The 57,671-nt window shown below is 39.8% G+C and carries 50 protein-coding genes (1 of these 50 running past the window's edge); 21 read left to right on the top strand and 29 right to left on the bottom strand.

The features are described 5' to 3' along the window. Positions 1-3,091, bottom strand: partial view of a translocation/assembly module TamB domain-containing protein gene (locus tag JKG61_RS21470; protein ID WP_202105065.1) — the 5' portion only. It extends 1,259 nt beyond the left edge of the window; the window shows 3,091 of its 4,350 coding nt (coding positions 1-3,091); the start codon lies at positions 3,089-3,091; the stop codon falls past the left edge of the window. A gap of 77 nt (positions 3,092-3,168) precedes the next feature. On the opposite strand from JKG61_RS21470, the gene tsaD reads away from it, so the two are divergent. Then, complete coding sequence (gene tsaD / locus JKG61_RS21465) at positions 3,169-4,173, top strand: tRNA (adenosine(37)-N6)-threonylcarbamoyltransferase complex transferase subunit TsaD (RefSeq protein ID WP_202105064.1); 1,005 nt, start codon at positions 3,169-3,171, stop codon at positions 4,171-4,173. A 7-nt stretch (positions 4,174-4,180) separates the two neighbouring features. Here the strand turns inward: tsaD and JKG61_RS21460 are convergent, their stop codons facing one another. Together JKG61_RS21460 and sucC are read right to left on the bottom strand one after the other, a co-directional pair. After that, positions 4,181-5,356 carry a calcium:proton antiporter gene (locus tag JKG61_RS21460; RefSeq protein ID WP_202105063.1) on the bottom strand — a complete coding sequence of 392 codons (1,176 nt, stop codon included), beginning with the start codon at positions 5,354-5,356 and terminating at the stop codon, positions 4,181-4,183. A gap of 163 nt (positions 5,357-5,519) precedes the next feature. Continuing rightward, complete coding sequence (gene sucC, locus JKG61_RS21455) at positions 5,520-6,716, bottom strand: ADP-forming succinate--CoA ligase subunit beta (RefSeq protein ID WP_202105062.1); 1,197 nt, start codon at positions 6,714-6,716, stop codon at positions 5,520-5,522. Between the two features lie 141 nt (positions 6,717-6,857). Between sucC and JKG61_RS21450 the strand changes: the two genes are divergently transcribed. The 5 genes from JKG61_RS21450 to JKG61_RS21430 are packed head-to-tail and all read left to right on the top strand — an operon-like array spanning position 6,858 to position 11,146. After that, positions 6,858-7,511, top strand: coding sequence for an ABC transporter ATP-binding protein (locus JKG61_RS21450; RefSeq protein ID WP_202105081.1), 654 nt, complete (start codon positions 6,858-6,860; stop codon positions 7,509-7,511). An 8-nt stretch (positions 7,512-7,519) separates the two neighbouring features. Next, a complete protein-coding gene (locus tag JKG61_RS21445) occupies positions 7,520-7,990 on the top strand; it encodes a hypothetical protein (RefSeq protein WP_202105061.1) in 471 nt (156 codons plus the stop codon). Next, on the top strand, positions 7,987-8,544 hold the full coding sequence (locus tag JKG61_RS21440) for an HAD family hydrolase (protein WP_202105060.1): 558 nt from the start codon (positions 7,987-7,989) through the stop codon (positions 8,542-8,544). The genes JKG61_RS21445 and JKG61_RS21440 overlap by 4 nt, the downstream gene beginning before the upstream one ends. Before the next feature lie 21 nt (positions 8,545-8,565). After that, positions 8,566-10,089, top strand: coding sequence for a S41 family peptidase (locus JKG61_RS21435; protein WP_202105059.1), 1,524 nt, complete (start codon positions 8,566-8,568; stop codon positions 10,087-10,089). Positions 10,090-10,135: 46 nt separating this feature from the next. Further along, positions 10,136-11,146, top strand: coding sequence for a LacI family DNA-binding transcriptional regulator (locus JKG61_RS21430; RefSeq protein WP_202105058.1), 1,011 nt, complete (start codon positions 10,136-10,138; stop codon positions 11,144-11,146). Between the two features lie 49 nt (positions 11,147-11,195). Here JKG61_RS21430 and lpdA (JKG61_RS21425) read toward each other — a convergent pair whose 3' ends face one another. Beyond that, a complete protein-coding gene (lpdA, locus tag JKG61_RS21425; protein ID WP_202105057.1) occupies positions 11,196-12,584 on the bottom strand; it encodes a dihydrolipoyl dehydrogenase in 1,389 nt (462 codons plus the stop codon). Positions 12,585-12,847: 263 nt separating this feature from the next. On the opposite strand from lpdA (JKG61_RS21425), the gene JKG61_RS21420 reads away from it, so the two are divergent. Further along, positions 12,848-13,174 carry a DUF3817 domain-containing protein gene (locus tag JKG61_RS21420; RefSeq protein WP_202105056.1) on the top strand — a complete coding sequence of 109 codons (327 nt, stop codon included), beginning with the start codon at positions 12,848-12,850 and terminating at the stop codon, positions 13,172-13,174. A 28-nt stretch (positions 13,175-13,202) separates the two neighbouring features. On the opposite strand, the gene JKG61_RS21415 is transcribed toward JKG61_RS21420, so the two are convergent. The 7 genes from JKG61_RS21415 to JKG61_RS21385 form a co-directional block, all read right to left on the bottom strand. Next, complete coding sequence (locus JKG61_RS21415) at positions 13,203-13,613, bottom strand: acyl-CoA thioesterase (RefSeq protein WP_202105055.1); 411 nt, start codon at positions 13,611-13,613, stop codon at positions 13,203-13,205. 114 nt (positions 13,614-13,727) lie between these two features. Further along, entirely contained in the window at positions 13,728-15,134 is a 1,407-nt protein-coding gene (gene lpdA, locus JKG61_RS21410) for a dihydrolipoyl dehydrogenase (RefSeq protein ID WP_202105054.1), read from the bottom strand. 132 nt (positions 15,135-15,266) lie between these two features. After that, the gene (locus JKG61_RS21405; RefSeq protein WP_202105053.1) at positions 15,267-15,800 is read right to left on the bottom strand and encodes a plastocyanin/azurin family copper-binding protein; all 534 of its coding nucleotides are present in this window, start codon (positions 15,798-15,800) and stop codon (positions 15,267-15,269) included. Positions 15,801-16,000: 200 nt separating this feature from the next. Further along, positions 16,001-17,623 (bottom strand): response regulator, encoded by a 1,623-nt coding sequence (locus JKG61_RS21400; RefSeq protein WP_202105052.1) that lies wholly within the window; start codon positions 17,621-17,623, stop codon positions 16,001-16,003. Continuing rightward, positions 17,620-18,198 (bottom strand): chemotaxis protein CheB, encoded by a 579-nt coding sequence (locus JKG61_RS21395; RefSeq protein ID WP_202105051.1) that lies wholly within the window; start codon positions 18,196-18,198, stop codon positions 17,620-17,622. The genes JKG61_RS21400 and JKG61_RS21395 overlap by 4 nt, the downstream gene beginning before the upstream one ends. Beyond that, entirely contained in the window at positions 18,195-19,028 is an 834-nt protein-coding gene (locus tag JKG61_RS21390) for a CheR family methyltransferase (RefSeq protein WP_202105050.1), read from the bottom strand. The genes JKG61_RS21395 and JKG61_RS21390 overlap by 4 nt, the downstream gene beginning before the upstream one ends. Beyond that, positions 19,016-22,303: a response regulator gene (locus JKG61_RS21385; protein ID WP_202105049.1), complete on the bottom strand. Its 3,288-nt coding sequence runs from the start codon at positions 22,301-22,303 to the stop codon at positions 19,016-19,018. The genes JKG61_RS21390 and JKG61_RS21385 overlap by 13 nt, the downstream gene beginning before the upstream one ends. Positions 22,304-22,621: 318 nt before the next feature. On the opposite strand from JKG61_RS21385, the gene floA reads away from it, so the two are divergent. The 3 genes from floA to JKG61_RS21370 all read left to right on the top strand — a co-directional run bounded on the left by floA (position 22,622) and on the right by JKG61_RS21370 (position 25,147). Next, positions 22,622-23,605, top strand: coding sequence for a flotillin-like protein FloA (gene floA / locus JKG61_RS21380; protein WP_202105048.1), 984 nt, complete (start codon positions 22,622-22,624; stop codon positions 23,603-23,605). A gap of 422 nt (positions 23,606-24,027) precedes the next feature. Further along, positions 24,028-24,546 (top strand): KdsC family phosphatase, encoded by a 519-nt coding sequence (locus JKG61_RS21375; RefSeq protein WP_202105047.1) that lies wholly within the window; start codon positions 24,028-24,030, stop codon positions 24,544-24,546. A 1-nt stretch (position 24,547) separates the two neighbouring features. Then, the gene (locus JKG61_RS21370; RefSeq protein WP_202105046.1) at positions 24,548-25,147 is read left to right on the top strand and encodes a Maf family protein; all 600 of its coding nucleotides are present in this window, start codon (positions 24,548-24,550) and stop codon (positions 25,145-25,147) included. Between the two features lie 35 nt (positions 25,148-25,182). Here JKG61_RS21370 and JKG61_RS21365 read toward each other — a convergent pair whose 3' ends face one another. After that, the gene (locus JKG61_RS21365) at positions 25,183-27,789 is read right to left on the bottom strand and encodes a TonB-dependent receptor domain-containing protein (RefSeq protein ID WP_202105045.1); all 2,607 of its coding nucleotides are present in this window, start codon (positions 27,787-27,789) and stop codon (positions 25,183-25,185) included. A gap of 939 nt (positions 27,790-28,728) precedes the next feature. On the opposite strand from JKG61_RS21365, the gene JKG61_RS21360 reads away from it, so the two are divergent. Next, on the top strand, positions 28,729-29,613 hold the full coding sequence (locus JKG61_RS21360; protein ID WP_202105044.1) for an energy transducer TonB: 885 nt from the start codon (positions 28,729-28,731) through the stop codon (positions 29,611-29,613). A 60-nt stretch (positions 29,614-29,673) separates the two neighbouring features. Here JKG61_RS21360 and JKG61_RS21355 read toward each other — a convergent pair whose 3' ends face one another. From JKG61_RS21355 to JKG61_RS21345, 3 genes are all read right to left on the bottom strand, one after another. Then, complete coding sequence (locus JKG61_RS21355) at positions 29,674-31,005, bottom strand: carboxypeptidase-like regulatory domain-containing protein (protein WP_202105043.1); 1,332 nt, start codon at positions 31,003-31,005, stop codon at positions 29,674-29,676. Then, positions 30,998-31,570 carry an RNA polymerase sigma factor gene (locus JKG61_RS21350; RefSeq protein WP_202105042.1) on the bottom strand — a complete coding sequence of 191 codons (573 nt, stop codon included), beginning with the start codon at positions 31,568-31,570 and terminating at the stop codon, positions 30,998-31,000. The genes JKG61_RS21355 and JKG61_RS21350 overlap by 8 nt, the downstream gene beginning before the upstream one ends. 80 nt (positions 31,571-31,650) lie before the next feature. Next, complete coding sequence (locus tag JKG61_RS21345) at positions 31,651-32,550, bottom strand: hypothetical protein (RefSeq protein ID WP_202105041.1); 900 nt, start codon at positions 32,548-32,550, stop codon at positions 31,651-31,653. Positions 32,551-32,738: 188 nt separating this feature from the next. On the opposite strand from JKG61_RS21345, the gene JKG61_RS21340 reads away from it, so the two are divergent. After that, positions 32,739-33,302 (top strand): C40 family peptidase, encoded by a 564-nt coding sequence (locus JKG61_RS21340; RefSeq protein ID WP_202105040.1) that lies wholly within the window; start codon positions 32,739-32,741, stop codon positions 33,300-33,302. Positions 33,303-33,308: 6 nt separating this feature from the next. Here JKG61_RS21340 and JKG61_RS21335 read toward each other — a convergent pair whose 3' ends face one another. Further along, entirely contained in the window at positions 33,309-34,484 is a 1,176-nt protein-coding gene (locus JKG61_RS21335; RefSeq protein WP_237249567.1) for a hypothetical protein, read from the bottom strand. A 260-nt stretch (positions 34,485-34,744) separates the two neighbouring features. On the opposite strand from JKG61_RS21335, the gene JKG61_RS21330 reads away from it, so the two are divergent. After that, a complete protein-coding gene (locus tag JKG61_RS21330) occupies positions 34,745-36,100 on the top strand; it encodes an ATP-binding protein (protein ID WP_202105039.1) in 1,356 nt (451 codons plus the stop codon). 60 nt (positions 36,101-36,160) lie between these two features. Here JKG61_RS21330 and JKG61_RS21325 read toward each other — a convergent pair whose 3' ends face one another. Continuing rightward, positions 36,161-37,207 carry a WG repeat-containing protein gene (locus JKG61_RS21325; RefSeq protein WP_202105038.1) on the bottom strand — a complete coding sequence of 349 codons (1,047 nt, stop codon included), beginning with the start codon at positions 37,205-37,207 and terminating at the stop codon, positions 36,161-36,163. A gap of 180 nt (positions 37,208-37,387) precedes the next feature. On the opposite strand from JKG61_RS21325, the gene JKG61_RS21320 reads away from it, so the two are divergent. Further along, on the top strand, positions 37,388-38,623 hold the full coding sequence (locus JKG61_RS21320) for a DoxX family protein (RefSeq protein WP_202105037.1): 1,236 nt from the start codon (positions 37,388-37,390) through the stop codon (positions 38,621-38,623). 30 nt (positions 38,624-38,653) lie between these two features. Here the strand turns inward: JKG61_RS21320 and JKG61_RS21315 are convergent, their stop codons facing one another. Together JKG61_RS21315 and JKG61_RS21310 are read right to left on the bottom strand one after the other, a co-directional pair. Then, positions 38,654-39,748 (bottom strand): hypothetical protein, encoded by a 1,095-nt coding sequence (locus JKG61_RS21315; protein ID WP_202105036.1) that lies wholly within the window; start codon positions 39,746-39,748, stop codon positions 38,654-38,656. Between the two features lie 3 nt (positions 39,749-39,751). After that, positions 39,752-40,552, bottom strand: coding sequence for an RNA polymerase sigma factor (locus JKG61_RS21310; protein WP_202105035.1), 801 nt, complete (start codon positions 40,550-40,552; stop codon positions 39,752-39,754). Positions 40,553-41,526: 974 nt separating this feature from the next. Between JKG61_RS21310 and JKG61_RS21305 the strand changes: the two genes are divergently transcribed. The 3 genes from JKG61_RS21305 to JKG61_RS21295 all read left to right on the top strand — a co-directional run bounded on the left by JKG61_RS21305 (position 41,527) and on the right by JKG61_RS21295 (position 43,413). Beyond that, positions 41,527-41,826, top strand: coding sequence for a GIY-YIG nuclease family protein (locus tag JKG61_RS21305; protein ID WP_202105034.1), 300 nt, complete (start codon positions 41,527-41,529; stop codon positions 41,824-41,826). Between the two features lie 228 nt (positions 41,827-42,054). Beyond that, positions 42,055-42,234 (top strand): hypothetical protein, encoded by a 180-nt coding sequence (locus tag JKG61_RS21300; RefSeq protein WP_202105033.1) that lies wholly within the window; start codon positions 42,055-42,057, stop codon positions 42,232-42,234. A gap of 696 nt (positions 42,235-42,930) precedes the next feature. Next, positions 42,931-43,413, top strand: coding sequence for a helix-turn-helix transcriptional regulator (locus tag JKG61_RS21295; protein ID WP_202105032.1), 483 nt, complete (start codon positions 42,931-42,933; stop codon positions 43,411-43,413). 57 nt (positions 43,414-43,470) lie between these two features. On the opposite strand, the gene JKG61_RS21290 is transcribed toward JKG61_RS21295, so the two are convergent. Continuing rightward, entirely contained in the window at positions 43,471-44,463 is a 993-nt protein-coding gene (locus JKG61_RS21290; RefSeq protein WP_202105031.1) for an energy transducer TonB, read from the bottom strand. 238 nt (positions 44,464-44,701) lie between these two features. Here JKG61_RS21290 and JKG61_RS21285 point away from each other — a divergent pair, with 238 nt between their 5' ends. Next, on the top strand, positions 44,702-45,118 hold the full coding sequence (locus JKG61_RS21285) for a hypothetical protein (protein ID WP_037458830.1): 417 nt from the start codon (positions 44,702-44,704) through the stop codon (positions 45,116-45,118). Positions 45,119-45,178: 60 nt separating this feature from the next. Here JKG61_RS21285 and JKG61_RS21280 read toward each other — a convergent pair whose 3' ends face one another. The 4 genes from JKG61_RS21280 to JKG61_RS21265 all read right to left on the bottom strand — a co-directional run bounded on the left by JKG61_RS21280 (position 45,179) and on the right by JKG61_RS21265 (position 49,035). After that, complete coding sequence (locus JKG61_RS21280) at positions 45,179-46,555, bottom strand: nucleoside permease (RefSeq protein WP_202105030.1); 1,377 nt, start codon at positions 46,553-46,555, stop codon at positions 45,179-45,181. Between the two features lie 9 nt (positions 46,556-46,564). Next, complete coding sequence (locus JKG61_RS21275) at positions 46,565-47,191, bottom strand: bifunctional nuclease family protein (protein ID WP_021071433.1); 627 nt, start codon at positions 47,189-47,191, stop codon at positions 46,565-46,567. A gap of 116 nt (positions 47,192-47,307) precedes the next feature. Then, on the bottom strand, positions 47,308-48,282 hold the full coding sequence (locus tag JKG61_RS21270; RefSeq protein WP_202105029.1) for an electron transfer flavoprotein subunit alpha/FixB family protein: 975 nt from the start codon (positions 48,280-48,282) through the stop codon (positions 47,308-47,310). 15 nt (positions 48,283-48,297) lie between these two features. Beyond that, positions 48,298-49,035 carry an electron transfer flavoprotein subunit beta/FixA family protein gene (locus JKG61_RS21265; RefSeq protein ID WP_202105028.1) on the bottom strand — a complete coding sequence of 246 codons (738 nt, stop codon included), beginning with the start codon at positions 49,033-49,035 and terminating at the stop codon, positions 48,298-48,300. A gap of 424 nt (positions 49,036-49,459) precedes the next feature. On the opposite strand from JKG61_RS21265, the gene JKG61_RS21260 reads away from it, so the two are divergent. Next, a complete protein-coding gene (locus JKG61_RS21260) occupies positions 49,460-49,792 on the top strand; it encodes a tetratricopeptide repeat protein (protein WP_202105027.1) in 333 nt (110 codons plus the stop codon). A gap of 174 nt (positions 49,793-49,966) precedes the next feature. Next, positions 49,967-50,383, top strand: coding sequence for a copper resistance protein NlpE (locus tag JKG61_RS21255; protein WP_202105026.1), 417 nt, complete (start codon positions 49,967-49,969; stop codon positions 50,381-50,383). A gap of 32 nt (positions 50,384-50,415) precedes the next feature. Here the strand turns inward: JKG61_RS21255 and JKG61_RS21250 are convergent, their stop codons facing one another. From JKG61_RS21250 to rsmI, 4 genes are all read right to left on the bottom strand, one after another. Continuing rightward, positions 50,416-51,549: a cysteine desulfurase family protein gene (locus tag JKG61_RS21250; protein WP_202105025.1), complete on the bottom strand. Its 1,134-nt coding sequence runs from the start codon at positions 51,547-51,549 to the stop codon at positions 50,416-50,418. Between the two features lie 75 nt (positions 51,550-51,624). Beyond that, positions 51,625-53,247 (bottom strand): apolipoprotein N-acyltransferase, encoded by a 1,623-nt coding sequence (gene lnt / locus JKG61_RS21245; RefSeq protein WP_202105024.1) that lies wholly within the window; start codon positions 53,245-53,247, stop codon positions 51,625-51,627. A 9-nt stretch (positions 53,248-53,256) separates the two neighbouring features. Then, positions 53,257-53,976 carry a PH domain-containing protein gene (locus JKG61_RS21240; RefSeq protein WP_202105023.1) on the bottom strand — a complete coding sequence of 240 codons (720 nt, stop codon included), beginning with the start codon at positions 53,974-53,976 and terminating at the stop codon, positions 53,257-53,259. Positions 53,977-54,094: 118 nt separating this feature from the next. Then, a complete protein-coding gene (gene rsmI / locus JKG61_RS21235) occupies positions 54,095-54,760 on the bottom strand; it encodes a 16S rRNA (cytidine(1402)-2'-O)-methyltransferase (RefSeq protein WP_202105022.1) in 666 nt (221 codons plus the stop codon). Positions 54,761-54,850: 90 nt separating this feature from the next. On the opposite strand from rsmI, the gene serS reads away from it, so the two are divergent. Continuing rightward, positions 54,851-56,122 carry a serine--tRNA ligase gene (gene serS / locus JKG61_RS21230; RefSeq protein ID WP_202105021.1) on the top strand — a complete coding sequence of 424 codons (1,272 nt, stop codon included), beginning with the start codon at positions 54,851-54,853 and terminating at the stop codon, positions 56,120-56,122. Between the two features lie 35 nt (positions 56,123-56,157). On the opposite strand, the gene JKG61_RS21225 is transcribed toward serS, so the two are convergent. Then, the gene (locus JKG61_RS21225) at positions 56,158-57,543 is read right to left on the bottom strand and encodes a LutB/LldF family L-lactate oxidation iron-sulfur protein (RefSeq protein ID WP_202105020.1); all 1,386 of its coding nucleotides are present in this window, start codon (positions 57,541-57,543) and stop codon (positions 56,158-56,160) included. Positions 57,544-57,671: the final 128 nt, after the last annotated feature.

Here is a 57,671-nt window from a genome sequence, read left to right as displayed (position 1 = left end):
TAAAGTTCGTTCCATTGACATCTACATCAATATAGGGCGAAGCTAACTTAGAAAGGTTAATGATACCATTTGCCGTAGCGACTTGATTTTTGCTGTCCCGGATTTGCAGATTCTGCAACATAATAGCATTATTTTCTACCATTGCCATTTGATTGTCTACAAAATAGCGCGTCTTAAGGTAGTTAACCACAAATTGAGCATTGCTAAAACGGCCTACTCCTGTGATTTTCGGATTTTTGAACGTCCCTTTTATATTGACGTCCGCAGTTGATTTACCCTGTAGATCAGACACCAGGTTTTTAAGAAAGGGCTGAAATAGCATTAAATCAGTTTCATTGAGTTTTCCTGACAGATTCAATGGTTCATTATCGTTGTAGAAATTGTAGGTTCCTTGAAGATTAACCCCTCTATTTCGCTCGTCCATAAGTGCCATATCGACGTTTGCTGTACCGATATTAGGATCAAAATCCGCTTTCAGATTTAATTGGCCGATAGGTAGACCATTATATATGATGGGTGTTGTGGATATGTTGCCTGAAGCAAAGGGGGTTTTAAAGAGTGAAGTTATTTCGACCTCACCACTGAGAAAACCACTGAGCTCAATACCTAAAGGACTCGTTATACCATGAAGAGAAGTCAAGCTGAATTTATCGAATTGAACATTTATTTTGTCGTTTTCGTTAGACAGAATACCGTTCAGTTTGATACGTTGCTGCGCTTGACTTAGGATGAGGTTGGAAATATAAAATTTCCCCTTAGAAACTCGCATAGCGGCATTATCGTTAAGTTGCCAAGATTCCTTATTGATGATAATAGAGGAGGGCTTAAACTTAATATAAGCAGGTGCATTATGTGCAAAATGTATGTTCCCGTTTAGGTCTAGGTAGTTGATAGCATTTTTTTCAGACATGCGAACGTTAAATAATAGGCTGTCATTTGCTAATACATTACGGATGACGATATTATTGATATAGGTGCTGTCGCCTAGGCTCATTCGGTCGGCTAGTACATCCAGGGAAAACGCTTTGTCGTCTGCATTCTCCTTAATTGAAAGATTGGTTAGTTTGACCCCTTTATAAAGCACTGATGGGCTGAAAGCGACAAATTGAGCAGTGTATTGTTCTGAAGAGAATATCGCAGTTAGATGGGCTCCGTCATGTAGGCTGAGCGAAGGATCTAATAGTGCCGCTATAGGTGTAAACGATTTTATATGAATGTCCAGATTAAAGTCTTGTGGATTGTAGGGATGTGTATCTATACCTATGGCTGGAGCATAACGCATGGCTAATGACTTGAAATAGGGGACTATAGTATTTAAATCAATAACTCCGACCATTTTCGCATCCAATATATCGGAATTTAGCATTAATGACCTGTCACTTTCAGTTCCTTCAGCTTTGAATTGGAGTGATTTGATGTTGAAATTACCTTTTATCGTGGATAACTGGATCGCCGTTGCGTCCAGGTGTCCTGTCAGTGTATTTAAGGAATTTCCAATTAGATTCGTATTGATATGAGCACCATGTATTGCCACACTATCCTTATCGATAAAGCCCAGTTTATTTAGATTGGCATAGTGGATTTCGGTATCGAGTAGATAGCTCGGGGATTCCTGTTTCCAATCAAGAGTAGACTGGTAGTCTATAGTCAGGTTCTCATCTGCTACATTTCCATTTATTTCCAGTATTTTATCTTTAAGCGAGGCATTGACTGAAATTTGATCATAGGAATAATTTAGTAACTTACTGTTGCTTAGTTTTCCTGAAAACTGTAACAGTAGCTCTTCCATATTTAACCCCTGTCCTTTAAAATCGAGTTCGAATCCGGTATTGCCTACCGTATTAATAGCTAGTAAAGTTCCAACATTCAGTTGCTTCGAAGACAGCTGTCCTTTATATTTGAGTTCCTTTTTTAGGTTGATATTACTTTTCGTGATAATATTTCCAATTGCAGTGTTGAAATTACCATCCACCAAAAAGTCGTTGTAGAACCCATCAAACCTACCTTGGAATGTTGTTTGTTGAAATTGATGTATTTGTTCAGGTAAAACAAATTCCTTCTTGTTTGCGAGTTGAGAAACGAGCAATTCGACATCTTTCGGAGATGTCTGCAATTTTGCTAGTTGGACTTTAAATAGTGTCTTGTCGATATCGGGTAGGCCCTTTATCGAGAGATTGCCTTTTAGTTCTGTGTTTTTCCCTGTAGATAGATGCACGTTTCGGGCATCGATATTGGATACTGTACCTTTTAGAGATGCCTGGTGTACATTGGTTTTAAAAACCACGTAACGCATGGTCGGAGCAAAGTACTCGATATCCTTCGAATCAACGGAGGCATTTTTTAGATTACTCGTTATTTTTACATCAGTTATAAATTCCGAGAAATCCCCTATTTTGTCGTATTCAAAGCAGACGTAATCCTGTACGACTGAACGATTAGTCTTTAAGAGCAGGTTTTTAAACTCCATCTTTTTTGCACCATAGGAAGCCGAGGCGTCCAGCTGTTGGATAAATAAACCTGACCTTTCACGGAGCGTAAATCCTGAAATATCTGCCGCTATTACGGAGTCAATTTTGATTTTATCCAATACAGCCGAAAATTCGGTAATATCTAGATTGGCAAAATCTACTCCTTTATTATGTCCTTTGAAATTATAGTTGCGTAATTTGAAATGGTTGTTTACAAAGGTTGCTTTCTCCAGTCTGAGGTCAATCTGTTTCTTTTTCTGTGGTTTCTTGTCTTTTTTGGGGCTAAAGTATTTTGCTATGGAAGAGAAATTTGAACTGTCTTTATACAATTCGATATTAACAAATCCTTCTTTGAGGGTCAGTTCTTCTACGGCTATCTTATTGTTAAAGATTTGCGTTAGTGATATACTGGCCGAAAGCTCATTTGCGGCGAGTATTGGTACACCGTGACTGTCTTTGACATTGAATCCTTTTATGGTGATTGAAGAAAAAGGTTTAAAATATACATAGTCTATTGTAATGTCGCTGTTCAGCTCGTTTGATAGGTAAGTTGCCACCTTCTTTGAGACATAGGTTTGTACAGACTGAAATTGAAGGGATAAAACAGCAAGAACAACTAGCAAAAGGATACTAGCGAGAGTTATTAGCGTTATTTTTAGTATTTTTTTGATACTTTTGTATTTTAAAATTACTTCCTCAAATGGCAATTATCCTCGGAATAGAATCTTCTTGTGATGAAACTTCAGCCTCCATCTGTATAGATGGTGAAATTAAGTCAAATATTATTGCGAGTCAAGCAATTCATGCGAAATATGGCGGTGTAGTTCCTGAATTAGCATCGAGGGTACACCAACAAAATATAATACCGACCGTAGACCAAGCAATAATACAGGCCAAAGTTACAAAAAATGATATAGATGCGGTTGCTTTTACAAGAGGACCAGGGTTATTGGGTTCATTATTGGTCGGTACCTCTTTTGCGAAGTCCTTTGCTCTTGCGCGTCAGATTCCACTGATTGAAGTCAACCATATGCAAGCGCATATTCTAGCTCATTTTATTGATGATCCTCGCCCCTCTTTTCCTTTTTTATGTTTGACTGTTTCGGGGGGACATACCCAGATTGTATTGGTCAAGGATTATTTTGATATGGAGTTGATCGGACAGACATTGGACGATGCCGCAGGGGAAGCTTTCGATAAGACTGCAAAGATATTAAACCTGCCTTATCCAGGAGGGCCATTGATTGACAAGTATGCACAGTTGGGCGATCCAAAAGCATTTAGTCTTCCCGAGCCTCAGATACCGGGATTGGATTTTAGTTTCTCCGGACTTAAGACCGCCATACTCTATTTAGTGCAACGTAAAGTGGTTGAAAATCCCTCTTTTTTGGAAGAATATAGAGATGATGTATGTGCGTCTGTACAGGGGCGTATTGTGTCTATTTTGCTGAATAAGCTCAAGAAAGCGGCGAAGCAGACGGGGGTAAAGAATATTGCAATAGCTGGTGGCGTATCTGCCAATTCGGGATTACGCACAGAGCTATTAGCAATGGGGGAGCGTTATAAATGGAATGTATTCATCCCCAAATTCGAATACTGTACAGATAACGCAGCGATGATTGCCATCGCTGGTTATCATAAATATCTTAAGAAAGATTTTGTAGGCCAGGACATCGGACCGTTGGCTCGGATGCCCATTGGATAATCTATCGTTAAGGGTTAAATACCAAAAGAATAAATAGAACGAATAGGACAATATGCATGACACCCAGGATAGGGGACGTGCGTTTGCCTAAGAAACTCATCAGACTCAATAGGAGTGTTATAACGAATAAAATCGTCTCTGTCGCGGTAAGTCCTAATGCAACGGTCTTACCCGTTATTAAACCGATGATAAGTACGGAGGGGATTGTAAGTCCTACTGTCGAGACAAAAGCCCCGTGACAAAGATTGATCGCCCGTTGAAACTCATTGTTCAGCGCAGCTTTTACGGCTGTCATCGACTCTGGGGTAAATACGATAATCGCAATTAGAATACCGCCCAAGAGTGGAGGAAGATTGGTCGTTTTGATTCCATAGTCTACCACACTAGCCATATGATGTGATAGCAATACAATAGGGAGTATTATCGTGATGAGCAACATGCTGCGTATTATGATTTCCTTTTTATCCACATTGCCTCCATTACTTTCCTCTTCATTAGTCCTTAGGTTCCTGTCTTTATAGCGGATTTCCATCTGTCCCTGCCACGGTTGCAGATAAAGGTGTCTATAGCCTTTCATCTGGTAGGCAAGAAAGAACGTATACAGTATGATGATAAGACTAGATATGCCGATCGCCTGCACATTGGAGAAAATGCCATTTCCAGCACCTTGGATAAAGTTTGGTAGTAGCATCGATATCCCAGACAGCATGATGATCATGGATAGATAGGTCATGGTTCCTTGCGCATTGTACTCCTGTTCCCCATACTTCAATCCACCGAATAATAGACATATCCCAACAACGAGATTCATGATAATCATCATTACCGAAAAAATAGAATCTTTGGCAATTTCTGCGGATTCACCTGGGCCTAACATTACTGCCGAGATGAGAATAACTTCTATAGAGACGATAGATAGTGTTAGTATCAGTGTACCATAGGGCTCGCCTAGCTTATGGGCCAATTCATCAGCTTCCTTGACCACTCCAAATGAAGAGTATATAATCGTGCTTAGTAGTAAGACAAATAATACCGTTCCACTCGTTGGACTTAACTCCTGATTGAAAGTATGTCCGAAAAGACTAAATATTAGGACGACGAGCCAAATAATGACTAATCTGATTATTGTCTTTTTTGAAAGAATAGCGCTCATAGTTGCTTCTGATATATATAGTATTGACATTACAAAAATCGGCTTTATAATAGTAATAAATTTTTACATATGTTAAAAATCAGTTTTACAGATATCATATTTTCGTTTGAAGCGGTGTTGGTCTTAAAAAATATAGAGTAATAAAAAAGGGGTGAAATTTATTTCACCCCTTTTTTATATTATTGTTGAAAGTCTATTTATCTCCTAATACTTTTGTTACCAATTCAGCAGCTTCTTTCAATAAGATTGCTGAGTAAACCTGTAACCCAGATTCGTCGATTAATTTTTTCGCTTCTGCTGCATTTGTACCTTGAAGACGTACGATAATTGGCACTGGAATGTTACCGATTTCGTTGTAAGCATCAATTACACCCTGTGCTACGCGATCACAACGTACGATACCACCAAAGATGTTAATTAAGATAGCTTTTACGTTAGGATCTTTCAAAATTATGTTAAAACCAGCTTTTACTGTTTCTGCATTTGCTGTACCACCTACGTCTAAGAAGTTTGCAGGCTCACCGCCAGCCAACTTAATGATATCCATTGTAGCCATTGCTAGACCAGCACCGTTTACCATACAGCCTACGTTACCATCTAATTTAACATAGTTCAAGTTAGATTCTCCAGCTTCAACTTCTGTTGGGTCTTCTTCTGTGATATCACGCATAGCAGCGATGTCAGCATGACGGTATAATGCGTTCTCATCTAAATTTACTTTAGCATCAACAGCCAATATTTTATCATCTGATGTTTTTAATACAGGGTTGATCTCAAACATAGAAGCATCGATTGAATCGTAAGCTTTGTATAAAGCAGCTACGAATTTAACCATGTCTTTATGTGCAGCACCTGTCAAACCTAGGTTGAAGGCGATTTTACGTGCTTGGAATCCTTGTAAGCCAACTTTAGGATCGATTTCTTCTTTGAAGATCAAGTGCGGAGTTTTCTCAGCTACTTCTTCGATATCCATACCACCCTCTGTAGAGTACATGATGATGTTGCGGCCTGTACCACGGTCTAACAATACAGACATGTAGAACTCTTTGGTTTCGCTATCACCAGGGTAGTAAACGTCCTGTGCAACGAGCACTTTGTTAACTTTTTTACCTTCAGGACCAGTCTGCGGAGTAACAAGTTGCATACCGATGATATCGGTTGCGCGCTGCAACACCTCATCATGGTTTTTAGCCAACTTTACACCACCACCTTTACCACGGCCACCTGCATGAATTTGTGCTTTAATCACAACCCAATCCGAGTTGAATTCTTCTTTCATTCTCTTAGCAGCTTCAACTGCTTGCTCAGGCGTTTCAGCAACGATTCCTTCTTGGACTCTTACACCAAAACTCTTAAGTATTTCTTTTCCTTGATATTCGTGAATGTTCATTGATAAAAAAATTTGACGTAAAAATAGGGTTTTTATTCGGAAGAGGCAAGGCTTTATTTTGAATCCCTAATTAAAGCAATATAGATAGGTAGCTGTTATAAAGCCATAGATTTTCATTCTTTTTAGTAAATTCGCCATATGATTCTTAAAGCAACAGATATTCATAAGTCTTTTGGTTCACTCGCTATCCTCAAAGGTGTTGATATTGAGGTGCAGCGTGGCGAGATTGTCTCTATTGTCGGCGCGTCAGGAGCTGGTAAGAGTACTTTTTTGCACATTATCGGTACATTGGATAAGGCAGATAAGGGGGAGCTCTTTATCAATGATACAGCCATACATACCCTTTCAGCCAACGAAATGAGTGCTTTTAGGAATAAACATATTGGCTTTGTGTTTCAGTTTCATCATCTGTTGCCCGAGTTTACGGCTCTAGAAAATATTTGCATCCCAGCTTTTATTAATGGGACTTCCAAACAGAAGGCTGAAGCAAAGGGGATGGAACTATTAGATATTTTGGGGGTGACGGAGCGCGCGCACCACAAGCCGAGCCAGCTGTCGGGAGGCGAGCAACAGCGCGTTTCCGTAGCACGGGCATTGATTAACAACCCTTCCTTGGTGCTAGCGGACGAACCCTCTGGGAACTTAGATTCCGAGAATGCAGCATCATTACATCAACTATTTTTTAATCTACGGGATTCGATGAATCAAACGTTTATTATCGTCACACACAACGAAGAGCTGGCCAGTATTTCAGACCGGACGATTCATATGCGAGACGGACTTGTTTACGGCTAGAAAACTACATGAAAAAACTTTTACTGACTTGTGCCACGCGCTCTTTTTCGATGCGTGTAGCGCAACAATTATCCGGAAAATTTGAATTGGTGTTGGCGACTTCTGATGAGGTGCCCGCTTTGTTCGGAAATCGATATCATAAAATACCAGAAGGAGTTAGTCCAACCTATGCACATGAAGTCCTTAAAACTGCCTTGGATTTTGGGTGTGATTACGTTCTGCCTCTGGATATAGATGAAATAGCTACATTGAGTAGCTCTTTAATTCTTTTCGAGGAATATGGAATTCGGGTCTTATGCCCTGGGATTAAAAATTTGAAGTCGCTTTCTGTTTTAGACAATCCAGCAAAGGAGCTTAAATTAAGTCTTTTTGTAGGAGGATATGATGTTTTGAGCGGTAGATCTGAGTCTGTTGACTTCAATGGTCTGGGCATGCTGTCCGACTCTGGGGATTCATTTATATTAGCAGTTTCCAAATGAAGTTAAGCGAAATTTCTTTTGATAAAGTACTTTATTTGTTCGAATTGGACGATGTGCTTTTTTCTAGACGTGATTATTTATTGCAGGTCTACTATCTGTTCGGTAGTTTTTATGAATTTACTGAAGGTGCTGCCAGGGCTAGTGATATGGCCGAATTTATGAAGAAAGTGTATGACTATCATGGTGAGGAAGCCGTGTTTCCGGCAGCAAAGTTGATGTTTGGAATCGATGATAAGTACGAGGTCAATTTGCAGCGCTTACAGGCTAATGCACAGCTTCCACTTAAGTTGATACTACCTGAAGCACAAGCCGATCTGTTGGTCCGACTGGTAGGAGAGAAAAAGCAGGTTGCGGTATTGACAAAAGGTAACCCTGTTGAGCAATTAAACAAATTGAAGTTTTTACAGTGGGGAAAGGCGGATTCGATCAAGCATCTGTTAAAAGTATTTTTTGTCGATGAGCTTGAGTTTAAATCTTTGGTGCCAATTGATTATATTGCATCAGAATATGGTATTGACAAAGAAGACGTTGTCTTTGTGGATGAAGGTATTTAGTCTAAAAATAATTGGAAATATATGAGGAGAATTGTTGCTTACATCACATTTTTAGTGTTATTAGCTAGTTTTGTTGGATGTAAAAAAGATCGAATTGAGCGCGACGAGGAAATTCCAAAAGTTGAAGATGTAGAAACGGATGAGAGTTTTATTAAAGATTCTACCCTCTACTATATGAAGCTTTTGTCTTTATGGCAGGAATACCTTATCCCTAGGAATGTTAACGATATTTCGACTCCATCTACTTTGCGATCGTTGACCAAAAAGTATGAAACAGCGGAAGATGTTCTAGACTTTTTGGTATCATTGACGCCAAATGATCCCAATACAAACAAACCTATTGATCGTTACAGTTTTCTAGATAGAGCAGGTGTGGTGAGTAGCGAGATACAAGATGCGGTGTCCACCAGTTTTGGGATGTCTGTGTTTTATCTACAGACACAGGAAGCTTATAATAATGGAAATAATGCCTATTTGTATGTTCGTATGGTTGATATCAATTCACCAGCCTATGTTGCGGGAATTCGACGAGGGGATCGTATATTGAGTATTAATGGTAACTCAAGGATTGATTACAATGTGCAAAAGGCAGAGGGTTTTAAGAGTATTAATGCCGCATTGTCATCTTCGTCGATAACGGTAAGGTGGCGTACGCCGACATCAATCGATACGGAAAAGATTATTGTAAGTAGTCAGTATAGACTTAATCCTATCCTGAGTAATAAGGTTCTCGAAGTTGAAGGTAGGAAAATTGGCTATTTGGCGTTTAGCTCATTCGTAAATATTATAAATAAAGGTGCTTATACACAGATGTATACAGATTTTGAGAAGGTGTTTAGAGATTTTGAATCGACTGGAGTTAATTCGCTAATTGTAGATTTGAGGTATAATGGGGGAGGGGCAGTAAATACAGCCGAATATCTAGCGGATAGGATTGTACCGATTTCAGCGGACAAAAAGCGAATGTACACTTGCAAAGTTAACAAAGTCTTGAGTGATGATTTTAAATGGACTGCACAAGACAGTGCTTTCGGTCCAGTAAATTTTCAGAAAAAGGGCAATTTGAATCTTGGTACTGTTTATTTTTTGGTGACAAAGTCAACGGCTTCTGCTAGCGAGCTTTTAATCAATGTCTTGAAGCCATATATGAATGTGCAGGTTATAGGTTCTGAAAAGACTTACGGTAAGCCGGTCGGCTTTTTTGGAATTCCTATTGAAAGAGGTAAAGAAAAGGTGGAGATTTATGCGACATCTTTTCAGATGTTTAATGCGGATGCTTTTGGTGATTATTTTGGCGGATTGGCATTAAACAAGACCACCAGAGAGGATTTTTTGAAAGATTTTGGAGATCCACAAGAGGGCTTCATTGCTGAAGCAATTCTTCATATCACGAAGGGTTATTATTCAACCGCTACAAAATCAGCTATTGCAACTGCCGATAGGATCCGTAATGAGAATAGTAGGAATATCATGAACGTAAATAAAAGGGTCAGTGACCTAGGTATGTTTAAGTTTAATGAGGAAACTTTGCGGTTAAAAGAATAAAGTTATCTTTGGGTATGAGGAGGTTTATTATAAATAGAATTGTGTCATGACGAAGTTGAACAAACCGACTACGATTAAAGAAATAGCAAGAAAACTAAAGATATCACCGTCTACGGTATCAAGAGCCCTCAACGATCATCCCAGTATCGGATTGGTCACGACAATGCGGGTAAAAAAAATGGCCGAAGAGTTGAATTATGAACCCAATCAGACGGCTATATTTTTTAAGCAACGAAAAACGTTTACAATAGGAGTGGTTCTGCCTACTTTATCAGAGCCTTTTTTCTCTTCGGCAATCAGTGCAATTGAAGCTGTAGCAGAAGATAGGAAATATACGGTGCTATTGGGACAATCATTGGACGATGCTAATCGGGAGAATCAAATTATTACTACATTTAAGAAGCATCGTGTCGATGGAATATTGATGTCATTAGGCAAAAATACGACTGACTTGAGTTTTGTAGATATCCTAGCAAGTTCGCAGATACCCATTGTTTTTTTTGACTGTGTACCTGAATCTGCTGCTGTAAATCGGGTTTACTGTAATCTAGCTTCCGGTATGGAGGAGGCAATTGAGGCTTTTGTCTCTAGAGGACATAAGAATATAGCGCTGATTAATGGTCCCGAAACATTGTTGGCAGCAACAGAACGAACATCTTCATTTCGTGAAGCTCTGCGAAAACAGGGTTATGAATATAACGAAAAATATGTAGTACATACCGACCTTACGGAAGAAGGAAATCACATCGCGATGGAACAATTATGTGTGTTGCCTGAGCGCCCATCTGCGATAGTTTCTTTTAATGATTATGTTACCTTAGATGTTATACGGTACGCACGTAGTAAGGGGATTGGTGTAGGTCAGGATATGCACTTTATAAGCTTTGCTAATTATCCGCTTTGGAAGTATATGGAAAATCCTCCTTTAGCAAGTATAGAACAATATCCCGATGAGCAGGGAAGGAAGGCCGCAGAGATACTTTTTGATATCCTCGATAACAGTGATAAAATAGGACTTCAGGAGATTGTGTTTCCATCCAAGTTGGTGTTCAAATAAAAAAAAGGCAGATTATTAATAATCTGCCTTTTTTTTTATTTGTAAAAAACTATAGGTGAATCACTTCTCCGTATGCATCAGCGGCAGCTTCCATAATAGCTTCGCTCATCGTTGGGTGCGGGTGTACTGATTTAATCATTTCATGACCTGTAGTCTCTAACTTACGAGCGACAACAATTTCTGCTATCATTTCAGTAACGTTAGCTCCAATCATATGTGCACCTAAAAACTCACCATATTTGGCGTCAAAGATTAGTTTTACGAAACCGTCTTTAGCGCCTGCTGCTGAAGCTTTACCTGAAGCTGAGAAAGGGAATTTACCAACTTTAACTTCATATCCAGCTTCACGTGCAGCTTTCTCTGTGTATCCAACAGATGCAATCTCAGGAGAACAATAAGTACATCCAGGGATGTTGTTGTAATCAATCGGCTCTACATGTAGACCTTTGATTTTCTCCACACAGGTTATACCTTCTGCAGAAGCTACGTGTGCTAGAGCTTGACCTTTTACGATATCACCTATTGCATATACACCGTCTATATTTGTTTTGTAGTAGTCATCTACCAATACGCGACCTTTATCTACTTTTACCCCAACTTCTTCTAGACCTAAGTTTTCAATGTTAGGTGTTATACCCACAGCCGAAAGTACGACTTCAGCTTCGATTACTTCCGTACCTTTAGCCGTTTTGATGCTTACTTTAGAAAGCGCTCCGCTTGTATCAACAGACTGTACTTCAGATTTTGTTAATATATCGATTCCTGCTTTCTTCAGTGATTTTTCTAGTTGTTTAGATACTTCTTCGTCTTCAACAGGGACGATTCTGTCCATAAATTCTACGATAGTTACTTTAGTACCCATTGCATTATAGAAATAAGCAAATTCAACACCGATTGCACCAGAACCAACAACTACAAGCGATTTAGGTTGTGTTGGTAGGTTCATTGCCTGACGGTATCCGATGATTTTTTTGCCATCTTGCGGTAGGTTTGGCAATTCTCTCGAACGTGCACCGGTCGCTAGGATAGTGTGTTTTGCCGTGTATTCTTTAGTGCTTCCGTCTGCTGCTTTTACATCGATTTTACCACCTTTTTTAATTTTGGCAGTGCCCAATATAACATCAATCTTGTTTTTTTTCATCAAGAATTGTATACCCTTGCTCATACCGTCAGCAACACCGCGACTTCTTTTCACAACTGCACCAAAGTCTGCCTCTCCACCCTGTACTTTAATACCGTACTCTTCAGCATGGTTTAGGTATTCGAAAACTTGTGCACTTTTCAATAAAGCTTTGGTCGGTATACATCCCCAGTTCAAGCAGATGCCACCCAAAGCTTCACGCTCTACAACGGCAGTCTTAAAGCCTAGTTGAGCTGCACGTATGGCTGCAACGTAACCGCCTGGGCCACTTCCAATCACGATGATGTCGTAGTTCATATATTTTCTGTATTTATATTAAACAATTTGCTATCAAAAATACGTTTTTTTATTGAAAGTATCGGTATTATTGGCTGCTGTTTCAGTTCTTTTGGCTTCTAAAGACCGTATTTGAAGGTGCTCCATACTTTATCTGACAATTAAATGGTAATGAATAAAAACATGAGATCCAGAGGAATAGATTGTCAAAGGCCAGTCAATTCTATCAAATGATACCTTAGAGGTCAAAGATTGGTTTATTTTTGCTGAAAATAATTTATACCATGATACGTATTTTTCAGCAAGTTGCTCTTTGGGAGGCTATTTCCACGATTATTCTATTCTTTATTGCTATGCCTATTAAGTATGTTTTACATCACTTTATGGAAGTTCCTGATGATATAAGAAACGGTGCAGTTCGTATTGCTGGGTCTATTCATGGTTTCTTGGTGGTATTGTTTGTGATACTTTTGCTTGCCTGTTGGCAGACTTACAACTGGAAGTTTTCGAGAGTGGTCAAGTACTTTGTGGTATCATTGATTCCTGTCGTTTCTTTTTGGGTCGAACGCGATGTTAAGAAGGAAATAGCTGCTCCCCAAAAGGTGGTTTAAATAAGATATACCTATTTTACAAAGGATGTTACGATGATCCGTCCTTTGTAAATTTGTCTACACTCATATAGGCATAAGTGATTTCTGTTTTGCCATGAGGTGTTGGTGTACCTTCAGCATCGAGGTTGACAAAAACCAGTTTATCAATAGATAGTATCGTTTTTCTGGTTATTTTATTTCTTACCTCGCATCGCATAGTAATGGAGGTCCTTCCAAATTCTGAGGCGGTTATTCCCAGTTCGATGATATCCCCTTGTTTCGCTGAGCTGACAAAGTTTATCTCTGAAATAAACTTCGTAACCACATGTGGATTTCCTAATTGTACAATAGCGTAGATTACCGCTTCTTCGTCAATCCATCGCAATAGTGTACCACCAAACAAAGAACCGTTGGGATTCAAATCCTCAGGTTTTACCCATTTTCGTGTGTGAAAGTTCATAGGCGTAAAATTAAGCTAAGTTTTTATAAAGGAAAAATGCCTTTCGCCTATGTCCGTGTTATTGAACGGTTTTAGCAAAAGGCATTTCTTTTGTTTTTCTAAGTTCTTCTAGGATTAAGCATGGATAGCTCTATTAGCCGTGGCGGCCAATGCAGCTTCTTTCAATGCTTCGGTAAACGTAGGGTGAGCATGACAGATTCTACCGATATCTTCTGCAGATGCTCTGTATTCCATCGCTACCACTGCTTCAGCAATCATGTCTGCCGCGCGTGGACCAATCATATGTACACCTAATACTTCGTCTGTCTCTGCATCTGCCAATACCTTAACAAATCCGTCTGTATCTCCAGATGCTTTCGCACGACCAGACGCTTTGAAAGAGAATGATCCTGATTTGTATTTTTTACCTGCTTCTTTTAATTGCTCTTCAGTCTGACCTACTGATGCTACCTCTGGCCATGTATAGACCACCCCAGGGATTAAATTGTAATCGATATGTGGTTTTTGTCCAGCGATACGCTCAGCAACATAGATACCTTCGTCTTCTGCTTTGTGGGCCAACATAGCTCCTTTGATCACATCGCCGATAGCATATACGCCTTCAACAACTGTTTCTAAATGATCGTTTACCGGGATTTTATTGCCTCTCTCTTCTGGAGTGATGCCAATGTTCTCTAAGCCTAGATCTTTTGTATAAGCTACACGTCCTACAGATACGATACAGTAATCACCTTCGAAAGAAACTGCCTGTCCTTTACTATCTTCAGCAGTAACAGTTACTTTTTTACCCTTTGCTGTTGCTCCAGTTACTTTGTGTCCCAAGAAAAACTCCATGCCTAAAGATTTTTTTAGAACACGTTGTAATTCTTTACCTAGACCACCATCCATTGTACTGATGATTGATTTAGCGTATTCAATTACAGATACTTTTGCACCTAAGCGAGCATAAACAGATCCTAATTCGAGACCGATTACTCCACCACCAATAATGATAAGGTGTTTAGGAACCTCAGAAAGGTTTAAGGCTTCTGTAGAAGTGATGATACGTTGTTTGTCGATAGGTAAGAATGGCAATGCTGTCGGTTTTGAACCTGTTGCGATGATTACATTTTTAGTTGTAAGTTCTTCTGTGGCACCGTCTTTTTTAGTAATTTTTATCGTGTTCTTATTGATAAAAGAACCTACACCTTCGTACGAGTCGATTTTGTTCTTTTTGAACAAATAAGTGATTCCTGCTGTATTTTGGGCTATAACATCATCTTTACGCTCGATCATTTTCTTAACATCTATTTTAAGATTGCTAAGGCTGATTCCATGAGTCGCAAAAGAATGAGCTGCATTGTGATAATGCTCTGAAGTATCAAGTAAAGCTTTGGAAGGGATACAGCCTACGTTAAGACAAGTTCCCCCAAACGTACTGTACTTTTCGATTACTGCAGTTTTTAGACCTAATTGAGCGCAACGGATAGCGGCTACATAACCGCCAGGACCACTACCTATAACTATAACATCGTATTGCATGATTGCGAATTTTAAATTTTGAGGCTAAGTTAAGACTTATCTCCAAGTAATTCCAAAATATTGAGTCAAAAAACCCTCATAAATAAAAAGGCACGAAACCGTGCCTTTTATAATTTATGAGGGAATGTAATATTATTCCGCTACGATTTTACCTTGCATTAATGCATAGTGTCCCGGGAAGCTACAGATATAGGTGTATACTCCTTTTTCCAAAGTTACAGAGATTTTGTCTTCTTCACCTGGGCCTAATAGTTTAGTGTGTGCTACGATAGATGACAATGCCGATTTAGGAATGTATTCGTTATCTGCCGCTGCTGCTGCTTCCCCGCCGAAAGTAGGGAGGTCCACCCCAGATTTTAATATTATCAGGTTATGGCCCATTGATTCTTTTGGCATTTTACCCACATTTTTCAATGTCAATTCCAAAGGTTCTCCTGCCTTTACACGGATCAATTCCGTGTTGAATTTCATTTGGTCATTACCTTCTACAGTCCAGTTGTTTGAAATCGTTACGTTTTCAATACCAGGTACCGTCTCTACAGTAGACTCCGATGCAGTCTCTTCCGTGTTGTTCTGCGTTGAACTTTCTGATTTGGTGTTGTTTCCTCCGCAAGCTGCTAAAGAGACAACTGCAGCTAGGACAGGGATAAAAAATAGTTTTTTCATTGAAATGTGATTAAATTAAAAGTACAAGCCCTTGGACTTTAAAATATGTCCTGACCATACTCGTTTCATTTGGTTTAACTAGATGGAGCTAAAAGGAAGGCTCTTTAGTCAAGAAAACAAACTTTAAGCAACTTCTGTCAGTTGTGAAATATAACGCTTAAAGGTACTAAAAATAAAAGAATTATAAGTGGAATTTAAGCTCAAAATGGCAAATTACTGACTTTCTCACCTCGACATACTTTTGTTATTTTTTTATAAAGTTCTGTGGGATCAAATGGTTTGCCAATGACTTCGTCTGCTCCCACTTGGAAGGCTGCCTGCTGCTCATGTTCTAGAACCGATGCTGAGATTGTGATTATGGGGGTCTGTCTACGTTGGGAATCTAGATTTCCCCTTATTTCTTTAATAGCTTCGAAACCACTCATAACAGGCATATGTGTATCCATTAGTATTAAGTTAAAATTGTCTTTTTCTAACGCTTCCAGCGCCAATAGTCCATTCTTGACAACCGTGACTTTACAGTCCCAGGTTTGTAGCATATGGGCCAGCATAAAACTATTAAGCTCATTGTCTTCTGCAACTAGTACGTTTATGCTATTCAGTTTTGGGAATTGGGAGTAGGGAAGGTTTATCTCTCTTTTGACTGTTACTTTATCTTTTACTTCCTTGATGTCGACAATAAAAGAAAAATTAGAACCTTGTCCATATACGCTTTGTGCATGTACTTCTCCATTTAGAAGCTCTGCCAATCGTTTGACGATAGCTAGGCCTAATCCTGTGCCGCCAAATTTTTTAGTGATACCATCATCTCCCTGTTCAAAAGCAAGGAATATCTTATCTACAGAATCCGGCTTTATGCCGATACCGGTATCGGTTACCAGAAATTTAATCCGATGTAGTTCATCATTAACTTCCAAAGACTCCACTGTGAGTGTAATTTTTCCATTTTCTGTAAACTTGAGGCTGTTTGATACAAAGTTGCTTATAATCTGCTCTAGACGTAGGGAGTCAAAGTGGACATGCGTGGGTAATTTTGGATCTAAAATGACTTCGAATTCTAGGTTTTTATCAGATGCTTTGATTTTAAACATCTGCACCAAGTCTAAAAGGACATTTGTGAAATGGAAGTCTTCCATTTCAATTTTCATCATTCCCGAGTCGATTTTCGAGATATCCAGTATATCATTGATGATGAGGAGTAGCGAGTTAGAAGCAATCTCCAACCTATTGACCCAACCCAATTGTTCAAGGTTCAGATTAGCATTCTTTAGCATGTGTACGATACCCTTTATACCGTTAATTGGCGTTCTGATTTCATGGCTCATATTTGCTAGAAAGATTTCTTTAGATTTTCGAGCTTGTTCAGCTTCCTGATTCGCTTTTATCAGAGCCTTTTTGGATTCTTCGAGCTCCGTATTCTTTTGGATAATTTCTTCTTGGATATGAATTTGTTTGATGAAAGAAGTTACTTTAGCGATAGTTATTTCTGGATTGAGCGGTTTGTAGAGGTAATCTACAGCTCCGCTTTGTAGTCCTTTGATCAGATATTTGTCTTCTTTGGATATTGCGGTGACCATCACGGCCATAATATGGCTGGTTTTTGGGTTTGATTTCAAAAGAGAAACAAATTCAAATCCATTTATTTCGGGCATCTGAACGTCCACTAATGCTAATGCTATATCATTTTTCCAGCAGAGCTTAAGTGCTTCATTAGGATTTGTAGAACAGATAATGTTGATGTTCTCGATATCTGATAACAGTGCTCTTAAGCTTATGATGTTTTCTTCTTTATCGTCAAGTATTAATAAGTTTATGTTTTTCATGATAACTGGAGATTGTCGCTAAAGTAACGTATTATATCTTGGTTTTTAAGAATAGTGGATAAGCGGGATTCCTGGATTCCTGAAATAGGCATGGTCTCTATTAAGGCATCGCTAGGGTTTTGAATGAAGGTTTTACCTCCAAATTCTTCAATCGCTTTTAGACCGCGAGCACCATCTGCATTGGCTCCGGATAATAGAAAAGCAGTACAGTATTGGCCATATATCTGTGCACAGCTTTCAAATAAGACGTCTATTGATGGCTTCGCATAATTGACATGTTCTGAACTGTCGAGCGCAAACGTGCCTGGTGGATCGATTAGTATATGATATCCAGGTGGAGCAAAATAGATGATTCCATTTTTAATAGGAGTTTTGTCCGTAATAGCTATTACTGGCCTATTAAGCTTGATCGAAAGACTCTTTTCAATCTCGCTGCTGAATGTTGAGCTACGATGAATAATGATACATAGAGCATAGTCAAGACGTGCAGGTAGGTTTTCCAATATTTCTGTTATCAATAATAAGGAACCTGCCGAGCCACCGATTAGCACTATGTTATCCTTTTTGCCTTTCATTTGACCTTTTGATAAATGTTTAAGTTGCTATCAATGACTTTAAACCTGTCCTTGATAGCATGTCCGTAGAGACTTTCTTTACTCCCTAAACAAAGAAAGCCAAATAAGGCTAGAGATTCATAGAATAGCTGTAGCACGTGTTCTTGTAGCTCCTTATCAAAATAGATCATTACATTCCTGCATAGGATCAGCTGAAACTCATTAAACACATGATCCGAGACCAAATTATGTGTAGAAAAAAGGATTTTATTTCTATACTCATTGTTTATGATTGCAGCATCATACATAGCCGTATAATGGGAGGAAAATTCTGAAGCAAGCCCTGCTTTATTAAAGTTATCTGTGTAGGATTTTATTTTTGCTAACGGATACACCCCTTTTCTGGCAAAATCTAAAGCTTTCAAGCTAACATCAGTTCCATATATGAATGATCTATTCAGTAAGTTGTTTTCTTTGAGGAGTATTGCCAATGAATAAGCTTCTTCTCCTGTTGCACAGCCAGCACTCCAGATGCGAAGCTGTGGATAGGTCTGGAGGTACGGAAAAGTTTTGGCTTTTAATTGTCTGAAAAATTGTGGGTCTCTAAACATTTCAGTTACATTGACCATTAGTTCCTGTATGAAGTAGTTTTCAAATCCATCGATATTTAAAATGGCACTTTTTAAGTCCACTAAGTCCATTTTTTCCATACTAAGAAAACGCTCTATTCTACGCTTAAGTGACGATTTTGAATAGCCAGTCAGATCGAACTCAGAGATGTTTTTTAGTAGATAAACAACTTCATCAAGATCAGAAAAACTGATAAACTCACTTTTTTTTAGCCCAACCATACCTGCATTAATGATGTTAGTTTGTCTATATCTATGGGTTTGCTTACGTAGTCATTTGCACCAATCTGTATTGATTTCTCTCGATCACCTTTCATCGCTTTTGCTGTAACAGCAAGAATTGGGATGTTTTTGTATTTGAGATCCTCACGAATGATTCTTATGGCTTCATACCCATCCATCTCGGGCATCATGATATCCATTAAAATGATATCAATTTTGTTGTCGGGATTACTCATGATCTGTACCGCTTCTTTTCCGTTATTGGCGATTTCTATTTCCATCTCGAAGCTCTGTAACGAGGTTGTTAGTGCAAATATATTCCGCATATCGTCATCTGCTACGAGTACACGCTTCCCTCTCAGATTACTCATCTGCTGGATGCTCCCTATGTTTTTGATGGGTTGGTAGGAGGAGTCGTTTATTTTATTTAAGAACAGGTTCACCTCGTCAATTAATCGATCGCTGGATTTGTCTGATTTTAGAATAGTTGCTTTGGCATCGGCAATTATTTTATCATACTGCTCTTTAGGAAGTTCATATGCCGTATTTATAATGATGGGGATATTGACCAGTCTTGGTGTTTCTTTTATTTTTTCGATTAAGTCTAGGCCGTTGCCATCCGGAAGCTGCATGTCTAAGATAATACAGTCAATATTAGCTTCTTCAATAAGTTTGTCCCAGGCTGCAGATAATGAAAATGCTTGAATGACATTGATGTTGTGCTCCGCAAATGAGTCTTTGATAAACTCGCTCTGCAGCTCTTGGTCTTCAATCAATAAGATTTTTTTGACAGATTGACTTAGGTTAAGATTTATTGTCTCGAATGTATTTTGTATGGTATCTGCTGTTACAGGCTTATGCATAAAGCCGATTGCCCCTTTTTCAAGAAAATCTTTTTTGTTGAATGTCGCAGCAGACATCATGTGTACGGGGATGTGTTTTGTTTTAGGATTTTCTTTAAGCATTTTCAGTACTTCCCATCCATCTGCAATCGGAAGCATGACATCAAGTATGATTGCATCGGGCAAAGTCTGTAATGCTTCTTCAAACCCTTTCGCTCCGTCATGGGCCAGATTAACTGCAAAACCGTATTCTTCTGCAAATCCCTTCAATATATCAGCAAAGTTGATATCATCTTCTATAATAAGGATTTTCCTGTCTTCTTGTTCAGGGGTTTTCTGTTCTAATGCTTGTTGGGCAACTGCTTTTTCAGTTTCTTGTTTCTCTTGTATAAAATTCTGTCTCGTTATTTTTATGTCTTCAGAAGACGTATATGGGATTATCAAGGTAAAGGTACTACCTATCTCAGGTTCACTCTCCAATGTCACTCTTCCGCCCAGTAATGATGCAATCTCGCGACTGATAGACAGCCCAAGGCCTGTGCCTCCATATTTGCGACTGGTTGAACCATCTTCTTGTCTAAATGCTTCGAATATGAGTTCTTGTTTTTCTTTTGTAATTCCTTTGCCCGAATCTTTTACTTCAAAGAAGAGATTGTTGGCCTGTATCCTAATGTTGAAACTGACCGAGCCGTTCAATGGTGTAAACTTAAAAGCATTGGATAGAAAGTTTTTGACGACCTGTTGCAATCTATATTCGTCGGATGAGAAGTCTGCAGGTACATCTGCTGCGATAGTAGTTGTAAATATGATGCCCTTATCTTTCGCAACTGCGCGGAAAAGCTCTTCCGTCTCATTGACAAAATCCCTCGTATATATATTATCGATATTCAAATCAATCTTTCCCGATTCAATCTTCGCTAGGTCTAATAGCTCGTTGATTAGCTCCAAAAGATCCGTCCCCGCGCCATGTATTACGCTGGCATATTTTACTTGCTCTGCATTTAGGTTTTTTGTCTTGTTGTCCTGGAGTAGTTTTGCTAATATCAAGATGCTATTTAATGGTGTGCGTAATTCGTGGCTCATATTTGCCATGAATTCTGATTTGTATTTACTTGCCTGCTCTACTTCGTTTATTTTTTGTTCGACTACCTTATGAGCATCATTGAGCTCGTTGTTCCTTTTCTCTACTTCAGCCGCTTTCTGATTCAATTCCGTATTAGTCTGTGTTAGTTCTTCTTGTTGAACGCGTAGTTCTTCTTCCGAAGACTCCAAGAGGTGCGTTTTATGAATCAGTTCTTCATTTGTTATTCTTAGTTCTTCCTGCTGCGCCTCTAATTCTTCTGTTTGTCGCTGGGTCTCTTCTAGTAACTGTTCTACTAATAGGTGGCTCTGACCAAATTTAATCCGTGTTGCGATTATACGGCTAATTCGGCTTAGATAATCTTTATGTTTCTTTTGATCTTCTTCTTTACAAAAGATTGCCACTTCGATAATTCCGAGGCAATGATTTTCATGTATTAAAGGGGATATGAACACTGTTGCTGGAAACTGATTTACCAGTGCTGTTTGGGTATTCAGATGGTTCACATCTTTTATAGTATGTATGATAAATTCTTTGCTTTCAACAATCATTCCTAAAAGCCCCTCTCCACTCGTGAATCTAAATAAGCTTGAATTATCTTTTAATCCTAATGACGCCATTTGTTCGAATTCATAGGAGTCTGGTTTTCTGATGTATATTGCGGCAGCCTGTAATGACGTTTGTTGATGCAGTAAATTAATGACGATATTACTGATCTTTTGACTTTCATCTATACCACTTATTTTATCTGCCAGATACGCGCTGTTTTCTAATACCCAATTCGTGTTTTCAATTTTATCCCGTGCCTCTTCAAATTCCTTATTTACTATTTTTAACTCACTAGTGGATTTACGCAGTTGGTAAAGAAGCTGAAAAATTTTATAAAAGACATACGCTATTATCAAAAGACTAATGGCTATCAATACAGTGGTAACGGACTTGACATCGTTAATATATTTTTCATTGCTAGCCATCTCCTTGGCCCTATTAGCGATTATAGAGCCAATAAATATATTAGTGGATTCCAGGTTTTCTTCCTGTTCAGCAATCCAAAAGTTGATCACTTTATCTTTCTGCTCTCTTTCGTCGAGTCCATGACTACTTTTTAATACGACTTTAATACGCTCGATGAGGCGTTTCGCATTTTCACTGTTTTCCGCACTGATGTTTTCTAAAGTGATAACTTGTTTTTTTAGCTTTTCTATATATGTAGATATTTCAAAATCTGCTTGTGATTGTCCTTTTACTTTATCTATTTGTGCTCTGGTGAGGTTGTAAAAATCGGTGTTTATGATCGTTGCAGCCTGAAGTTGATCTTGTGAGTTTTTAATGATTTCATCGTTTCTAACCATATAGTTAGAAAATTGGTTAAACAAATAAAGTATTGACAATAAAATGATAGCTGTAGCGATGCCAATACTTATAAAAACCTGTGTTTTTAATTTGTTTCGTTTATTCATGGGTAAAGGTCTCTAAAAACGATGTAAAAAAAGTGAAAATATCCCGTTTACATTTTGCTTCTCACTTTGTCGGACTAGGCCAGATTATTACAAAGGTATATAAATGTTTAAAATTTCTTTGTAAGGTTTTAGAATAATATGAAGCACATTGTGCCATAAAATAAAAATAAATCTCTATCTTTAAAGAGCTATTTTTTTTAATTTCAATATATGAATTCAGACGTTTCTTTAATTCTAACCATCATCGGCGCTGTAGTAGCCTTGTTTTTATTACTTTACTTATTGCCGGTCAATCTTTGGTTTACTGCTCAACTCTCTAATGTACGTATCAGTCTTTTGAACTTAGTGTTGATGCGTTTACGTAAGGTTTCTCCCGCACTGGTTACCAATGCAATGATTACTTCCACTAAAGCAGGTCTTCGTATCAGCACAAATGATATCGAGACGCACTATCTTGCTGGCGGAAATGTTAATAAAGTTATTAAAGCACTGATCTCGGCTGATAAAGCCAACATTCCTTTGGACTTTAAACTCGCTACAGCTATAGATTTGGCTGGTCGTGATGTTTTTGATGCTGTTCAACTTTCTGTTAATCCTCAGGTTATTAATACCCCTCCAGTCGCAGCAGTTGCTAAAGATGGTATACAGCTGATTGCGAAAGCGAGAGTTACAGTACGTGCCAATATTAATCAGTTGGTGGGTGGTGCCGGAGAAGAAACAATCTTAGCTCGTGTGGGTGAAGGTATTGTTACGACTATAGGTTCTTCTGCAAATCATAAAGAGGTTTTGGAAAATCCTGACCGTATTTCTAAAACGGTGTTATCCAAAGGTCTGGACTCGGGAACTGCATTCGAAATCTTATCGATCGATATTGCTGATATCGATATCGGCGAAAACGTAGGTGCAAAGTTACAGACCGATCAAGCAGAGGCTGACCTTAAGGTGGCTAATGCTCGTGCTGAGGAGCGTCGTGCTATGGCGGTTGCGAATGAGCAGGAGATGAGAGCGAAAGCACAGGAAGCTAAGGCCAAGGTAATTGAAGCAGAAGCGCAGGTACCGTTAGCGATGGCAGAAGCATTCCGTAGCGGTAACCTGGGAGTAATGGATTATTACAAAATGCAGAATATCCAAGCGGATACCGATATGCGTTCATCTATATCCAACCCTAAAGGAACGGACAAGAATAAGTCTTAGACCAAGACACTGTTATAAAAAAGGGCATTATTATGCCCTTTTTTTATTCTATAAGGGGACTGCATTTGTGGAACTGTGTGTAAGGTATCTGTTGGATCTCCTTGTGTGGGGTTATAAAAGAACAAAACCTTGACGATGGGCGCCAAGGTTTGCTACTAACCAATTATAAACCTAAATTATGAAAAGACTATTTTAAAACAACTCTTTTTTCTATTCAGATACTTGTGTAGATTTCCGAATTGTTAACACAAAGTTACGTCAAGAATTGATAGCAGTCAAGAGCTGTTGATATAAAAGTTGCGATAACAACTATTTTGTGACAAAGTTTTGATTTTTCTGGTTTATATTGATAAATCTATGGCTATTCTGAGTAAGGAGGTGGTTTAGCATATCTGCAATTATTAGTTACCTTTGTATTAGTTATGATTTATTCTACGTTAAAAAATATAAAATGCGTCGTATTAGATGTCGACGGTGTGTTGACAGACGGTGCTATTTTAGTCAACGAAAATGGAGAGCAATTGCGGACTTTCAATGTCAAGGATGGTTATGCTATACAGTATGCAATCAAACAGGGCTTATTGATTTTCGTACTCACAGGAGGGCTTTCTCAAGGCGTGTTGAAACGTATGGAGGGGCTTCATGTTCCTGAGGTACATTTGGGTGTTTCGGATAAGCTTAGACTACTCGAGGAGCTCGCTGCTCGTTATAATCTGCGTCTAGCGGATATGGCCTTTATAGGGGATGATATGCCCGACTATAGCTGTATGCAGCAGGTCGGTGCAGCTATTGCGCCAGCGGATGCCGTTGAAGATATCAAGCGCATAAGTCATTATGTCTCTACCAAGCGGGGCGGGGAAGGAATCGTGCGCGAGATTATAGAAAAGGTCCTACGACTTCAGAATAAATGGCATACAGAAGTTCTAATAAAAAGTATATAACATGTTTTTTTTAAAAGTTATAGCGAAGATTCCCATTGTTTTAGGATCGCAATCTCCGCGCAGGAAAGAACTTTTGACGTCGCTGGATTTAGATTTTGAGGTTATCATCCGTGAAATCGATGAGTCGATACCGACAGAAGTACTGCCTCAGGATGCTGCCGAATATGTTGCGGTAGAAAAAATCAAGGCTTTTGCAGAACCTGGCTTTTTCGAACACATTGTTATTACGGCTGATACAGTGGTAGTAGATGGAGTAGGTGCTGTGCTTGGGAAGCCTAAAAATGTAGATGAAGCGCGGGCAGTTTTGTCGGGTTTGAGCGGTAGCGTGCATCACGTCTATACAGGAGTCGCCATAGCCTATCGCGGACAGGTAAAAAGTTTTACAAGCGATACAGTTGTTTGTTTTCGAACGCTGGATGGTGAAGAGATTGAATACTATCTGGACAAATACAAGCCTTATGACAAGGCCGGTTCTTACGGGATTCAGGAATGGATTGGTCGAATAGGGGTGGAGGCTATTGAAGGATCCTTTGAGAATGTCGTCGGACTCCCGACCAGTCGACTCTACGAGGAGCTCAAGCGGATCGTATTATCTTCCTAAAAAAAGGCCGTTTGTTTTACAAACGGCCTTTTTTATTACTTTATGTGGTATCTCACACCAGTGTAGAACATTCTACCTGTTAGAGGACCCCATAATAAGTTGGTGTCAAAATATTGGCCAAAGGGTTGGTCAAAACCTAATATCGGATCTTTCTGGTAGTAATTTGTTAAGTTTTCACCCCCCACATAGATGTCTATATTTTTGTTTTTTCCTAATTTTCTACTGACCTGTGCATTCATTGTCACGTAAGACTTAGAGTTTTCCGGTAGTTGATACTCTATAGGGTTAGCTGTCGTAGACGGCATTCTCTTCTTACCTACTACATTTAGTGTGTAATCAAAGGACCATCCGCTATGCAGATTGTAAGCAAGGTTCATAAAACCTCTATGTTTTGCTGTCAATGGCTTCTGTAGACGCCCACTGGCATAGTCTGTCTGTACATCCAATAGTCTGTACGCAAATCTAGCTTCAAAGTGTTGAGCAGGCATAAAACGAAGCTCCGTCTGCAAGCTGTTAGAGAATGATTTGCCCTCTAGGTTATAGAAAGATACCGCTCTTGGGTTCTCAAAATCGATAACAACCTGATCCTGGAAGTTATTATGGAATAATTCCATGGATATTCCAGCTTCCCTTCCGAATAATTGGAAGTCTTGGTCAAAGGTCAGTCCAGTGTTCCAAGATACCTCTGGTTTCAATCCATAAGCATTGTTCTGGTTTGACAGGGCTGCAAAATCTATAGTACGGCTAGAGGCGAATATGCTCATGTTTTCAGCAAATATATTTGCTGTACGTTGCCCTCTTCCAGAACTTAAGCGGATTGTAGTAGTCGATGTCGGTGCATAACGTACGACAGCTCTTGGTGTTGTAAACCAACCGTATAAAGAGTTATAGTCTTGACGTAAACCTAAGACAGCATCAAAACTCTCTGTCGGGCTGTAAGTATATTCCGCAAATGCACCTGTAACCGCTTCTTTTCTTTTAAAATTAAAAGCATTTATGGTTTCATTGTAATCGTCATAGGATACAGAAGCTCCCACTTTGTATTTATGTGCAACCGATCCGATTACATCATGAAAGATAAGGTTAGCATAGCCACTACTTTGATCGCTTAGGTAGTTATTAAGTCCAAAGTAGCTGTCTTGTTTATAGTTCGAAGCAGATAGTTGTAAGCCAATACTTCTCAGTCTATTTTCTGGGAATACATAACCTATTTTGGCAAATCCTTCTATACGTTGATTATCAAAACCGAGACCATACCTGTTGGTGGTACTTTTATCTGTGGATTTGTTGAAGTCGGTTTGACCTCCTGTACGGTCATCTTTTAGATATTTAACTCCGAATTGTGCAATCACCCCCTTTCCATCTTCGTAGTGCCACCTGTTGATTCCAGAGAATAGGTTACCCACAGGTGCATCTCTGAAGCCATTGTTGCTATAGTTCATGTTTTTGTTATACATGAAGTTGTCATGCAATAAAAAGCCTACCGACCACTTGTCATTTAGTTTTTGTGCTAGATTTAAGTTTACGTCCGTACGACCCATGTTATTAGCATAAGCATTGAAAAACAACCTGTCTGAGTCATGTGGTTTTTTTAATTCGATATTGATCTGTCCAGCCATGTTTTCAAATCCATTAACAACAGATCCGATGCCTTTTGAAATTTCTATAGAGTTGATCCATGTTCCAGCGATACTATTCAAACCTAGCGGTGTTGCAAAACCACGGGGGCCTGGTAGCCCTTCGACTGTCAACTGTGTATAGATACCACTTAAGCCCAACATCTGGATCTGCTTGCTGCCTGTTACCGCATCATTACTCACGACATCGACAGACGCATTGGTCGAGAAGCTTTCGCTCAAGTCACAACATGCAGCTTTGAATAGCTCCTTTGTTGTTAGGACTTCCATCCGATTTGGATTTAGTTTGTTGATATAGGTCGCTTTTTTGCTTCGAGACACGACCACCTCCGACAATACATTGTCTTTAGAGTGAATTACAAGTACCTCATGAAGGTCTTTCACTACTATCGTGTCTGCCTGCATGCCAGGATGGGAGAAAACGAGGTGTTTGTATCCTTTTTCATGTTTGATCTTGAATACCCCATTTTCATTACTTGTAGTCTGTTTTGAAGGAGCTTCGAGCCATTTGATATTCACGCCGACAATCGGAGTAAGTTCCGCTTTTCCATCTTCATTTACAACGACACCCGTTATGATGTGCTCGTGATCGTGATGATCATGGTCATCATGGTTATGTCCAGCGTGATCATCATGATTGTGATCTGCATGTTCGTCTTTTTTTTCGTCACCTAGTCGCTCATATAGACAGCATTCATGTAGCTTGGCGTATACATCGTCTTCTGCTTTGACCAATGGGGTGTCATGGCCTGCTTTGGCAATAGCTTGTTGGATTTGAGTCAGGTCTACTTGTTTCGAATTATACTTTGTCGTGATTTTGTGGGTTTTATTATCCCATACCGCCGATTCAACACCTGATATTTTGGCGGCTGTTTCAATACGTTTTTTACACATACCACAGTTCCCCGGTACTTCAAAAACAGCTGTACTAAGGGTTTGTGCTATTGTAATCTGCGTTATAAAAATAAATATAATTAATGATGTGACTTTATATATTGTGTTCATATGTATTTAACTTATTCTAAGGGAACTATTATTAATAGTTTGCCTTTTAGATTGAATCGAATAGTTTTTTCACTGGACCGGTAATATCCAAAAAATAATGATTCTCTTACGTGATTTAATGTATGAGGAATACGTACGCAATACCCCATGTTTAATAACAAAGAAAATACTATTCTAAATTCTGAAAATACAATTTAAAAGAAATGTTGGGGGTGCGACATCTTTAAACACAAAGCTGTCCCTTAAAGCGAATTTTTCGTTCTTTAACTCTAAACTGATGGGCTTGAGACTAATCCAGAGGCGGGTTAAGATAGCCGGTGCCACGGCTGAGTAAAAATAAGAATGCCCTGAGAATAGCTTATTGGCGAGTTGGTCGATTTTAATCTCGATATCACTGCATTTGCCATCAGAACAAGTTTTATGTTTTGAAGATTCTGAGTTGTTTTTTTCTTCGTGAGTACACATAGGACATATGTCGTGTCCTGCTTTTTCATATAGGCTGATTGAGGTTCCTCCGCAACAATTATGCATGTATACAGAGCCTCCGAAGGAGACCGTCATATAGACGAAGCATACTAGTATGGCTAGGAATCTTTTCATTAAGAGCAAATATAAAGGAAAAAAAATGATAAAAAATATTTTGGTGTTGCAACATTATTGTTATCTTAGAGCTAGTTAACCTTGATCTAAATGTTATGGTAAATTTTTTTGAACAACCTGTTGTAGTTGTAGCTGGTATTGCAGGGCTTGTTTTAGCAGCCATTTTATTGTTTAAGATATATTCCAAGATAATATCCCGCGTACAATAATCTTTCTCTTTAATTGTTTTGATGTAGTATCTGAATAATATAGTATGCTCAGTTTTTAGATTTTTGTGGAAAGTGGAGGTTTCTTTCATCATAGTATAAAAGAGATTTATAAACCCAAACACTTTTTGCTATGCTATTTTCAAAATCAGTTATTTTCAACAAAGAATGGATGGATGTCGTTTTTGTTGACCGAAATAAAGCCTATGGAGCGTATCAATTGAGGCTTTTTGGAGACAAAGCCATAGGTATTTCATTAGGGGGCGTTATTTTATTCGTCGGAGCATTGTGTAGCCTCTCTTTTATATATCCCAAGAAAAGTCAAGGGGTAGAATCCGACCTTTCTTTACTTAATGCGTCGCTAATCACTGTTGAAATAGAGAAGTCGGAACCAGCCTCGGAAGAGATCGTTATCCTTAAAGAATCAGGAGTAGCACAGCAAGTTGCACAGGATGTGCCGGCGGTTGATTTGATAAAATTCACTGAAGTGAATCCTACAAATAAGGCATCCCTTAAAGAGGATATTGTAGAGACCTCAGAGACACTTGGAGCCCGAAAGATGATAGCTGCTATTTCGATGAAAGGACAGGCTGGGGGAGCACTTGTGCCCAAGGGGACTTTTGGTAAGGAAAAACGGAATGGTGGTGCTCTTGGGAAGTCTATGGGAAGTGATATAGAGGGAAGAGATGATGGCGAGGGTACGTTTGAAACGGTAGAAATCATGCCAGAACCTCCCGGGGGTATGAAAGCTTTTGTAGAGTGGGTTGCACGTAATTATCAATTTCCATCGTCAGCAGTTGATCATGAGGTTGCAGGGCTCATACAGGTTTCTTTTGTGGTAGAGAGAGACGGAAGGTTGAGTTCTTTTGAAGTCAAACGTGACTTGGGATTCGGTACCGGAAATCAAGCTATTGAACTTCTCAAAAGGGCAAAGCGCTGGACACTAGGTATTCAGAATGGAAGGCCTGTGCGCGTATCTTATAACCTCCCAATTAGATTGAGCACCGTACAACAATGATGTTTTATTTTTTTCAAGCCCGTGATGGGCTTGAATTATTTATAGAGTTATAGAAAAAGCTTATTTTCGGGGTTTGATCTGAAGATAGATGTTTTTCGAGTCTACACCTGTTTCCCAAGCAGAACCATTTTCAATAAGGTAGATTACCTTTGCATTTAGCTCTTTATCCGAAGATCTTATAATAGATACATTGGTAGGTCTCCCGTCTTTATTAAGTTCCATACGTACAGATAAATCATATTCCTTTTCCGTAGTTTTGTCAATTTCCGCAAATAGATATGTCATATATTTTTCCCATCCAATGGTAGGGATACTCTTGCCCGATTTGAGGACTTTGGATTCATAACCAATATCGTCCAATAGGTCCTCTAAAGGAGATAATAGTATGGTCTGTGAACCGTCCTCCGCTTTAACTTCTTTTGCTCTGTATCCTGATGCAATTATTTTTAAACTTTTTTTATTGTTTGCTGCATATAAAAACCTTCCATCTGCATCAGTTAGAACTACATTGTCATTTTGGGTATCTGTTACTTCTACGCCTGCCAGAGGTTGTTTAGATCGTTGATCCAGCACTTGTCCCCAGATTAGATCGGTCTGCGAATCTAGCCCTAAACTACTAAGCCGCGCTCTCATTTGAGCACTAGATAGTGGCGTGTTGGGATTACTACTTACTCTGGTATCCGCTATTTTAGGTTGCGTTTGTTTTTTTTGATTGGAGGCCATCAGATTATACTTGTCCTGCCCTTCTGTATTGATGATAATGACATCATTCTCATGCTTGGGGTGGCTAAGATTCAATGTGCCTGCAAGATCCTGATTAAAATCAATATTCTTTTCAGTAGGAGTATAAGCTAAAATTTGGCTTTCCTGTTCGGTTAGTTTTCTACTGTGCGGGTTACCAGAAAGATTTTGATGCCTTTGGATATTTTCATTTGTTTCCCGCGGAGGGGAATAATCTGGGTTTGAAAACAGTTTTACAGTACTATCAGGAGTAGATGATATCTCAGCGATACGATCATGACTCGGACCTATAATTTCCTGCTGTGCATCAGCAATAAGAGTTTGTTCAGTTTTTGGGTGCTGATCTTGATTATACCAAAACAATAAGCCACTTAGTATTATTAAAATAGAAGCAGCGATCTGCAGGGGTCTGTTGTGCAATAGAGAACTTGAAGCTGATTTTCGTTGCGTTCGGTTAACTATTTTATGGTGTATGTCGATAAACGATACTGCTGGATTCCCTTCACTTTTTTCGATCTCTAAGCCCATAAGGATGTCGGATAGCATCTCGTCATCATGGGCAGCACGTTCTACTTCGTGCATTTCCTTGGAAGACAATTCGCCATTGACGTACTTACGTAGGTGGGCAATATCGAATGTGAGTTTATGCATCAGCTCTATCCATACAGTTTTTTAAGTTTCTTTTTCCGTTTTGGATATAGCTTTTTACTTCATTCATGCTATATCCCGTTATTTCTACTACTTCTTTGTAGCAATGCTCATTGATGAAAAAAAGGTCTACAGTGACTCTTTGCTTTTCTGGAAGCTTTTCCATACATTGTTCCAGCGAAGAGAGTTTACCTTCTTTTTCTGAATAGCTTTCTTCCTGATGCATACTTATCGGAAATTCCACAAATTCATCGACTGAAATTTCTTCTTTGCCTTTTTTTGAACGTAAATCCATGAGACAAAAGTTCTTACTTACTACATAAAGCCACTTTGGAAAGCTCTTGATATCCTGTTTTTTAATCTTGGTTATTAGCTCTTCAAAGATCTGCATCACGGCATCTTTACTCTTTTCCTCCTCTTTAAAGTAGCGTAAGCATACATAGTATACCATTTCGGCATGTTTGCTATACAGCTTGCCTAAGGCTTCCATATCATTTTCTTGAAGATACTGAGCTAAGAGGACAGTATCTTCTTCATAAGGAGGAAGGTCAGCATTGTATAGTTTCATAAAATTGCCGTCAAATTAGTGCTTTTTTTTCAGAGTATCAGTTATTTAATGTTAAATTAAGATATCGAGCGTGATTCTCTCTACAAAGGTGACCAATATGCATAGGCTTCTTTGAGCGTCCGATAGCGGTTTTGTTTATCTGGTGTTATGAAGGAGAAACTTCCACCCTCAGGTCCCGGAAATGACGTGACCAGTTCAATTTTATTGTTGTAGCGAAAGACATTTAGGATGGTAAAATCCTCCATCGGAAACTGACCGCCATCATCTACTCTCCAGGTGCTCATCTCGTTATACTCGGCTTTGAATTCTTGTATAAATAGGGTTGGACTTGTATTGGATTTGGCAACTAGTAGTACTGTTAGGGTATCCGCTAAAGGCGCTAATTGTGCTAGAAAGATACTGTCTTTCTCTGCTGTCGTTGCGATGAGTTTTATGGTTTTTATTGGGCTTTGGTAGCTTTTTTTTAACTCTGTAATCACATTGCTTTTATGGGCATCCACCAAGTTCTGTTTGACGGCAACTGCTTTTCGGGTTTTATGGAAGCTGTCGTTGGCGAGGAAAGCATAGGCTTCACCTGGGGATGTTTTTTCATGAAGTTGGAACACGGCTCCTGGGAGATTGCTGAAGTTGTCTGGAGTCTGCCTTCCATTATAATCTTCGCTTTCCTGCTGCATTTTTACAAAATCAAATTGGTATGCTTTTTCATTAGCCCATACATAGCTTAGCTCTTTCACGTTTGAAGGACGTTCTTCGTCGTCGATCAAGATAAGTTGCTTACGCGAATCATCGAATAAACCGAAACCGATATCCTGATGTGATAAGCTGTCCCCTGCTAGACTTTCGGATACTTTTTGCGGAATCGTGTCCTGTGCTGCGCTGGTTGTGTCATTCTGCTGGCGAGAATTGTTACATCCGATATACAACCCTGTAGAGAGGGTACATAACGCTAAGAGTAGCGCGTTGTTGATTTTGTTATTCATAATACAAATTTAAAAGAAAAATATCAGTGAAATGGGAGAAAGGATAGAAAAGGTTTTAAAGAAACCACTATCATTTAGGAGTGTTTTATGTTTGAAATGGGTCATGTTTAAATCACATATGTGGAAAACTATATGTTTTATAGTATTATTGTGAGCTATTATATTCGTAATAAATAGGAGGATACGCTATGACACTAACGAAACACTTATTTATTTTACTACTCCTCGTTCCCTTTGTTTTTGCATCCTGTGGTGCTAAAAAGAAGACGCTTTACGGAAATAATCATAAACCGACGGTAGGGAGTGGCACTTTGGCAGGCAAGAAAAACAAAGGTAATTTAACTGCATATTATGCAGATTTGTTGGGTACAGATTCAAAATCACTGAATGCAGATCTTTACTCTTTTATTGATGATTGGATCGGAAGCCCGCATCGTATGGGAGGGTTGACACGCTCGGGAATCGACTGTTCTGCTTTTGTGGGGATGGTATACAATGAAGTGTACCGTAAAGACCTGCCCCGTACCTCGCGCGATATGGCGGAGCGGATCAAGCGAAAGTATGATGACCAACTTAAGGAAGGAGATTTAGTGTTTTTTTCTTTTGGAGGACGGGATATAGATCACGTGGGTGTTTACCTGCACAATGGAAAGTTTGTACATGTATCCACCAAACAGGGAGTCGTTATTTCGAATCTTAAAGATGTGTGGTATTACAAGTATCTGAAGCGTTGCGGTACACCTACAAGCTAGGTCTCGTTAAAAGTCCCGTCTGTCATCAAACCATTGTGCGGCGAGTTCCTGTGGCAGGTCGAGTCGGGAAGAAGCAACGAGTTGCCCTACGGCAGTACCTGTATCTTCTCGCTCGACAGTTTCTATATTGGACAAGGTATTGATCAGGTCTATCAATTCGATAATAGCTTGTTCCACTTCTGCTTCCGTCTTCGCTTTACCTATTACTTTAAGTGCCGATTTGTATGCTTTGGTTGCGATTTTGGCATTTTTTCCTTCCCAATTGGTAAATGGGATTCCATATTCGGTTGTAAACCATATTTTTTTACGCAGCTTCGATACGGAGGAGTATTCCATCTCCCGTTCTTTAAGCAGTTTTTTAAGTTCCTGTTGTAGGATCTTACCTTGTGTCTCCTCGATATTCCAACCGATGAAGCTTTTGAGTTTTTGCCATATTTTCAGTGCTGGCATGCCTGTTAGATCGGGCATCGTCCGTAATCCCAGATATTCGAGCTCATGTAGTTGGGCGATAGCCTGTAGATTGGTGATATTACCGCTCAGATTCAGACTTTGTATGTTTTTGAACTGCAATAAGCTGCTACAGTCGACTGCTGCCCCGATCACAGTATTATCTACATGTACGGAGGATGCTATCTGTAATGATGGGAATTCCGGTAAGCTGTAGTTGTTATCAGCTGCTGTACCGGTATCTGGAGCAAATTGTACGAGCGTAGTACCAGGACTGGCTTTAATCTGTATGTTGGCCAGATTGCCGGAGAGGTGTAGTTTTTTGATATTTTCGCTCAGTATTAATTCGATCGGATTGGCTGTAGCGTGGATGCTGAGTTCATAGATGTCGGCCTTGCTGAGGTCTGCTCTCATTGGGCCTATCGGAGCCCAGTTCAGGTTTTCTATCCTTCGCTTTTCCGACCATTGGATGAAACCTGTATCATCTCCCGAGTAATAGAAAAAACGAGGCCAGTCACCATTAGGATAACGATCTGCATTTTGTTTTCCATGTGGTGTGTACATTTCGTTGAATACATCCCAGTTGATTGCGCTACCTTCCATAACCAGTACATCGTATTTCCCTTTGGACATATTTTTCGTTCCTATAGAAAAACTCCCCTGTCCGGGAGGGATTACTATTTTGTGGCTGTTTTCTCCGGTTAGGGATATAAAGGTAGGCGTGTTTCTGTCCATGTGTGTACGAATGCTGTATTGCTCAAATTTAGGAATTTGCCGTTGATTTTTTAGTTTCTTTTAAAGTGGGAAGGTTATGGAAATAAACTGTGGATCGAAAGAAGTTTTATCTTCTTGTTTTTTAATTTGGCCTTACTTTGTTACAATAGTTTGTTGATACTGGCTTTATTTTATTACAGATATTGGATAAAACTGGGTTTATTTTGTGACAATAAGTGTGTATATTTGGGTTTGCTTTTGTTACATTTTTAACTTTTGTTATGGAATTCAAGAGAGCTATTCAGGGGTTTTTGGATAATTGGAGAGGTCGTGTAGATCGAAAGCCTTTGATTTTACGAGGAGCAAGGCAGGTTGGTAAAACGACTTTAATACGTGATTTTTCAAAGAAATACAAGCATCGTATTATTCTTAATTTAGAAAAGCCCGCAGATCGACGATATTTTGAAAACTTTGATAATGTACAAGACATTGTTGAAGCTCTCTTTCTTGTTCACGAAGTTCCTTCGAAGGACATTTCAGATACCATTCTCTTTATAGACGAGATTCAAGAGAGTCCTGCTGCAATTCAATTATTACGCTACTTCTATGAAGAGATGTCAGAACTACATGTTATTAGTGCAGGTTCTCTTCTCGAATTTGCTATGCAGGAGATTCCTAGTTTTCCAGTCGGTAGGGTTGAGTTTTTGTATTTGCATCCTTTGAATTTTCAAGAGTATCTAGAAGCCAATAGTAAGACTAATCTTGCCGGATACCTGAATAAAATTCCTGTTTCTAAAGTTGCTCATCAGATTTTAATGGATGAATTTCACAGATTTGCAATCATAGGAGGAATGCCAGAGATTGTTAAAGCGGATTTGGTAACATCTAATCTATCTGACCTTATTTCTAAATACGAGAGTATTTGGGGGACATATAAAAACGATGTGGAGAAATACGCTTCTAATGATACGGAACGTAAGATTATTAAACACATTATGGATACAGCTCCTTTGTATTTAGATGAACGTGTTAAATTTCAGGGTTTTGGTAATTCAAACTACCGTTCACGGGAAATTGGAGAGTCATTCCGGACCTTAGATAATGCTAAAATTATAAGGTTGATTTATCCTACTACTGATGTGACTCCTCCGATTCGGAGCGATATTAAGAAGTCGCCTAGATTACAGTTCTTAGATACAGGACTCATTAATTATGCGGCAGGTATTCAGTCTGATATGCTTGCGATGAAAGATTTGAGTCCTGCATATAAAGGGGCATTAGTTCCTCATTTGATTGTACAAGAGCTGATCTCTATACAGTTTTCCTCAACATCAATGCCTCACTTTTGGGTTAGGGATAAGGCTCAGTCCAGTGCAGAGGTTGACGCTCTTCTTGTTGCCAAGGGGTTGGTAATACCTATTGAAGTAAAGTCTGGTGCTACAGGTTCATTGAAGTCTCTTCATCAATTTTTGGAAAGAGTGGATCATCATTTCGCAGTTCGGATATATGGAGGAGACCTAAGAGTTGAGGATACCGTTACACCAAATGGAAAGCCTTATAAATTACTGAACCTTCCGTATTATTTGGGAACAAAGTTGCCAGAATATATCGATTGGTTTATAAGCAAAGTAGACTAATGTCAAATTTCCCCTTCATGTAATAAAATTTAGGCTACTGTTATACTGTTCTTTTTGTTTTTATCTCCACTTTTGATAGGCATGGTCAATATCAAAGGGATATGATGATTGATGTTTAGACGTTTGCTTGTCGTATTCGATGATTCTTTCCAGGTTTTCCAGTATGTATTCTTTTATTGGCTTAATATTTTCTTGCTCTAAGGAATAGGGGTAATCGATATAGTGAAAAGTTTGGTCCTCGGCATGAAACAAAAATATATAATCATCTTCTGTACGCTGCTTGCGGTAGCCTTGAAGCTTGTAATACGGAAAATGTTCGGTAGGTCTTTTTATGATTTCAAACTGTAGGGATACTTCTGGTTTAGGATCCGAGCTGTAATAATTGTGTAAAGAGATATCATTAATAATCTCGTAATATTCTTCAAATCTCTTTAGAATGTCTTGTTCATCTTTGGTATAGCTGAACGGGTAAGGGAGGTATTCCCCATTTTCTAAGACATAGTCTTTTTCATGTTTTTTTGTTTTGCTCGGTGTGATCAGATTTCCGTTTTTGTTCATATATCCTTTGAATGAGCTGGAGGAGTTTGGCACTACAGTCCAATGCTCTTCATCTATTCGTTCTTTTTTGACATCGCGTAGTACTGTTGCATAACCATAGTTGAATGGAATTGCAAAGTCCCATTCAGGGGAGATTTTGATATTTCCCTCCTCGTCGGCAAATCCAATTTTTCCATTATCTAAGGCGATAATACGTTGTAGGTCTTCCGAAAAATAATCACTGCCATTATCAAACCACAAGGTGTAGTAAAGAGGCTCCCCTTTTCTATTATATACCGTAGCCGATGGCATAGCGGGATTATCCGTCGCGAGTGGGGATTTGTTTAGACTTCCCGGTAATTCAAAGATGGGAGAGAGGATAGGTTTAGAAAAATCAATTTCGTACGTTATTCTATGTCTTCCAAGCGGGACAATTATTTCTGTCGCTGATTTTACCCCCAATTGAATAGAATCTTTATCGGTAAAGTAATAGAGTTCTTGTCCAGATACGGAGCTGATAAAACCTAAAAGAATACACCCGATTATACTAAAACTGTTTTCTATAGACATATACATCGCTATTTCTTTTTAAACCTACATAAAATCTATCGAAGTAGGAATGTTTGTTACTGTGGATATGGAAAGATTGGGTATAAAAGGAACGGCAGGATTGAAGTCTTAAATAAAGTTAAAGGTGGATAGAGATGGATGATTTTTACTAACTTCAACAGTAACTTAATATGTTAACTTATGACTGACCAATCATGGACGCTATCAAGGAAAATAGGCTTTCGCTTCAGTTTTATTTTCATTCTTTCGTTTATCCTGTTTAAGAATAATGGAGCTTTCTCGTTGTTGGGTTATTTGACTCAGTTTCTGACTACGCCGATGCGCCAGTTATGCCATTGGTTTGCAATTCATATTCTAAATTATCAGTATGACTACGCAGTGTATACTAATGGTAGCGGAGACACCTCGTATGATTGGGTTTCTTTGGCGGTATTTTTGGTTGTTGCGGTATTAGGGACCCTGGTTTGGTCTGTGTTGGATAGAGACAGGAAGAGCTATAATACCTGTTACTATTGGTTGACAGCGATTACGAGATATTACATCGCATTTATGCTGATCAATTATGGTGTTGTCAAGCTGACTCACTCGCAGATGCCTCCTCCGGGGCTGGGTAGACTGATGCAACCTTTGGGTGAGTTTTCTCCAATGGGACTGGCTTGGACCTATTTTGGTTATTCCAAAGGCTACAATATTTTCGTAGGTATCGTAGAGGTACTGGCAGGTCTCCTGCTGTTTCGCAGGACAATGGTACTCGGGGCGCTGATCACTACAGCTGTGAGTATCAATATTATGGCGACCAACTATTTTTTTGATGTCCCTGTCAAGATCCTTTCGACGGCCTTATTTTTATTATCGCTCTATTTGCTCTTACCTTATATCCGAACTTTGTTCAATTTGTTGGTGCGTGGGCGTCTTGGTCAGTTGCAACTACTGGAAAGGCCGATATACACACGGTCTTGGAAAAATAAGCTGATGATCGGACTCAAAGTTATGATTCTTCTTGTTTTTGTAGCGCAGCAGGTTACAGGCTTGTTGAATAGGCATAAGCTAATTGACCACTATTTCAAGAAATCAGCCTTCTATGGTATTTACCGTATTGACGATGATAATACCGAGCGGAAGAGTATTCCCAAGGATTGGATGTTTATTGTTTTCGAATATGAAGGTTATGAAAGTGTTCGGGATAAATACTATAAGAAAATAGCGATAACGCCAACAATAGATGTTGGCAACAAGACAATATCACTAAATAATTACACATTCGACTATTCTGTTGATGATAATGGCGATGTCTTCTTAAAGAAAGTTTTTGATAGTCGTACAGAAGTCATCAAGTTAGTTAAGCAGAAACCAGAGGACTTTGAGCTGAGGAAGCGTGGGTTCAATTGGATACAGGAATATCCTTATAATAGATAGGGGACTGTCTCATTTGAAACAGCCCTATATTTATTCCGTAATAACTTGTATTCCTGCTATATCAGCTTTATATTTTATTTTTTCGATAAGCCCATAGTAAGACCAATTTCGGAGGAGGAATTCGTCTTCTTTAGCGACTTCTTCCTTTAGACTTTGGTTGACGAGCAGGAGAGTGCCTGCTTGCGCCTTGATACAGATGTCTATCAATCTACGGCTGTAGAGGTGAAGTTTGTTGTCTACGTATTTTTTCTCCTTTTCGTTGTATTGATCTAGACTTTTTAGTTTCTTCTTACGTCCGTGGCCGCCTCTGGAGAACGTTGCAGCCCGTTGGATACGATGTCTGGCCGATTGTATTGCGATACGACGGTAGAGAAACTCTTCTTTATTCCCGATTTGAAAATTCTCTTTTTCAATCTGTACCGTGATGGGATGCTCAACAGCTAATGAGGCCTCGGCAATAATATGATCTTTTAGTTCCTGTTGCTTTTTAGGCATTTCCAGAGCGATTAGTAAGAAAATCTTACCTTTTACGATCTTGATAGAGCTTCCGCAGATCTTGATCTGCCCTACGAGTGCGCGCTGTAATAATACTCGTTTGTCCGATCGGTCTTTGCCAAGGTACGTTCGGAAAGGAATTTTGAAAAGTGTGAACCTAAAATCTCTGTTATTTTCATCCTTATGGAGTTTGATCTGGCTGCCGGAAAAAGGAATGGGCATATCCTTTTTGTAGTTACGTAGGGACTTGGTACCTTTCCAATAGTCTAGCCTTTCGGTATTGAAGGTTTTTATCAGCGTCATGTTGATACAGGACAGGATATCGGAGTGGATCTTGCCCTTAAAATAACGGGACAATATTTTATAGGTCGTATTCATTCGTGATGTATTTAGTATGCCTTCTTCATCCTTGTTGCGGTCGGCTAGTTTGATTTTTACGTCATCCTGTAAGTAGATCAGGTCTTTCATCTGCTCTTGTATGTACTGGTGAGACATCACCATATTAGCTCCGCGGAATACGACATCCTGCCACTCGAATAGCGTCTTGTAATATTCGGCTCGTTTTTCCTTGTCGTCCGAATCAATATGTAACTGTATTTTTCTGGTGAGTACAATAGTGTCTTTTTCCATGATTTATGCTGTCTTTTTAGTGGATTTAACTTTAGCTCGTGCTTCTATAAATATTTTTTTGACGAGGGATGAACTTAGTTGGAGTGATTCTGAGATCTCATCGAATGACATCTGAAGTTCATAGCGCATACGTAAGACTTCGGCCTGTTCTGCCGAAAATTCGCCTTCTAACTTTATTGAGCTAGGGGTGTTGAGGATATTGAGTTTGTCCTGGCTTTGAAATATCTGACGTAGGGCATTAATTGTTTTTTCTACTTGTAAACTGACTTCATAATCCGATATTCCACCTAGGTAGTAGGCAATTCGTTCATAATTAAAGCTGTATCGTAAACATAATTTGATGAAATTCTGTTGCTGTTCGGAGAGGAAGGGGAGTAGTTTATTGAGTTTTTCAAGCTGACTTTGTTTCTCCTCCTCCAGTTGTTCTAAATAAACTGTATCTATTTCATCCTCAGTTTCCATATCGTAACCCAACATGAATTCCTGATAGTCTTCAATACTATCTAAACGTAATAGACTACGTTGAAATCTATTCCTAGTTTTGGTGTAGTATATACCAATCGCCGCTCGGATCTGTTTCTTTAGAAAGTTAAATACGGCTTCACTGTCTTTGATCTGCTCTCGGAAGAGCCACAGACGAAAGAAAGCCTCCTGTACAATACTCTCTGCTGCACATAAGTCTTCGGTGGCACGTTCGGCCCGATAGCAGAATGTGTCGAAGTACTTTTGGTAAAAATAATCCAAACCTTTTTCCTTACCCTCCTTGAGCAAGGAGAGGTGGAGCTGTGTGTTGCATAGCTTCATGTTTTAATTGTTTAGCGTGCTGTCAAAATAACTGCGTATAACCTTAGCGATTTTGCCGGTTTTATCTTTTTTGCCAAGGCTACCGCAGTTGTGTGTTGTTTGCTAGACGTATTGGTATGGGAGATAAAAGTTTCTGACGTCTGTTGTAAGTATCCTAATAGTTGTAGTGGCTTAGTGAATTCCTAGGTCTGTGTTGTTGTTTCCCAATGAATTGTGAATGCTTCGTACACCCCGTCATCTCGACCTTGTGGAGAGATCTATGAACTATGTAGGGTTAACTACTTTTGCAATTAATAATTGCCCTACAAATTTTGGTCATTTACAGGCGACGAGGCTTAGATGTATTTACCTATACTTTGTTAATACCCTACAAACTGTGAGCATCTACAGGTGTTCAGATTGACTGATTGTAAAACAAAGAGTTGTTACTACCCTATCAAATTGTATTTGCTTATTCATTTCGTCATACCGAGCGCAGTCGAGTGCCTGTTCCGAGTATCGGAATATCTATGGACTGTCTAGTATTAAATGTTATTTCGTTAGATCTCTCTATTCCGCTGCGCTACAATCGAGATGACGGGGACAAGACAAATAAATTGTCATTAAGATGATTAAAGCAAAAGGGTTACAGTAGAAGCCGTTTTTAATACCCTACACACTGTGATCAACTACAGGTCGGGGGAATAATTTAGCTTTAATCGGGTTGTTACTACCCTACAAATAATATTTGCTTTGTTCCTTTCGTCATCTCGACCTTGTGGAGAGATCTATTAGTTTTACAGGATACTTCTAGCGTTAGATCTCTCTATTCCACTGCGCTTCAATCGAAATGACGTGATGGGAATAAATTTTGATTACCTACAGGGTGCCCTGTGTGTTTTCAATATAGGGTACTTAGTGAGTGGCAATACACCCTCACTCTACGGCTGAACAAGCAGCCTCGTGTATGTTGTTTAATTTAGTATCTTAATACTATGGAAAGAGGTGGTGTGATATACATGCTAACTAATGTAAACCGAACGGTGCTCTATATTGGAGTGACTTCTGATTTATACACTAGGTTGGTTGAGCACCGTGAGAAGCGGTATGCCAATTCGTTTACGAGTCAGTATAATTCCTGTCTTTGTGTTTATTATGAATCCTTCTCTACTATTGAAGAAGCCATCGACAGAGAGAAACAGCTCAAGAAATGGAACCGAGCAAAGAAAGAGATTCTTATAAATAAGCTTAATCCGCAATGGAACGACCTCTGGGAGGTTGTTAAGGAGTGGTAAACTAAGGTGTCTGTTTGTTAAAAGCTTAGTTTTCGTTGACGAGACTCGGTTGTGTATACCCCTACAAATAACATTTGCTTTGTTCCTTTCGTCATCTCGATTGGAGCGAAGCGGAATAGAGAGATCTATGAGTTATAAAGATTGAAATCCAGTTTTTTAGATTTCTCCGCTACGGTCAAGATGACGTCAAAATGTGCAAATTGTGACTATCTACAGGTGGGTTCAATCATGAAATCTGAAGACTCTGTTGTGTATACCCTACAAATTGTGAGCATCTATAGAAGGGAATTGACGCTTTCGTTCACGAGTGAGTTGTTATTACCCTACCAATTGCATTTGCTTTGTTCCTTTCGTCATCTCGATTGGAGCGAAGCGGAATTGAGAGATCTACGGACTGTCAAGGAGTAACTATTATGTCGTTAGCCCCATTCGACTTCTCCGCCAACTGGCGGATCCGCTCAGGGTGACGTCTGGGGAGACCAGTTGGATCATCTGCAGGCGACCGAAACGGGCAAAGAAGTACTTCGCCGTTGTTCCTACGCTACAAGCTGTGAGCATCTACAGGGGGCCATATACAGGACTCTATCTTTAATGTGGTTGTTCCTACCCTACAAACTGTGATAATATATTGTTAGATCTCTCCGCTACGGTCGAGATGACGTCAAGATGTACAAACTGTGAGCATCTACAGAAATAATATTAAGGGTACTTAGTGAGTAGCAATACACCCTCACCCTACGGCTGAACAAGCAGCCTCAAATATTTTTACCCATACCAATATGTCAAAGAGCAATATTGTTCCTGTTTCATGCTAAAAAGCATAAATGACGTGAACTAAAATAATGGAGGATTTTAAGCAATAATTGGTTTTTGTATAAAATTGGGCGCTAATACTGTTGCTTTGATTAATACCTCTTTTGTAATTCTCCTGCTTTAATTAAACAGGGGATTTAACGATGTTCTTATATAGTGTGTCTCTCATGTTTATATATAAGTGTTGGTTATCTCTAATCAAAGATACAAATAAACATCATTTGCGCAAAATATAATAAAAATATATTTTTCAATGTTTGCGCAAATATTGTTTCTATTTGTTTTGTGAGTGTGCTAAATAAGAGTGTATTAAAAGAACTAGGTGAAAAAATCCGGTTACGGAGAGAGTCACTCGCTTATTCGCAAAACGATGTAGCGGATATGACAGGAGTAACAACGGTGACTGTGTTGTCATTGGAAAAAGGTAGAGGCACTACGCTTAATAACTTTTTGCTTATTTGTCGCGCTCTACAAATCCAGCCACGGGATCTTTTCGAGAGCGACATTGAATTAACCCCGCTTTTTGCTTTGCCACCAGAATCTCAAAAACGTGTTGAAAAGAATCAAAAGTTGGACTATCTCGTATATGAGTCTGATTTTTTTGAAACGCCTAGACGTGTTTCCGATGTGATCAAGGAACTTGACGCCGACAAAGCAGATAGTAATAAGTACTCCGTTTATCTGACAGGCTACTGCAAAGAAGGAGACCTAGACTATATCAAAGAGGGGAATTACAAAAAGTATTTAAAGCCTCCATCAGAGTCAGAGTTCTAGTTTTGCCTGTTTGTTTGGCAAAAGTGTTATCTCAGATCAGCTTGAATTTAAGACTACTTAGTTCAGGTTTAACTGAATGGGGACGGAGTAGGCGACTCGGACAGGAAGTCCGCGGTGGTACCCCGGAGTCCAGTCTTTTGCTCTCTTTAGTACTTCGATGGCTCTTTGCCCTGTACCATATCCTAGATCATTAATGATTTTATGTTCGGAGGTCTTTCCTGTTTTCTCAACTACAAAGCTGATGAGTAATTGTCCCGATACGTTCGCTTTAATAGCTTCAGCCGGGTATCTATAGTTGTTGCCTATAAACATTCTCAGTTGCATGATGCCTCCTGGGTATTCGGGTTCAACATCTTTCTGTGTGTACTTGTGCTGTTGCCCTAGGCTGTCTGTTGTTACTCCTTTTTCTAAAATTCCGTTATTGTACCATTCTTCAAACTGAGACTTTCCATTATGAAGGAAGCCTGTCCAATGTCCTTCGCGTAGCCCGTTGATGTATTCTCCTTGTTCTTTTTTGGTCTCATCACGTATTATTGTGGCAATGCCATTGCCATTGCTAACCTGAACGTGGCCCAATGAGTCTGCATAATAGACAAGTCTGCCGGACAGATCTCTAGGCGAGAGGTCAGTAGGGGGAGTTGTGGGTTTTAAATGCACGATAGTCTCTTTTAACCCCCCGTTCCTATAATATTTTTTTGCCGTGTCCAGTAGCCTGTCATTACTGTACTGATAGGTGGATTTTAGTATTTCATTATCATAAAAGTCTTCTACCAAGCCTTCAAAGCGCAATCGTTTAGGGTCTGCAGCTTTGACCCAACCCCGGCGCTTCAAGTTGCCATTGGGATAGTATTCACGAAGTTGGTATAAACCTGCCTCATTGGGCTGGAGGTGCACTATGCTGGTATATGCAGCAGAATCTTGTAGAGGTGTGAACCCTCCATCTTTTTTGATGTAGGTAACGATGGTTTCCTGCGCCTGTAGCTGATTTGTTAAGCCTAAAAAAAATAAGACTACTAGATATTTACTGATAGAGAAAATTGTATGCTTCATTATTTCCACTCAACAACGATTGTTATGCACGAAGTGTATACAAACATAAGTAAAATAAATTTTATCAAGCTTTGACTAAATAGCAACGTGCTAATTGCGTTTCTCTGACACAGGTTGTATTTTAAATATGTACTTTTGTGCATATTTTTTAGTTATGAGCGATAAGGCAAGAAAAATTTTTCTAGGAATCTGTATCATTGTTCCATTTGTAGTCTACTGTGGTATTTATTATTCATCCATGATAAAAAATGCTCCTTACCGATTTTCAGATTTTGAATCCATTGAGATTACGTATGGTACGCCTGGAGAGATGTTGAATACGTACAATTCTAAGACAAGGATTTATCATTATCTGACAAAGGATAACCAGGTTTTGACGGATACATTGAAAATGCGGGACAACGACTTATTGTACTTACACCGCAAAGCGATGGAGTTGGGGTTTTGGAACGTGGATGACGACATGACTACAGCACGGAAAGATTCTACGGAAGGAAAGCAAGTGCCGCGCTATATCTTAAAATATACGTACAAAGAAAAATCTAAAGAGGTGACACTAGATGCGGATTACGCCGGTACACAAAAAATGAAAGATGCCGCCAAATCGACTATTGATGCAGTATTAACGATGATAGCTGAGGTCAAGGCGAGATAAATAAAAATATTTAAACGATAACAAAAAAGGCTCTTCAATTTCTGAAGAGCCTTTTGTATGTTAATGACCTGTATTTTCTAAGTCTTTGGGATCGTGCTTGTGCTTGAATAGAATCGAGAAGGCAATTACAATCACCAAGGTATAGATAGCGAATGCTAGCCATATATGTTGCCAATCTTTTAAATAAATCGCAGAATCGAATGTGCCATTCGTGATTTGCACTCCTTTACCGGCAATAAAGTCCAATAGTTTTGGGTTATCTGTACTGGTTTCGAGCCGTGTTGCGAGACCTGCTAGGGTGTCAAAGGGCTTCGTATAATATTTATCTATCAGCCAACCGGAGACCTGTGAACCTAAGATTGCACCAATTCCATTGGTCATCATCATAAATAGCCCTTGCGCTGAGGAGCGTATCTTTGAATCTGTCGATGTCTCTACGAAAAGTGATCCAGATATGTTAAAGAAGTCGAATGCCATGCCATAGACAATGCAGGATAGGATAATCATCCATAGACCGGAAGATGGATCTCCATAAGCAAAAAGACCGAAACGTAATACCCAGGCAATCATCGCGAAGAGCATGACATTGCGGATACCAAAGCGCTTTAAGAAAAATGGAATAGCCAAGATGAATAGTGTCTCTGATATCTGTGATATGGACATGATGATGGTCGAGCGTTCTACCACTAAGGAATCTGCATATTTGGGATAAAAAGCGAACTCGCTCAGGAATACGTCACCATAGGCATTGGTCAATTGAAGGGCGGCACCCAAGAACATAGAGAATATAAAAAAGAGCGCCATCTTGTAATTGCCAAACAGTTTGAAGGCTTCTAATCCCAAGAGTTCGGATAGCTTGGCATTTTCTTTAGTAAGGTGTTGCGGTGGGCATTTGGGAATCATGAACATCGCATAGATGCCTAGAAATATGGATCCTCCAGCAGCAATATAAAACTGGTACTCGGTCGCTTTATTGCCTGTAAGATTGGTGAGCCACATAGCTGCAATAAAACCTACAGTGCCCCATACTCTAATCAGAGGAAAGGCCTTAATCAAGTCATGGTTTCCTTTCGTCAGCGAGCTGTAGGCAATAGAGTTGGAGAGGGCTAGGGTGGGCATGTAACAACACATGGCCAGCAACATCACCGTAAAGAAGCTGTCGGGATTTGATACCTGTGCCAAATAAATGAGACACACCGCATAGAGCAAGTGAAGTCCGATATAAAGGCGCTCCGCATTGACCCATCTGTCTGCAATAATCCCCATCAGTGTCGGCATGAATAGGGATGCGATCCCCATGGTCGAAAAGATAGCTCCAAACTGTGTGCCGTCCCATTGCTTGGTACCGAACCAATAATTGGCAATGGTAATCAACCATGCTCCCCACACGAAAAACTGTAGGAAGTTCATGACAGTTAGTCTTAATTTTATAGACATATCGATGTATTATGATTTTCGTCTTTCGATCTCATCTCGGATACGGGCTGCAGCTTCGTATTGCTCATTGGCAATCGCTTTTTGCAAGGTGTTTTCCAGTTGTTCATCGGTGAGCGATGCGTATGGAGATGCTGGAGTTGGGGTAGGTTGTTCGTCCTGTTGTTCGGGAGCCGTGCTTTCGGTGCTAGAGGCAGCAGATATATTTTCCAGAAATGCAAAGTCATTGTTTTCAATAACAATGCCTGCCGAGGCCATGATAAAATCGTAAGTGTATATCGGGCAGCCGAAACGTACGGCTAGCGCTACAGCATCGGAAGTCCGGGCATCAATTTCTAGGAGCTTTCCTGCGGTGTTACATACAATCTTAGCAAAAAATATTCCGTCAACGAGGTTGTATATCAATACTTCTTCGAGGCCGATACTAAAAGCATCTGCAAAAGATTTGAAAAGATCATGTGTGAGCGGCCTACTAGGGGTCATTTTTTCAATCTCCACAGCAATAGCCTGTGCTTCGAATCCTCCAATAATAATAGGAAGGCGTCTGTTCCCATTTACTTCACCCAATACTAATGCATAAGCGCCCGACTGAGTTTGACTATATGATAAGCCGACAATATCTAACTTTAGTTTCTTCATCCTAATACACTCCGTGATATGGATTAGGCTCCCCCTTTTCCAATGATACAAACTTAGATAAAATGCTGGAAATTAACAATGGCACCATCAAATGGTGCCATTATATATCGATGTTTTTAGTTTCCTTTATGTTTTTTTAATGCTTCTATCAGTTTGGGAACTATGACAAAAGCATCTCCTACTATACCATAGTCCGCTACTTTGAAGAAAGGGGCTTCTGGATCTTTGTTGATGACGACGATTGTTTTGGAAGATGAAACACCTGCTAAGTGCTGTATAGCACCGGATATACCGATGGCAATATACAAATTCGGGCTAACAACGATTCCAGTCTGGCCCACGTGCTCCGAATGAGGTCTCCAACCTGCGTCGGAAACAGGTTTCGAGCAGGCCGTGGCCGCGCCAAGAACTTGTGCTAATTCTTCGATCATAGCCCAGTTCTCTGGTCCCTTAAGTCCTCTGCCTGCAGATACTACAATCTCTGCTTCGGGTAGTGATATGGTGTCGGTAGCACGTACTATTTCTTGCACGACAGTGCTAAGGTCAGCCTGAGCAATATCTGGTGTGTAGGCCTCAATCGTCGTAGATCCACCTGTTTCTTTGGCAGGGAATGCATTGGGGTTGACGGTAAGGACTTTTATTACTGATTGTACTGATACAGTTGCTATTGCTTTGTTGGAGAAGGCAGATGTTTGTACTTCAAAGGTATCTCCGCTGATCTGCGGTACACCAGATGCCCCAGAGACAATACCGGCACTTAGTTTAGCCGCTACGCGGGGAGCTAGTCCTTTTCCACTGAATGTATTAGAAAGTATCACTACAGATGCATTTTCCTTTTTTGCTGCCGATGCAATGATGGAAGCATAGGCTTGATTGACAAAAGACTTAAGAGTGTCTGTAGAGACGTTAAGCACTTTGGAAATTCCATAACTTCCTAGTTTTTGGATTTGGTCATCTTGCACATTTCCTATGGAAATCGCGATTGCTTCGGTCTGTAGTTGTTCTGCAATAGCCTTGCCATAGGAAGCAGCTTCAAAGGCAGACTTTTTAAGTTGACCTTCTGTATTCTCTATATATATTAATACTGACATAAAATTTCTGAATTATTAAATGACTTTCGCTTCGTTATGTAATAAGTTGACCAGTTGTTCTACCTGATCCTCATCGATCAAATTCACACTGCCACGGGAAGGAGGTGTCGCGTAGGATTTAATCTTGGTAAGGGGATCAACAGTTGCTGGTGGAATTACCTCTAAGGGTTTACTACGGGCGCCCATAATACCGCGCATGTTAGGTATTTTAGGCTCAGCGACTCCTTCCGCAGTACCGACTACAACAGGAAGGGAGGACGTCAGCATTTCTTTTCCTCCTTCGATTTCACGTTCGATATTAGCTTGACCGTTACTCACCTGAAGTCCTTTTGCAACAGAAACGGAAGGTATCCCTAATAATTCACCCAGCATAGCGGCTACTTGAGCACTATTGTAATCAATAGACTCCCGTCCTGTTAATATCAGATCAAAATTATTGTCCCTTGCGTAAGTCGCAATCTGATTGGCTACAAACCATGCATCAGCAGGGAGCGCATCAATACGGATAGCATTATCGGCACCAATAGCTAAAGCTTTGCGGATCGTAGGTTCGGTACCCGCATCACCTACTGTAATCGCTGTTACTGTTCCGTTAGTAGCTGCGGCGAGATCGACTGCTTTGGATAATGCAATTTCATCATAAGGGTTGATGATATACTGCACCCCTGCAGTATTGAATGTTGTGTTGTCGTTTGTAAATGTTATTTTCGATGTAGTGTCCGGGACATTACTTATACATACTAATATCTTCATATACTAATCTTTTATTTTTAAACCATAAATTCATTACTTGTTGCTAAGAACGCTTGATACAGTAAATCTACTGATTAACACTTAAGTTTACTTATCAAATATAGTCAATTTTATGTAAAATCCTATGCGTGCATAATATTGGATTGTTGGTTATAATATGTTTCACGTCATTTCGACCCTGTGGAGAAATTCACAGATAAAAAGGGTTAAATTTATAGCTATCCATAGATTTAACTGCGTTGAGCTCCTCGAGGTTCTCCACTACGGTCGAAATGACGTGTTGTGGTAAACTAAATTTCTGTTGCGTTTGACAATATTTGCAAACTCAGTTCATTGCTGTTGCTGAGCAATAGTCTTAATTAGTGTTTTGTTTTGTAAACGGCTTTAGTTTTCTTTGCAGAGATTATTAGATATCAGAAAATATATGGATAGGATAGAGCAGCTTAAGGAATTTATAAAGGAGACACCGCAGGATCCTTTTTTGCATTATGCGCTAACGATGGAATATGTCAAGCTAGGAGATATAGAACAGAGTAGGGCTGGATTTGCACATATGGTATCGGTCTACCCTGATTATGTAGGTACATATTATCACTATGCTAAGTTTTTAGAGAAACAGGACGAGAAAGAGTCTGCGGAAAAAATCTATGAAGAGGGGATAATAGTTGCAAATAGGATGAGAAATAGACATGCTATGGGCGAGTTGCAGGCAGCTTTAAATCTCTTGCGTGGTATAGATGAGGATGATGATTATTAATGCTTAGTTACAAGGTATATAATGTTTTCTTATCTATGTGTATACTTGTTGTTTAATAGCTTCTGATAAGTATTTATGCTTGATGTAAGCTGTATTCGAAAAATTTTGCATGTTAATAAGCTGACCAATTTTTTTTTGGTACTGTTTTTGAAAGCTTTTTTAAAAGGAGTACAAATGCGGATTTTTAACTACATATCTATAGCTTTAATAATCAGTTCTTTTTTTGTTGGTTGTATAAACAACAAAAAAAGAACTACAGCAAAGGATAAGCTGGAGAATATCGAGTTGTTAGCCGCCAATGTAGTCGGGGTGTATACTGGAAATTTGCCGTGCGTTGATTGCGATGCTATTACTACTTTATTGGAACTACATCGTGATCATTCTTACACGCTGACGTATATGTATGACGGTAAGTCCAATGAACAGTTTGTAAAAGAAGGAAAGTGGGAAATCGATAAAAATAAGTTGATTCTGGATGGTGTTGATTACAAATATAAAATTGAAAGTGAGCTGCTCGTGCAGTTGGATCTCTCAGGGAATGAGATAACGGGAGATCTGGCAGAAAGCTATCAGCTCGCTAAGATGAAATAAAAAAAGGAATCTAAACCAGATTCCTTTTTTTATTAATCATGTTCGCAAATTTCTTTCAATTTGGACACCACATAGTCGATTTCTGCCTTGGTGTTCCATTTGCTGAATGAAAAACGGACGGAGGGGCGCTCACTGTCCGCTTTGATGCCAGCCAATACATGTGAACCTATATCGGAGCCTGAACTACAAGCGCTACCTCCTGATGCCGATATTCCCATAATGTCTAGGTTAAACAGTAATACATCAGCCATTTCTGTGCACGGTAGGGATATATTTAAAACGGTATAAAGAGAACGCTTTGGATCAATACATCCATTAAACTGAACATCGGGAATAGCTTTGGATAGCTGGTCGATCATATAGCTCTTCAACTCCTGTATATGCGCCTGATGCTCTTCCATATGGCTGTAAGCAATTTCTAAGGCTTTAGCAATTCCTGCAATACCATAGATATTTTCTGTTCCGCCACGCATATTGCGCTCTTGGGCTCCTCCATAAATTAGTGGTTTTATTTTATTCTTGCCGTTAATATACAAGAAACCAACTCCTTTAGGGCCATGGAATTTGTGCCCCGCGCCGGTTATAAAGTCAATCTTAAGTGTGGTGAGATCGTGGGGATAATGTCCCATTGTCTGTACAGTATCGGAATGTAATAGTGCATTATAGCGCTGACATATCTCGGACACTTGATGTAGGTCAGTAAGATTGCCGATCTCATTATTGGCCTGCATGATAGAAACGAAGCTACGGGGATTTTTTTGTAACAATTCTTCCAGGTGCTGTAGGTCAATGTGTCCTTCGCTATCTACACGTAGGAAATCCAAATGCACTTTGCCCGTTTTTTCCAATTCTTCTAGCGTATGGAGTACGGCATGATGTTCTATAGGAGACGTGATGGCATGTGTGATCCCAAAATCTTCTATAGACCGTATGATCGCCATATTATCTGCTTCTGTACCGCCGGAGGTGAAAAAGATTTCCGAAGGGGAGGCGTGTAATAAATTAGCTATCGTCTTGCGGGCTTTTTCTATAATTGTTTTTACCTGCCTGCCATGCGTGTGTATAGAAGAAGGGTTTCCAAAGTCATTTTGCATAGTTGCTACCATTACCTCAATGACGGCTGGGTCAATGGCAGTAGTAGCTGCGTTGTCTAGATATACTTGCATAGTTACAAAATTAACTATTGTGTCTGTATTTATTTATATTTATTTCTGAAAGAGTGTGTTTGTGATGTACCCCGATCAGGAAATTTTATTGCGTGTAGACGTTGGAATTGCTATTAATACGACGCTAACTAGACAGCCCAACAATCCTAAATAGGCAATCAGATCCCCGTATTTTGTGTATATGGTCAGCTCTTCGTTTAGATTGATTTCTTGTGACAGCGCCGTTGGTACCCACCATTCGGTTCGTTGTACAATATCTCCACGTTGATTAATAAAACCGGATATCCCGGTATTGGCCGAACGAGCTACCCATCGTCTATTCTCGATCGCTCTTAGCTTGGCATAGGCCAAATGCTGGTCTTTGCCTGAGGTGTCTTTCCACCAGCCGTCATTAGTCACGATAGCGATAAACTGTGCGCCTTTTTTTATGTATTGGGCTACATATTCACCCCAGATGGACTCATAGCAAATCACGGGAGCAGCGCCTATTCCACTTTGACTGTAAAATACCGATGGCTCTTTGTCATAACCATAACCTCCGGTAGTACCGCCAAAATGTTCAAAGAGGGGCTTCATAAAGGAAAGAGCCCGACCAAAAGGCATCTGCTCTACACCTGGTACCAATTTGGATTTGTGGTAAAACTGTACTTTGCTAGAGCCATCGATCAATACTGCAGCGTTAAAGCTATCTAGGTATTTATTGCCAAAGGCGCGCGCGGTCAATGTCTTTTGATCCGGGTAGAGGAGGTAGCTCTCTATACCCGATAGGATGTTGCCGTTATGGTATTTCTCTAAAAAAGAAATGCTTTTTTCGTAAGCAGGGTATGCTCTGAAATCTTCTTCATGGATACCGTTGCGGTCCGAAATAGCGGTTTCGGGCCATAAGAAGAATTCGGTATTGGGTTTGGCGACACTTGCCGAAAGTTCAAATAATTTATCTAATTGCTGTTCAGGTGTGATAGAACCAAATTTCTGATACGGGTCTATATTGGGTTGTACAACGACGACTTCCGAAGGGTTAATATGTTCTTCGTAGGTGGAGTATTGGAACAGCGAAATCCCTATCGGTAATAATACGATCGCTAGGATGCCGATAATTAGCTTCTTTTGAGAAAATGCGGCAACCTTTTCTCTGTATTGCCAATAGTAGAGGAATGCAAAAATATTTGCTAACCAAATCCATAGTGTGCCGCCGTATACACCAGTGAGACTGTACCACTGCACCAATTGATGTACATTGGAAAGACCATTCCCTAGATTCATCCACGGAAAAGCCAACCCCCAGCTTTGATGCAGGTACTCATAGCCTATCCATAGGGATACAAGACCTGCAAAACTAACGGCGATATGTCGGCGCTTGCGCAGCTGATAGTATAACCTAAAGACTAAGGCCATCAATAGGGGAGCCAGTGCAAAGGGAATCAATGCAATGCCTAAGGATACTACAGCAGGAAGAAAGGCGTTCATGGCATTAAATACCCAATAGATCGATGCGGTGTTCCAGACAAGGCCCGTCAAGAAACTAACTTGAAATATTTTCGTTCCTTTTTTGCTGTAGTTGCCTCGGATGATGTTTTCAACAGCGACCAATAGGGGTACAAACGCGACTAATAGTAAGAGTCCGGTATAAGGAACTGGCGGCCATGCAAGCCAAAGCATAAAGGCACTGAGTAGTGCCAGTAAATAATTTTGTTTCACGTGATCGTTTTATAGCTGGGATAGGATTTCTGCTTTTTTATTTTCGTATTCTGCCTGAGAAATCAACTGTTTGTCAAATAGTGCTTTTAACTTCTTTAATTTTAGCGTGAGTTCGTCGTCCTCTGCAGGAATAGAAACAGGAGACGGGGTTGCTTGTCCAAAGAAAGGAGTCGGCTTTACTTTGGTCTCTTCTACTGATTCTACAGGAGGTTCGACGATCGGTTGTGCCGGAGTCTCGAACACCGGTGCGGCAGGTGCTGGACTTTCTTTCTTTGGCTCTCCATAGATGTCACGTACAGGCGCTATAATCTTAGTGGTAGCAACGGGTTCGTCCTGCTCAATCTTGACATGCTCTAAAGCTTCTTTTATGAGCTGGTATAACTTACGGGCCTGTACTTTGGGAATATAATCTATACTGAGATTTTCGCCGGTAAATGGAATAACAGTAACTTTAGAGCCAAATATCTCTTCCTTGAAAGCAATATCTTTGATGTCTTTCCAAGAGAAAATCTCAAAATTGGTCGCTAGTCCTAATTTGGTAAATTCACAGAGAAAAATCCGTTTGTCGCTGATGGTGATGCTGTCGGGGAGCAGGGTTACTGCTGGTTTTTTTTGTAGTGCAATATAACTAATGGTCTCTCCATGTGTCAGCATATCAGCAATCTTGCCATATATTTTTTCTACAACTTTAATGTCTTGTCCGTCTTGTATAAACTTATCTAAACTCATGTCTTATTGAATAATGATCGTGATCAATAATGTGCTATATATCTACTAGTAAACTTAAATAAAAAGCGCTGTATTCACTAACTGTCAATCAAACTTTTACCTAAGTGTGGTGTTAATGCTATTCTAGGCCCGCTACGCAAAAGACGAATTCCCCTTTTATCGGGTTGTTTTCAAAGTGTACTTTTAATTCTGCCAATGTCCCGCGCAGGGTCTCCTCGTATAGCTTGCTGAGCTCACGAGATATAGAAGCTTGTCTGTCTTCACCAAAGTAGGTGATAAATTCTTCTATGGTTTTTAATAGGCGGTGCGGTGATTCGTAAAATATCATCGTTCTTTTTTCCTCCGAAAGCTGCTTCATCCGGGTCTGCCTCCCTTTTTTAACGGGCAGAAATCCCTCAAAGCAGAATTTGTCGTTGGGCAATCCAGAGTTGACCAACGCGGGTACAAATGCGGTTGCTCCGGGAAGGCATTGTACCGTGATGCCTTCTTTTATAGCTTCGCGGACTAATAAAAAGCCGGGGTCAGAGATGGCAGGTGTCCCCGCATCCGAGATCAACGAGATCTGCTGGCCTTCTTTTAAAAAACGTATAATCTCGGCAACGGCCTTGTGTTCATTGTGCTGGTGATGGGCAAATACCTTTTTTTCTATACCAAAGTGTTTTAGTAGAGGAGCGCTGGTGCGTGTGTCTTCTGCAAGAATGAGATCCGATTCTTTCAATATGCGTATGGCTCGAAAGGTCATATCCTCTAAGTTGCCAATGGGGGTGGGGACTAAGTATAGCATAGTCAAAGGTAAAGATTTTACGGAAAAGGCTCAAAAAGTAATTTTTTGAGCAATAGACTTCTTATCTTTGCGACATAAAACTCAAAATATATGTTGCAGTTAAATTTTATCCGAGAAAACAGGGACGCAGTCATTGAGAGATTGGCTGTGAAAAACTTTAAAGATGTGGCTTTGGTTGATGAAATCATTAGCTTGGATGAACAACGTCGTCAGATTCAGAACGAATCCGATGCGATTGCTGCTGAAGCAAATTCGTCCGCTAAGCAAATTGGTGATTTGATGCGTCAAGGAAAAAAAGAAGAAGCCGAATCCATTAAAGCAAACTCCTCGCGGTATAAAGAGCAACTTAAAGAATTTACCGAAAAATTGTCTCAGGTAGAACAGGAACTGAATCATAAAATTGTACAGTTGCCCAATCTGCCACATCGTTCGGTGCCGGTAGGTACGACTCCTGAAGAGAATGAGGTGGTGCTGACACACGGTACTATACCTGATCTGGGAGAGGCTAAGTTGCCGCACTGGGAGCTGTTGACAAAATATGATATTGTAGACCTGGAACTTGGTGTGAAGGTGACGGGGGCTGGTTTTCCGGTTTATAAAGGTAAAGGTGCTCGTTTGCAGCGTGCCTTAATCAATTATTTTTTGGATCAGGCTGCTGAGGCAGGATATACGGAAGTAGAGGTGCCCATTATGGTCAATGAAGCATCGGCCTTCGCTACAGGACAATTGCCCGATAAAGAGGGACAAATGTATCATGTCACGAATGATGATCTCTATCTTATTCCGACGGCAGAGGTGCCTGTCACCAATTTGTATCGGGATGTAATTGTGAAGGAAGAACAGTTTCCGATCCGACACTGTGCGTATACGCCTTGTTTCCGTAGGGAAGCTGGGTCGTATGGAGCACATGTTCGTGGTCTGAACCGATTACATCAGTTTGATAAGGTAGAGGCGGTGCAGATTGTGCATCCAGCTAAGTCGTATGAAGTGATCGAAGAGATGAGCAATTATATACAAGGGTTGTTGCAGAAGTTAGAATTGCCTTACCGTGTGCTCCGTCTTTGCGGTGGCGATATGAGTTTTACTGCGGCACTTACCTATGATATGGAGGTGTTCAGTGCTGCACAGGAGCGTTGGCTGGAAGTATCTTCTGTTTCAAACTTTGAAACCTATCAGTCTAACCGGTTGAAAGTACGTTTCAAAAATGAAGAAGGTAAGATGCAATTGGCGCATACGCTGAACGGTTCGGCTTTGGCACTGCCGCGTATTGTAGCTTCTATTTTAGAAAACAATCAAACCGAACGTGGTATTAAAATCCCTTCGGTACTGGTACCTTATACCGGATTTGAATATATCGATTAAACATTCATAAAAAAAGCGAGCCTAGGCTCGCTTTTTTATGAATGTTTGTCTTTTTCTTTCCATTGCTGCGCAAAGGATTTTTTAGGGAGTTCGGGCAATGTACGTTTATCGCCCCATGATTTCTTAAAGAAATAGCGCATAAAGAAATTCTTAAACTTGCCTCCAAAGAAATCGAGCAGGCTCCGCTTGCGCATGATGTAGGCGAATCCTCTCCACATACGTTTTTCATTGGGAGCTGCGAGGTTTTCCTGAACAGCATCGCGTCTGTTATTCAAGAGCATTTTGTGTATATCGATCCCTACGGGGCATACTTCTGTACATTTGCCGCATAGGCTGGAAGCATACGAAAGATGTTTAAATTCTTTCATACCATTCAAATGTGGAGATATCAATGAGCCTATTGGACCTTGGTAGGTTGTTTCGTAGGTGTGACCTCCTATATTTTGGTAGACCGGACATACGTTGAGGCAAGATCCACAGCGTATGCAGTATAAGCCTTGGCGCTGTTCTTTCTTTTCTAAGAGATGCGAGCGGCCATTGTCCAATAGGACCACATACATCTCGTCTGGACCATCGGTATCGGTATCCATTCTCGGCCCATTCAGGATGCTGTTATATACGGTCAGGTTTTGTCCTGTACCATGTGAAGCAAGCAAGGGCCAAAATAGATCCAAGTCCGAGAGGTTGGGGATGACTTTCTCTATTCCTACGACAGCAATATGTATTTTAGGGAAAGTTGTGGTCAATCGTGCATTACCTTCGTTTTCTGTGATGGCAATGCTTCCGCTGTCCGCGATCAAGAAATTAGCGCCTGTGATGCCGACATCAGCACTGGTGTAGTGGGATCGGAGTAGTTCGCGGGCCTTCATCGTGAGTTGCTCCGCTGTGGCGTCTAGTGGCGTGTCGAATTTTTCGTGAAATAGCTTGGCAATATCTTCGAGGCTCAAATGCATTGCTGGAGTCACAAAATGATAAGGCTTTTGGTCTAGCAATTGTACAATATATTCCCCCAGGTCGCTTTCGATAGTACTGATGCCCTTTGTCTGGAGGAAATGATTCAGCTCAATTTCTTCCGTTGCCATGGACTTCGATTTTATCACAGAGCCGGCGTTGTGCCTTTCCATGATTTTCCATATCTCCTGGCGTGCTTCTTCGGCGTCATTGGCCCAGATAACCTTCCCTCCGTTGCGTGTAAAGTTGGCCTCGAAGTCCAAAAGGTATCTGTCGAGGTTTTCCATAACCTTCCATTTTATCAGATTTGCCTTGGCTTTGGAGTTATCTAGATTTTTAAACTTGCTTTTTCCTTTTTCGAAGGCCACACTGTATTTATCAATGTTGTTATTGATTATTTCGCGGTGACGGAGGTCAAAGGATTTTGTCGTGCTATCTTTTAAGAATTTCTCTGCAACGTTTTGGGCCATGTGGTAAAACTACTCTTTTTTTCTGAAAGTGTATATTTTAATTGACACGATAATGCGCTATCGTAGCCGTTTTATTTGGTGTTAACAAAAACTCCCGCTGTAATACAGCGGGAGTTTTTGTTAACACC

Origin of the sequence: Sphingobacterium faecale (genome assembly GCF_016746095.1) — a bacterium.
Taxonomy (GTDB): domain Bacteria; phylum Bacteroidota; class Bacteroidia; order Sphingobacteriales; family Sphingobacteriaceae; genus Sphingobacterium; species Sphingobacterium faecale.
Note: the sequence above shows the minus strand (reverse complement) of the source record. Positions and strands in the feature narration are given on the sequence as shown.

Coding starts and splice junctions, on each gene's coding strand:
- JKG61_RS21280 (WP_202105030.1), bottom strand. CDS start 46,555: ATGTCTATAAAATTAAGACTAACTGTCATGAACTTCCTACAGTTTTTC.
- JKG61_RS21435 (WP_202105059.1), top strand. CDS start 8,566: ATGAGGAGAATTGTTGCTTACATCACATTTTTAGTGTTATTAGCTAGT.
- JKG61_RS21385 (WP_202105049.1), bottom strand. CDS start 22,303: ATGGTTAGAAACGATGAAATCATTAAAAACTCACAAGATCAACTTCAG.
- JKG61_RS21310 (WP_202105035.1), bottom strand. CDS start 40,552: ATGAAGCTATGCAACACACAGCTCCACCTCTCCTTGCTCAAGGAGGGT.
- JKG61_RS21225 (WP_202105020.1), bottom strand. CDS start 57,543: ATGGCCCAAAACGTTGCAGAGAAATTCTTAAAAGATAGCACGACAAAA.
- JKG61_RS21345 (WP_202105041.1), bottom strand. CDS start 32,550: ATGAATAACAAAATCAACAACGCGCTACTCTTAGCGTTATGTACCCTC.
- JKG61_RS21360 (WP_202105044.1), top strand. CDS start 28,729: ATGCTATTTTCAAAATCAGTTATTTTCAACAAAGAATGGATGGATGTC.
- JKG61_RS21390 (WP_202105050.1), bottom strand. CDS start 19,028: ATGGTTGGGCTAAAAAAAAGTGAGTTTATCAGTTTTTCTGATCTTGAT.
- JKG61_RS21430 (WP_202105058.1), top strand. CDS start 10,136: ATGACGAAGTTGAACAAACCGACTACGATTAAAGAAATAGCAAGAAAA.
- JKG61_RS21420 (WP_202105056.1), top strand. CDS start 12,848: ATGATACGTATTTTTCAGCAAGTTGCTCTTTGGGAGGCTATTTCCACG.
- JKG61_RS21395 (WP_202105051.1), bottom strand. CDS start 18,198: ATGAAAGGCAAAAAGGATAACATAGTGCTAATCGGTGGCTCGGCAGGT.
- sucC (WP_202105062.1), bottom strand. CDS start 6,716: ATGAACATTCACGAATATCAAGGAAAAGAAATACTTAAGAGTTTTGGT.
- JKG61_RS21320 (WP_202105037.1), top strand. CDS start 37,388: ATGACTGACCAATCATGGACGCTATCAAGGAAAATAGGCTTTCGCTTC.
- JKG61_RS21440 (WP_202105060.1), top strand. CDS start 7,987: ATGAAGTTAAGCGAAATTTCTTTTGATAAAGTACTTTATTTGTTCGAA.
- JKG61_RS21255 (WP_202105026.1), top strand. CDS start 49,967: ATGCGGATTTTTAACTACATATCTATAGCTTTAATAATCAGTTCTTTT.
- JKG61_RS21250 (WP_202105025.1), bottom strand. CDS start 51,549: ATGCAAGTATATCTAGACAACGCAGCTACTACTGCCATTGACCCAGCC.
- JKG61_RS21315 (WP_202105036.1), bottom strand. CDS start 39,748: ATGGAAAAAGACACTATTGTACTCACCAGAAAAATACAGTTACATATT.
- JKG61_RS21375 (WP_202105047.1), top strand. CDS start 24,028: ATGATTTATTCTACGTTAAAAAATATAAAATGCGTCGTATTAGATGTC.
- JKG61_RS21340 (WP_202105040.1), top strand. CDS start 32,739: ATGACACTAACGAAACACTTATTTATTTTACTACTCCTCGTTCCCTTT.
- serS (WP_202105021.1), top strand. CDS start 54,851: ATGTTGCAGTTAAATTTTATCCGAGAAAACAGGGACGCAGTCATTGAG.
- lpdA (WP_202105054.1), bottom strand. CDS start 15,134: ATGCAATACGATGTTATAGTTATAGGTAGTGGTCCTGGCGGTTATGTA.
- JKG61_RS21330 (WP_202105039.1), top strand. CDS start 34,745: ATGGAATTCAAGAGAGCTATTCAGGGGTTTTTGGATAATTGGAGAGGT.
- JKG61_RS21370 (WP_202105046.1), top strand. CDS start 24,548: ATGTTTTTTTTAAAAGTTATAGCGAAGATTCCCATTGTTTTAGGATCG.
- rsmI (WP_202105022.1), bottom strand. CDS start 54,760: ATGCTATACTTAGTCCCCACCCCCATTGGCAACTTAGAGGATATGACC.
- JKG61_RS21415 (WP_202105055.1), bottom strand. CDS start 13,613: ATGAACTTTCACACACGAAAATGGGTAAAACCTGAGGATTTGAATCCC.
- JKG61_RS21305 (WP_202105034.1), top strand. CDS start 41,527: ATGGAAAGAGGTGGTGTGATATACATGCTAACTAATGTAAACCGAACG.
- JKG61_RS21335 (WP_237249567.1), bottom strand. CDS start 34,484: ATGGACAGAAACACGCCTACCTTTATATCCCTAACCGGAGAAAACAGC.
- floA (WP_202105048.1), top strand. CDS start 22,622: ATGAATTCAGACGTTTCTTTAATTCTAACCATCATCGGCGCTGTAGTA.
- JKG61_RS21240 (WP_202105023.1), bottom strand. CDS start 53,976: ATGAGTTTAGATAAGTTTATACAAGACGGACAAGACATTAAAGTTGTA.
- tsaD (WP_202105064.1), top strand. CDS start 3,169: ATGGCAATTATCCTCGGAATAGAATCTTCTTGTGATGAAACTTCAGCC.
- JKG61_RS21290 (WP_202105031.1), bottom strand. CDS start 44,463: ATGAAGCATACAATTTTCTCTATCAGTAAATATCTAGTAGTCTTATTT.
- JKG61_RS21275 (WP_021071433.1), bottom strand. CDS start 47,191: ATGAAGAAACTAAAGTTAGATATTGTCGGCTTATCATATAGTCAAACT.
- JKG61_RS21445 (WP_202105061.1), top strand. CDS start 7,520: ATGAAAAAACTTTTACTGACTTGTGCCACGCGCTCTTTTTCGATGCGT.
- lpdA (WP_202105057.1), bottom strand. CDS start 12,584: ATGAACTACGACATCATCGTGATTGGAAGTGGCCCAGGCGGTTACGTT.
- JKG61_RS21270 (WP_202105029.1), bottom strand. CDS start 48,282: ATGTCAGTATTAATATATATAGAGAATACAGAAGGTCAACTTAAAAAG.
- JKG61_RS21285 (WP_037458830.1), top strand. CDS start 44,702: ATGATAAAAAATGCTCCTTACCGATTTTCAGATTTTGAATCCATTGAG.
- JKG61_RS21355 (WP_202105043.1), bottom strand. CDS start 31,005: ATGCATAAACTCACATTCGATATTGCCCACCTACGTAAGTACGTCAAT.
- JKG61_RS21325 (WP_202105038.1), bottom strand. CDS start 37,207: ATGTCTATAGAAAACAGTTTTAGTATAATCGGGTGTATTCTTTTAGGT.
- JKG61_RS21260 (WP_202105027.1), top strand. CDS start 49,460: ATGGATAGGATAGAGCAGCTTAAGGAATTTATAAAGGAGACACCGCAG.
- JKG61_RS21300 (WP_202105033.1), top strand. CDS start 42,055: ATGAAATCTGAAGACTCTGTTGTGTATACCCTACAAATTGTGAGCATC.
- JKG61_RS21265 (WP_202105028.1), bottom strand. CDS start 49,035: ATGAAGATATTAGTATGTATAAGTAATGTCCCGGACACTACATCGAAA.
- JKG61_RS21365 (WP_202105045.1), bottom strand. CDS start 27,789: ATGAACACAATATATAAAGTCACATCATTAATTATATTTATTTTTATA.
- JKG61_RS21400 (WP_202105052.1), bottom strand. CDS start 17,623: ATGAAAAACATAAACTTATTAATACTTGACGATAAAGAAGAAAACATC.
- JKG61_RS21460 (WP_202105063.1), bottom strand. CDS start 5,356: ATGTCAATACTATATATATCAGAAGCAACTATGAGCGCTATTCTTTCA.
- JKG61_RS21405 (WP_202105053.1), bottom strand. CDS start 15,800: ATGAAAAAACTATTTTTTATCCCTGTCCTAGCTGCAGTTGTCTCTTTA.
- JKG61_RS21350 (WP_202105042.1), bottom strand. CDS start 31,570: ATGAAACTATACAATGCTGACCTTCCTCCTTATGAAGAAGATACTGTC.